Source organism: Pseudarthrobacter cellobiosi (genome assembly GCF_023913815.1).
GTDB lineage: Bacteria > Actinomycetota > Actinomycetes > Actinomycetales > Micrococcaceae > Arthrobacter > Arthrobacter cellobiosi.
This window is the reverse complement of record NZ_JAMXBK010000017.1, coordinates 112,919-168,014: the sequence shown is the minus strand read 5'-3', so window position 1 is coordinate 168,014 and position 55,096 is coordinate 112,919. Positions and strand designations below refer to the sequence as shown.

Sequence of the window (55,096 nt, the reverse complement as noted above, 5' to 3'; positions counted from 1 at the left end):
CACTCAAGGGGCAGCGAGGCCCGGCACCCCAGCACGCCCTTCGCCCGCACAACGAGCCGAAACCGAATTCAGCTCATCCGCCCAGGCGGATCGGTGGATCAAGGCTTAGGCCCGGCCCGCCAGCCTCAGCAGTTCGTGGTGCAGGGACGGGAATCCCCAACGCAGAATCGCATAAACCAGCCCGACGGCCACAACCACCACGGCGGCCGTCGTCAGCACGGGGCCAAGGAACGGAAGGGCTAACGTGACCAGCCCGGCCATTGCCACAGCGGCCCCACACACCACCCCTGGCACGGCGGCGCGCACTAGGCGGCGCGCCCGGATCCTGATGACCCGGGCAGCAACGGCCTGCATTCCGCAAGCAAAGACAAACGCCACGGCCAACTGCGCACAGGCCACGCCAACTATGCCCCACTGGACGGCGACCAGCAGGACCGGCACGAGGATCACGAGCCGGACCACAGATATCGTGATGGAGAGCCCCGGCCGTCCGAGCGCCTTATAGACGTCGTTGGCACCCGCGCCCAGCGACCGCACGGCTGCGTACAGTGCCAGGAAGATCAGCGGCAGCGCGGCGTCCGTCCACTTCTGGCCGAAAAGCAAGGGGACCAGAATGGGTGCCAGGACGGCCAGGCCCACGCCGGAGGTGATCCCGTACAGGGACTGGACCTGGACACTCTTCAGGTAGCCGTCGCGGAGCCTGTCCGGATCCGTGCGTACCTGAGCGTAGAGCGGGAACAGCACTGTGGACAGCACAAAAAAGACGTTCAGGATCAGGGCCTCCGGAAGCCGGAAGGCCAAGGTGTAGTAGCCCAGGGCCTGCGCCCCCAGCAGGAGCCCGATGATGAGGTAGTCGACGTCGAAGATCAGCCGGGCCAACAGGCTGCTACCCGCGACGGGTGCCCCGAAGGTGATGTTGGCCCGGAGGGCGTCCCTGCCCACCCGCCAAATCTGCCAGGGCGCATTCCTGCGGACCAGGAACCAGCACGTGAGCGCATACGCAACGGACCCCGCGGCCGTGCCGACAGCCAGTGACCACGCGCCGTGGCCCGTGAACGCCAGAGCCAGGGTCACCGTTCCCATGGTGGCGGCGCGGATCACGGGAGCTGCGGTCAGCGGCTTGAACAGCAGGTCCCGCCGCAGCAGAGCTTCCGGGACCGCCCCGAAGGACGTGGCCAACACCGAAACCGCCAGCACCTGGACGAGGGGCGCCGCGTCCGGAAGGTTGAAGAGGCCTGCGATCCAGGGCGCGGCCAGGACGGCGGCGGATGCCAGGACCGCTCCCAGCAGCACGGAAATGAACAAGGCTGAGCGCGCAATGACGCCAGTGCGGGGCAAATAGACCAGTGCCTGTGCCACACCGGCGTCGGCGACGGTTTCGGCGTAGGCCATGAGGACCAGCGCCAGCGCCACCAGGCCGTACTCCTCGGGGGACAGAAGCCGGGCCAGGACGATGGTGGTGACCAGGACGATCACCTTTCCGGCGACGAATGCCAGCCCTTGCCACGCTGCGCCCCGGACACCGGTCCGGGACAGATCCCCGGGTGCGAACGTCATGCCGGTGACTTTCCGGACGGGAGGCCGGCGCTGCCGGACCGGATCGCGCTTCCCACCTCATCCAGATAGTCCTCGGCAACAGCCCGCCACGTCCGGACGGACCCGCCGCCGGGTGAGGGCCGGTGCCGTCCGGGCGCGGTCAGCCGCCGCACGACTTGATCAACGAACCCTTCCGTGTCCTGTTCGACGGCCAGCAAGGGGTGGGGGTCCTGCTCGCGGGCGGCCACCGGCGTCGCAACCACCGGGAGGCCGGCAGCAAGGGCCTCGCGCACGGAGTTCCGGATGCCCACACCGTGTTCGTCGGGAAAGACTGCCACGTCCGCGGAGTGGAAGACCGCCAGCACCGACGGCACGTTTGCGAGGACCTCCACGCGGGGGCCAGCCAAGGCTTGTACTGAGGCCTCGGGGCGCCGGCCCGCGAGCACAAACCTGGCATCCGGAACCTGCTGCCACACGAGCGGGGCGATCTTCCTGATCAGGACGTTTGCGCTGTCGATGTTTGGACCGTAGTTCAGGCTGCCAACAAAACAGGCCACCGGACCGTTCTGTCTGGCGGCGTCGCGCACCGATTCCTCGGCCCCGTTGGGAACGCTCCTGACGGGCCGCGCAAGCCGCTCCGACCAGGTGCGCGCATCCGCGGCGCCCACGGTGAGGAGCCGCGCCCGCGGCGGCAGGCGCCTTTCGGCAAGTAGCGCAAGGAACTCACGGGCGCGGTAGGCCGGCCGGAGGGTGCGTGCAATGGCAGTGTCCATGGCGGCGCGGACCGACCAGGGATCAACAGTCTGCAAAACCAGCGGGCCGCTCACCGCGTTGGCCAGGAACAGGGCGTGCGGACCATGGATCAGGGTGGCGTCGTGTTGGCCGGAGAGTTGTGCCGCGATGGCCATAGCTTTGGCGGTGGACCGTTCGTGCTTTCCGAGACCGGTCAGGCCAAAGACGGACAGGACGGTGGCCCAGGCGCGGCTGCGCGTGGGCATCACATGCACGGCGTTACAGCGCGACCTGATTTCGGCCGGCACGTCCACCGGTCCGGCGAAAGTCAGAAGCGTCACTGCCACTTCTCCGGGAAGGTTCCGCAGCACCTCGAACGGAATCATGGAACTGCCGTCCCCCAGCATGGGGTCCCGGTTGGGCACGCTTTCTGTGATGTACAGAAGCTTCATTGCAAGAGTTTACGGGAGTGGCGGAACGTTCCGCCGGTCCGGCACCGACAACTGCGGGTTTACACAGTAGTAAGTGAAGCAGACGATTAACAGAAAGCGGACGACGGCGGGAGGTCCCGCCGTCGTCCGCTCACCGTGGTGGTGGTGCCTTACTTCCAGGCGCGCACGTAATCAACCTGGACCTGCGACGCAGCTCCGTAGGCCGCCGGGCTGCTTCCCGACGCTCCGACGTTGAGGATGATGTACTGCGGTGCGTTGCCGTCGTCGGTGGAGTAGGACTTCACCTTGACGCCATCGAAGTAGACGTCCGCGGAGTTCGCCGTCCGGTGCAGGCCGAAGGTGTGGAAATTGTTGCCCCAGTCGCCGGGAACGGTCCCCTGGTTGTGGGCGCCGGATGTTGAGTGGTAGTTCACGGTCATCTTGCCGCTCAGGACCTCAGCGATGTCGTTCTCGCCGTTGGTGGGCCACGACTGGCCGTTTGTCCAGAACGCAGGCCAGTTGTAGAGGTTCGTTCCGTCGCCGGGGAACTTGATCCGGGCCTCGACGTAACCTGTCGTGAATTCGTAGCCGGTGGTGGCACCGCCCTTGGGGTTGGTTGAAACCAGCGCACCCGAGGTGGACGAATTGAGGGAAAGGACAAGGTTGCCGCCGCCGACGGAAACGTTGCTGGGGCTGGTGGTGACCTTGTTCATGGTGCCGCAGGTGGGGGAGAACCAGCAGTTGGACCATTTGGCCGTGTCCAGGGCCGTGCCGTTGAATTCGTCGGCAAAAGCCATCGTCCATGCGCCGGGGACACCTACAGGCATGGCGCCGGTTGTCCCGGTTGACGCAAGGGGTGCAGGGGCAGGGGCCGGTTCTGGTGCAGCCGTTGTCGTCGTTACCGGGGCGGGTGCGGGAGCAACCGCAGGCTCTTCAGGTGCCGGTGCCGGTGCAGGCGCAGGCGCCGTGGTCGGGTCGGGGGAGGGGTCAGTTGCCGGCAGCGGTGCCGGGGCGGGGTCGGTGTTGCGCTTCACCTGGCCCGGGGCCTGGTCACGCTTGGACGTGTCCGCGACGCGGCTCAATTCGGCGCTTAGGGGTGCCTGGTCGGAGACCTGGCCCAAGGAAACAACTCCCAGCAGGGCTACCAGGGCGGCCGCTGTCAGCGACATGTTGCGCTGGGTGTTGGCACGGTGGGCGGACTTCTTCAGCGCAGCCCGTGGCTGGGTGGGCGCGGCGGCTTCTTCGGAATACGGGCGCGCGTCAGTACGCGGCTGATCATGGGATGCAGACATGGGTGATTACCTCTCAACGCCTGCGGAGTTAGCTGTCGGATTCGGATGAGGCCATCCGGCCGCGCAATGCGGCTTCACCCCAAGGGCCGGCTTAAAGCCGTGGCCCGGACACTCTGGGTCCCCCGCCTCTGCCTAATAATGTCGTGGATTCCGGGCAGCGGCAGAGCTTGGCGTCTGCCCGGATTCGGGCCTGGAAGGTCGGCCCATTTGATCGACCGTACAGGACCGGACCTGATTAATCACAATCGGGTAACGGAAGTCACGACGGCGGAGTGGCCCCTTGCGCCGGGATTGTTCTGAGCTATTCCTGATCGATAGGGTGGGCTGGGACGCCAACCCATGTTTCGCCGTCGGGTACGTTGCTCAACACTGCCGCCCCCATGCCAACCGTCGCGTAGGACCCCACTGAAGTCCGTGCACGGACGCTGGAATTCAGTCCCAGATAGGCCGCCCGGCCGATCCGGACTCCGCCGCCCAGCGACACACCGGCGGCGAACGTCGCGAAGTCCGCCACGTCGTCGTCGTGCGTGAAAGTTACGGACGGCATGGCCACAACATGCGCCCCAAGCGTGACCGAAGCCGTCAGCGTCACATTCCGCAGCAGGATGCTGCCCCGGCCAATCCGGCAACCCTCGGGGCACTCCACGGTGGGGTCGATCGCCGTGGCGTACCGGGCATCGCGCACGCCCTGGGCCGCCAGCCGTTCCACTACGGCTTCCCGCGATCTTCCCGAGGCCAGGCATACCAGCACCAGTGCGTGCGTGAACTTGGAGGCGTCGTCAATGGTCCCCAGCACCGGCGCGCCGTCCACGGTGACGCCTGCCATTTCCTTGTCGTCGTCGAGCAGCCCGACGACGTCGTACTGCCCGCTGGCGCGGACCATGGTCAGGACCTCCCGGGCCAGCCCGCTTGCTGCGATCAGCACCAGTTCGCTCACCGGCGTACACCGGCGGCCGCCCGTACGCTGTTCATGACCCGGTTCAGGCCCACGTTGTCTAGGCCGTGGAAAATCGGGAGAACTAGGGTCCGGTCCGTCAGCCGTTCGGTGTTCTGGAGCCCTGCGTTGCCAGTATCGCGCCACCGGTAGGCAGGCTGCCGGTGAGCCGCCATGGCGCCGCGGCGCGCCGAAATTCCGGCATCGGCCAGGCGGGCCAGGAGCCCTTCGCGGTCAATGGCGAAATCCGGGAGTACTTCGACCCAAAAGGACTGGAAGTTGGCCGTCCCGTACGGTGGGTCGGCCACAAACCGCAGACCCGCCAGGCCGGAAAGCCCTGCCTCATACTTCGCGGCGATCTCCCGGCGGCGAGCCACTATCTCGCCCAGCCGGCCCAGCTGCACGATGCCGACGGCGGCCTGCAGATCCGTCATCTGGTAGTCGAAGCCGACCTCGACGTACACCTCCGGCGCGGCAATGCGGGATCCGCGACGGTCCGCCGCCGGCACGTTCAGGGAGTGGCCGCGGAGGCTCCGGGCGCGTGCCGCCCAGTCCGCCCGGTGGGTTGTCAGCATGCCGCCCTCGCCAGTGGTCAGCACATTGTCCTGGTGGAACGACCACACGGAAATGTCGGCCCCCGTGCCCACGGGCCTGCCCTTGTATTCCGAGCCAACGGCGCAGCCGGCGTCTTCGATCACAGTGATTTCGTGACGGTCGCACAGCTCGCGGACGGGGTCCAGGTCAACGGGCACGCCGGACTGGTCCACCACGATCACGGCCCGAGTGTCCAGGGTCAATGCCGCCCGGACCGTGGCCGCAGCCACAGTCCCGGTGGCGGGGTCCACGTCGCAGAAAACCGGCCGTGCCCCGACATACGTCACCGCATTCGCCGTGGCGATGAAGGCCAGCGACGGCACCACCACGTCATCGCCGGGACCGATGCCGGCCACTATCAGCGCCAAGTGCAGTGCGGTGGTTGCGCTGGAGGTCGCGACGGCGTGGGGCACCTCCTGCAGGGCGCTGAACTGCGCCTCGAACGCCTTCACTTTCGGCCCCTGCGTCAGTATGCCGGAGGCGAGGACCTCCGCCACTGCGCGGGTTTCGTCGTCGCCGAGCCAGGGTTCCATGACGTTGATGCGGGCCAGGACGGTTTCTGCTGTCACTTGGCACCGGCCTTTCTGGCGACCGTTCTCATGTCCGCGTCCTTCCTACTTTTCGCTGCGGGGTCTGTGCATTCCGTACTGCAAAATTAGCGGGATGCATGCCGTTCTGGCGGGGAAAGCAGGCGGTTGTGTGGGCACCGGAAGGGAAGAATGCGGGAATTGCGGGTACCTGCAGCGCCCTGTGCCCCCAGCCGGTGTCCTAGAGGATGGGAAGGACGAATTGTTCCTTGGCCTGCGTGGCTTCCTTGCCCGTTGCGAGGGCTGTCAGCTGGGCGCGTGATTCCACTCCGAGTTTCCGGTAAATCGAGGTGAGGCGCACTTCCACGGTCCGGACAGAGACATACAGGGTGGCCGCGATTTCCTTGTTCCGCATCCCGCGGGCCACCATGCGCACCAGCACACGTTCGTGGTCTGCAAGCATCAGGATCGCGGGGTTGCCGGGGGCACCTGCCGGTTCCACACGTTCGTCGAGCAGCAGCGAGTCGACGTGCTGGGCCCACGCGTGGGCCCCGGCTTCGTCGAACATCACTTTCGCTCGAAGCAGACCATCCCGGGCGCTCCGGAGGCGGCCGAAGGCGCCGAGACGTTCGGAGTAGCACAGCAGTGTCCTGGCGCGTTCCAGCAGTGATTCCTGGGGATTTCTGCCGGCGAGGGCGTCACTGAACAGCTGGAGCGACTGCTCACCGTCGGCCAGCATCGCCCGGCTCCGGGCAACAGCCATCATGAGCCAGGGCGAACGCAGGCCAACTGCCTGGCTTTCCAGGTGCCACAGCGCCTGGGCGGCCTCCCTGTGCCGGCCCAGCCGGATCAGGACTTCCACCAGATCGGACTCGCAGCGGAGCAGCGTGGGGTTGCTGAAAGCCTGACCTATCTCCCCTGCCCGCGACAGCTGCGCGAAGGCCTTGGCGAGGTTTCCCCGCATGAGGGCAAAATGCCCTTGGCACGCGGCCAGCTGCGCTGTAATCGCAGGGTGGCTTTCCGCCCCTGAGAAGTGCTGGGCGTCCGACGCGTAGGCGCGGGCGAGTTCCTCGTTTCCGATCGCGTTGGCCCGCCAGACCCGGAAGACGTGCCGCATTCCACGGTGGTATTTGGTTTCCGGTTCTGCGAGCTCAAGATCTTCGATCAGTTTCACCGCCTTCCGGACGTTCCCCGCCCGGATTTCATTGTCCACTGCGAGGAACTCCGCGGTTTCCCGCCAGTTGACGGTGTTTGCCTCCAGGAAGTTCCGCACCCGGGCAAAGGCCTCCTGGGCGGCGACATGGTGTTCGGCATAGCTCAACGCACGGCCCTGTATCAGAAGGGTGGCAACCGTTTCGCTCCCGCCGTCGGGCTTGCGGCCGATCTCCTGCGGCGTCCCGCTGATCGCTTCGATGAGTTGCCTGGCGCTCTCCGCCAGAGCCAGACAGTCCGGTGAGGCGTGGTCCTTGAACTCCTCGGCGTACCGCAGCAGGCTGGTGGCATCCGCAAGCTCCCAGCGGTCCGCATAATAGAGCGCGCCGGCCACGAGCAGGCGGTTAGCGAAGGCCGGATCGTGTTGCCCGAACTCCTTCACCAGCCGGAGCACCATGCTGGAGCGCACGGTGCCGCCCTGGATGAACTGGATCTCGAAGGCGAGGCCTGTCAGCCGAAGGATCAGGGCAGGGTTCCGCGTCACGCGCTGCGCCCAGTCCAGGTAGCGCTTGGCGTAGACGAATTCGCCCCGGTTCAGCAGCAGCTCGGCCACGGTGGTGAGCCTCGCAGCGGTCTCCGCTTCCCACGGGTTGATGGTCAGGGCCCGTTCAACGTATTCGACGGCGAAGGGCACTTCGCCGCTCCGGATTAGGTCAACGGCAAGGCGGAGCAGCCCAAACGGGGTCTGCCGTTCCAAAGCGGTAAAGCTTAGGTGCCAGCGGTGCGCATAGGGATCCGCGGGCTCCGCCGCTGCCGCCATGGCGCGGTGGCTGGCGGTCCGCGTTGCGGGTGTCATGGCCGCATACACGTAGCCCCGGAGCAACTGGTCCTGGATCCTCAGATGCGGCCCGGACCTGCCCACCATGCCCTGTGCCAGCAGTTCGTCGATCCCGCCCCACAGCTGGTCATAGGCTCTTTCCAAGGTTGCGATATCGCTCCGGCAGGACAACGAAAGCAGGTCAAGGACCTGCCTCGCGACAGGCGAGAGTCCCCCCACGGTGGCAGCGAACTCCGCTTCGAAGCTTCCCTTGCCGGGCAGCGGAACCGGCAGCGCGTATTTTCCGTCTGCCACACGTTGCAGCAGCAGCGTAAAAAGCTCGACGGCGGCGAGCGGGTTCCCTTGGGTGGCAGCGGCGACTGCGTGGACCGCCGCCGTCGCGGTCTGCCGGGCCGGAATGGCCTCCAGCATGCGGACCGTGTCGTTGTAGTTCAGCGGCGCCAGCTGGAGGGCGGGAAGGGATGCGAACGGGCTATCGGCTATATCTTCCCGCACGCTCATGAACAGCGCCATGTCCGTTCCGGTCAGCCGGCGCGCCAAGTAGCCGATCACCGCCTGGCTGCTGGGGTCCAGTTGGTCGGCGTCATCGATGACAATGACCGTCCGGGACGACGAGCGCTGGTGCAGTCCGTTGAGCAGCAGGGTGGACACAGTCGGGACGTCCATGGCGCCAGTGGAATCGCGCAGCAGTTCGTCGGCGAAGCGGTTGAGGACGGGGTCATCGATGCCGGTCAGGAGCGCGGTGAGGCCCGAGAGCGGCCAGTCGGACTCTGAGGCACTCGCTGTCAGGAAGACGGTGCGGACATCGGAGAGGCGGGGAATCTCGGAGAGGAGGGCGGACTTACCCGTCCCGCGCCTGCCAACCACCTTGAGGGCTGAATCGTTAGGACCCCGGATTACGGAGACTATCCGGTCCAATTCCCTGCTTCGGCCTATTAACGACATGTGGTCCCCATCCATCGAAGAAGGAGACCGAACTGCTTGCTCTATCCAAAATCCTGGGTCCATCCAGCCGCTTGCGCGACACGCGGACCGGCTCTCCTGGCCGCCTCATTGCGTCCAGCACGGTACCCAGCCGTTCTTGCCAATATAGACCTGTTCCGCTGCAGGCACCATAGACTTTTTTGCGCCGCGAAGTGGGAGTCCGTGGGTCTGATCAGGCCGCGAGGACGAGCATCGGGACGGCGCCGCCCAGATGGGTGCCGTCGCCCCGGTGCGAACCACCACGACGACAGCCGATCTTGCCACACGGCCCTGCTGTGGCGGGGACGTGGCTATTCGGCTGCTCCGCCGACAGGCGCTGCGCCGAAGGGATCGTAGCTGCGGCTTCCCTCCGTGATGTCCTTGTTGAGCTGCGTCAGCCGCCGGACGATCTCCGGAGCGTCCTGCGCCGCGGATTTCGGCCAGCCGTAGCAGGCGGCCACGGCTTCATCCAGCTGCTTGTGCAGCTTTTTCAGGTCCGCGTACCCGCCATCGTCCATCAGGTTGTAGAGCTTGGTCAGGCCAAAGTTCTCGGCCTTGCAGATCTCCTGCCGGCGTCCGACGACGGCGCGGCTGAGTTCCGCAACCGCCTCCCGTTGGGCGGAGGAGACCGGGTCCGGCCAGGGGAACGTGTCAAAAACAGACGTTGGGGTGTAGCGGAGGCGCGTCTCCAGGGTTGAAGACCGGTGCCACGCCCAGGCGTCGTGGGCCTTGGAGAGAAGGATGCCCATGGAGTAGTCGTCGTCGACGGCGAAGACATTCGTCAGATTACTGGGGCAAACGCTGCGCTCCTGCCACGTTATGAGAAACCTTTTCCCCTGGGCAATGCTGGCACCAAAACGCTCCTGTCCAATGGCTTGCCGCATCTCAGCGCGTGGGCGACCGAAAAGCCACCATTTTTCACGAAACCCCTTGTCTTTGTTTAGTTCGCGTTCGGGCTTCACCCGATCTCGGACGATCTTCAACGCGGCCGGGTATCTGGCCGCGTGCTCAAGCGGGCGTAGACCGAAATCTATGATCCACCGGCGGGCCCCCTGCTCCGGGTCATCGGTGATGTCGTCGCCCGTGAGGTATTGGCGGACAACGTCTGAGTAGCTTCCGCCTTCATCGGCGAGGAGCGAGGAAGCTTCATGTGGCGTGATTATGAACCCAGCACCGACTGGAATGGGGCCTTGAAAGCATCTGCCCGAGTTGAGTTTGAGGTTAGCCGGGTCCCAGCCGTGAACCTCCTCGTTGCGCAACGAGGGATTGATCCCGAGAGCAGCTTCACCGTCCAGCGTGAACGTCGGCGCCGCTGCAGGTTCCTTCACCCAGTTCACAATGCTGACGTGAACCTTCGCTTCACCCGGCCACTTCTGGCTCGAGACAGCATCGGTGATCACGCCGCCGTTTGCCACTATGTATTCCAGCGAGGCAGAACGTGCACGGTTTTGGGAGATGGAATTTGTACCTACCAGCCCGGCACGCTGGCCCGGCTTGAGCTGGTTCTGGGCCTTGCGGAACCAATAGACGCAGAGGTCCTTGATGCCAACATTGAACTGCTTCTTGAGCCAGTCGAGGTAGTCGTCGCCCAACGAGCCCCGCAGTAACTGCGAGCCAAGGAACGGCGGGTTACCGATGATCGCGTCCACCTCGGGCCATTCGGTGGCCAGTGCATCTGCCCGGCGGATGGAGGACATGTCCACCAGCGGCAGGGGGTCCTCCGCGGCACCGAACCGGTCGATCATCTGGCGCTGGCCCATCCAGAGCGTGAGCCGGGCGATGAGTACGGCGATGCCTTCGATGTCGATGCCGTGCAGGTTGTGCAACGGGTAGTAGGGCAGCGGACCGGCGGGCGCGTGCACTCCGGTGGCGTGCGCCGTCGTCGTAATTTTCTCCTTGAGCTCCTGCTCAAGGCCGCGCAATTCACGGTAGGCGACATAGAGGAAGTTGCCGCAGCCGCAGCTCGGGTCCAGGACCCTGAACGCGCACAGCTCATCCAGCAGGGCCACGCCTCCGGCCACAGAGGAGACATCATCGATCCGGTCCCGCCAGGGCCGGATGATGGTGGGCGTGACGATCTTCATGATGTCGGCCTCGTGGGTATAGTGCGCGCCCAGTTCGGCCCGGCGGTCCTCGCCCAGCACGCCTTCCATCAGCGAGCCGAAGATGGTGGGGTCCACCTGCCGCCAGTCGAACTCGGCCGCCTGGTCAAGCATCCTGAGCTCGTCGGTGCTGAGGTCCACTTCCGCCGCCTCGAGGAAGAGCGACCCATTGACGTAACGCGTGCCGTGGAGTTCGCCCTTCCGGTTCTGGGCCCCTTTCTGGTTCAGCACGCGGAACAGGAAGCCAATTTCCTTGGCTGAATTGGGCTCCTGCTCGTGGAGGAGCCGCTTAACGATGGTCTGGAGCGGATAGCCGTCCAGCATGCCCAGGTCCTCGGCGAAGAGGCACCACACGGACTGCAGTACGAAGCGCTGGATCTCGTCGATGGGTGCTGCGCTGCGGTCCGCCAGCGACAGGTAGAGCGTGGCGATGTGCTTGGCGGCGTCCTTGGTCATGGCCCGGTGGTGCTCGGCGAAAACGGGGTCCAGGGTGGTGTCTGCCAGGAACAGGAGCGAGTCGTATTTGTCCGGCAGGTCCTTCAGTGGCACGGTCAACCGCGGCTTGGTGGGGAACCTGCCCGGCTCCCAGATCTCGAATTCATGGAAGTTGCAGATGACTACGAAGCGGGCGGCCGGGATGTCCGCTGATTCGTCAGAGGATTCCTGCCAGTAACGGTGGATCTGCTCGCGTGCCGATTCCAGCTTGATGCCGGGCTTCTTCATCTCCACTATGAGCGTGCCGGGCCAGTGCAGGTCCATGAACCCGGCGCTGGATTTGAAGTCCTCGAAGACGGCGCCGGCCGTTTGGCGGTTGGAGCCGTAGCACTCGAAAAGCTCGTTCAGGAAGGTCTGGGCTTCGCTCTTTTCGCTGCCACCGTACTTGCCCCATTTGGCAGCAAACCTGATCAGCGCTGCCCGGATTTCTTCGCCACTGCGCGCCAATGCGCCCCCCTGTATTCGCCAACCTGCTTTGTGCTGAGGTTACAGCAGGCGCAGCGCTTCCTGGCGGTAGTACGCGTCCTGCATGAGCCGCTTGCGGGTTTTCTCCAGGGCCAAGATGGCGTCGTCCAAGGCAAGCTTGGCGTTTACCTCTTCGTCTGCCTTCGCAGCCTGGATCCGAACCTTCTTGGCGCGGCTCAGGGCATGCTCAATGTTCAGCAACACATCGGATACGCCGTTCATCACGAGCTCGTGCGCTGCGTCCTCATTCGAGCGCTGGGCACCGGAAGCCTCGCTTGCCATGGTGTTACCTCCTGGGGTCGCGTGACGGTTGCCGGGTGATCGCCTGACGCATGCGTTAAGGCTAGCCCAATCCGCCATCCGCTGCTGGGGTTATCCACAGAAAGGCTGGCGGGCCCCAGGCTTGGCTAGACTTGCGCCTGAGACGAAAGGCGACCCCCATGGTGAAGGAGCTTGACACCCTGGTGCCGGGAACGGTGCTCCAGGAACGCTACACAGTGGGAGAGGTGCTTGGCCGCGGAGGGATGGGCACCGTCTATCGGGGCACCGACACGGTCCTGGACCGCGAGGTGGCGCTGAAGATTTTTCGCCCTGACGCCGCGGATGCGAACGAGGTCCGTCGGCAGCACAGCGAAATGCGCTTGTTGGCAAGGTTGAACCATCATGGCCTCGTTACTCTTTTCGACGCCGGCACCGCTGTCCAAGGCCATCACGAGGTGCCTTTCCTCGTTATGGAGCTGATCCCGGGAAGCGACCTTCGCCGCCGTATCGCCGCCGGACCGTTGACAGGCGCCGAGGTGGCGGTCATTGGAGCCGACCTCGCCGAGGCGCTGCAGTACATCCACCACCATGGCGTGGTGCACCGGGATGTGAAACCGGCAAACATCCTGCTGGCCAAGTACGCCGGGGGCGGCGGGTTCCGCCCGAAGCTCGCGGATTTCGGCATTGCCCGGATGGTTGAAGGAGCCCGGCTGACTGCCACCAACATGATCCCCGGCACGGCAGCGTACCTGAGCCCGGAACAGGCCAGCGGTGCGTCCGTGGGCCCGCCGGCAGACATCTACTCCCTGGGCCTCGTTTTGCTCGAAGCCCTCACCGGGAAGGTGGACTTTTCTGGACCTCCCTTGGAAGCTGCCGTTGCCCGGCTTTCCCGCGACCCGGTGATCCCGGATGCTTTAGGTCCGGGCTGGAAAGCGCTGCTGGAAACCATGACGGCCAGGGAACCTTCCAGGCGGCCCGGCGCCGGCTGGGTTGCCGAGGCACTGAACGGCGAGGGGGACTGGACCACCCGCGTGGAGCCGGCCGCTGCCGTTGAGGTCCCTGCACGCGGGCTTCCGCTGCAGACCCTGTTCTTGGGCGGAGCCGATGCGCCGCGGCCTCGCGCTGCAGATGCAGGCGAAGTCGGAGCCGCAGGCAAGATACTGCCTGCCCTGCCGGATAGCGAAGCCACCAACGCGTCATCCTGGCAACCCCTGCTCCCGTCACACCGGCCTGCGTCGGCACGGCAGCGTTCCGAGCCCCCGCGGCCCGGAACCTGGCGGTTCTGGCCGGACTCGCTGCGCCTGCGCGGCCGCAGGCTTTGGATCATCGCTGCGCTGCTGGCTGTGGTTGCCGTCGTTGCTGGCGTTGTCGTGTTGGGCGGGCTGCAACGCCCGGCGTCCGTGCCGGCTAACACTCCCGGACCGGCTACCCCCGGACAGATGGGCGAGCACTTCACTGAGCTGGAAGAGAGCGTCAGGCCATGACCGTCCCACTTTGCCCAAGAATGAAAGATGGCGCCCCGGGGATGCTGCCGGGGAACCGCCGTCGCGTCCACCGCCATCCCAGGACGGCCTTGGCGTTGTTCCTCGCCGCCGTTCTATTAGCGGGGTGTGCCGCTGCACCCGAGCTGGAGGAAGCCACGGCTGGAAGGTTCCAGGCGCAAGTCGCCACGGCGAAACAACTCGCAGCCGAACAGAATTTCCCGCGCGCACTGGCTGAGCTCGACCAGTTGGGGCGTGAGGTGCAGGCCGCTGCAGAACAGGGTGACGTCTCGCCGCAGCGGCGTTCCCGCATCGAATCCTCAATCAGCAAGGTCCGGATGGACTTGGAAGCGGCCAGCGCCGCCGTCGAACCTGCCCCCACGCCGACAACGTCCACCCCGGAACTTTCCCCGGAGGGTGGGGACGGTGAATTCAAGGAAGAAGACGGCGGCAAAGGCGGGAACAAGGGCAAAGGCAAGGATGATTGACCCGGGACGGTATCCCCACAGGCGCGGACCATGGTTTTCCACATAGGGCCGGGTGGGCTTCCACCTTGGAAGCAGGGCGCCTAGCCTTGAGTCAAGCGCGAATCGCCTATCCGGTCCAAATGCACTAAGATATTGAAGTCTGTGCTGCGCCCTGCCTCCGTTCTGTTGGCCGGGCATCGCACGGCATCGCAAATGAACCTCCTGTTACGGAAATGCCGTAACCGCTTAGCCCAAAGGAGGTGGGTTCACATATGCGTCCTTACGAATTGATGGTAATCATCGACCCCGAGGTCGAAGAGCGTACCGTTGAGCCGTCGCTTCAGAAGTTCCTGAACGTCATCACCAACGATGGTGGAACCATCGAAAAGGTTGACATCTGGGGCCGTCGTCGACTGGCTTACGAAATCAAGAAGAAGTCCGAAGGTATCTACGCCGTGGTGAACTTCACCGCCAAGCCGGACACCGCCAAGGAACTTGACCGCCAGCTGTCTCTTAACGAGACCATCATGCGCACCAAGATCACCCGCCCCGAAGAGCAGAAAGTTGTTGCTGAGTAATTTCAGCTCCGATTTTTATTCTTTACCCCGCAGGATCGAATTCTTCACTCAGGATCGAACAAGGAGGCAGTAGATGGCAGGCGAAACCACCATTACGGTCATCGGTAATCTCACCAATGACCCGGAATTGCGGTTCACACCGTCAGGTTCGGCAGTAGCGAACTTCACCATCGCTTCCACCCCGCGCACCTTTGACCGCCAGTCCAATGAGTGGAAGGACGGGGAAACCCTGTTCCTCCGCGCAGCGGTATGGCGTGAAGCAGCCGAGAACGTTGCCGAGTCCCTCACCAAGGGCATGCGCGTGATCGTTTCCGGCCGTTTGAAGAGCCGTTCCTACGAAACAAAAGAAGGCGAAAAGCGCACCGTTATCGAGCTCGAAGTCGATGAAATCGGCCCGAGCCTGCGTTACGCCAATGCCAAGGTCAACCGCACCCAGCGCTCCGGCGGTCAGGGTGGGCAGGGTGGCTTCGGCGGCGGCAACAGCGGCGGTGGCTTCGGAGGCGGCAACTCTGGTGGAAACCAGGGCGGCAACTCCGGTGGAAGCTTCGGTGGCGGCAACCAGCAGCCTGCACAGGAGGATCCCTGGGCAACGCCCGGTGTCTCCAACGCAGGCGGCGGCTGGGGCAACGGCCCCGATTCCGAACCTCCCTTCTAAACCAATCATTTAGGCCCGACGCCGGGACCGCCGAAGGTGCCGCAAGGCACCTGACGCGACTGCCGCCGTCGGACCACCACCATCCCGTGGATCAATATCCACGGGCTCCATAGAATAGGAGCTCCACGATGGCTAAGGCTGAACTCCGTAAGCCCAAACCAAAGTCCAACCCCTTGAAGGCCGCTGACATCACTGTCATCGACTACAAGGACGTAGCATTGCTGCGCAAGTTCATCTCCGACCGCGGAAAGATCCGCGCCCGTCGCGTCACTGGCGTCACGGTGCAGGAACAGCGCAAGATCGCCCAGGCAATCAAGAACGCCCGCGAAGTTGCACTGCTGCCTTACTCCGGCGCTGGCCGCGGTTAGGGAAGGGATTAACTAACATGGCAAAGCTCATTCTGACCCACGAAGTAACCGGTCTCGGTGCTGCTGGCGACGTTGTCGAGGTCAAGGACGGTTACGCACGTAACTACCTGCTGCCCCGCAACTTCGCCCTGACCTGGTCCAAGGGTGGCGAGAAGCAGGTTGAGTCCATCAAGGCTGCCCGCGCCGCCCGCGAGCACGCTTCCCTGGAAGATGCTCAGAAGCAGGCCGCTGCACTCTCGGCCAAGCCGGTCAAGCTCGTCGTCAAGGCTGGCGAGACCGGACGCCTGTTCGGCACCGTCAAGCAGGCCGACGTCGCCGACGCTGTTGAGGCCGCTGGCCTTGGCCGCATCGACAAGCGCAAGGTTGAACTGCCGACTCACATCAAGTCGGTCGGTTCCTACCAGGCCAACGTCCGTCTTCACGCTGACGTTGCCGCTGTGATCGAACTCAACGTAGTCGCAGGTAAGTAGCCTTTCCGGCTACGCAGCCTTGAACTGCACGAAAACCCCCGTTGCCGTCACTGGCAGCGGGGGTTTTTCTGTGCCCTGTGCGCAGGTTAGGGCAGGTGCAGCTCTGCCATGACGTGGCTGTAGCCCGTGCGTATCATCTCGGCGAGGACTTCACGGTCTACGTCGTCGAGCTTGTTGATGTAGAGACATGCCACGCCGGTCTTGTGCTTGCCGAGCCGAGGAAGCAGCTGGCCGGCGTCGGGCCCGTACGTCAGCCCGTAGAGTGCAAGGTTCGCCTTGCGCGGTGAGAAGCCCACAGCGGCGGCATCCCCTTCGTGGCCACTCTCGTACCGGTAGTGATAGCTGCCGAATCCCACGATGCTCGGCCCCCACATAACGGCCTCCTGCCCCGTGATCTGCCGCATGAGGTTCAGCAGCTCGAAGCCGTCCTCGCGGCGCGCCGGATGCTCCACCGCGGCCAGGAAGTCCTCAACGGTCCGGTCGGTGGGCTGGGTCCTGTTTTGCGTCATCCCCGAAGTCTCCCACCCCGTGGCAGGCGTGTCAGCCTGGCGACGGCCTGCAGCGGCGACTCCGGGGAACCGTGAAGTTGGGCGCCCGGAATAAACGAGGGCAGCCGCCGGTTATCCAGATACATGCAAACACATGTAACATAGGCTGTACCGAACCTCAGGAGTCCAAGTGGAAACCCGCCGCATCACCGTACTGTCCGCCGGCCTGGGCGTGCCGTCCTCGAGCAGGCTGCTCGCCGACCAGCTCGCCGTTGCAGCAGAGCACCGCCTCGCCGATGCCGGTTTCGAGGTGAAGGTTGAGGTCCTTGAGCTCCGGGACCTCGCGGTGGACATCGCCAACAACTTTGTCACCGGCTATGCGGCTCCTCGCCTGGCGGATGTCATTGCCGGCGTGGAGGCTTCCGATGGCATCATTGCCGTCAGCCCGGTGTTCAGCGCCTCCTACAGCGGCCTGTTCAAGTCCTTCATTGACGTCCTGGACCCCAAGTCACTGGACGGGAAGGCTGTGCTCCTGGGTGCCACGGGCGGCACGGACCGCCACCAGATGGTTCTCGAGTACGCGATGCGCCCGCTGTTCAGCTACCTGCGCACCCGGATGGCCGCTACGGCCGTTTTCGCCGGCCCCCAGGACTGGGGAAACACGGACGACGGCGGCTCGCCCCTCTCGTCGCGGATCGACCGTGCGGCGGCTGAGTTTGCCGCCCTCCTGGCGGAGGATCAGCCCGGCCGCAAGCCGGCGGCCCTGGAGTCCCTGCCGTTCGAGCAGCTCCTGGCGGGCATTTCCGGCGGACGCTAAGGCGGGCTGGTCCGCAAGGTCCGCGCCCTTCCCGCAAAGTTCTTCCCGTCAGCGCCGGGGTCCCGGCTGCCGAACTATTCGGTCTCCCCGGTCGTTGACCGGAACATGAAGTGTCCTGTGGATTCAATTGACCTGATCATGAGCGAACGCAGCGGCGTCGGGATCGACTACTGCCCGCGGTGCCGCGGCGTTTGGCTGGACCGCGGTGAGCTGGACAAAATCATCGACCGCGCCAACGACGCCATGGGCGGCAGCGCTCCTACGCCGGCGCGCCCGGCGGCCGCGGCGCCTGTCGCTGCTCCGGTTCCGCCCCCGCTGTATCCGAACTTTGAACCCCGCCGCGAGCAGCCGCGGTACGAGCAGCCCCGTTACGACCAGCCGCGCTACGACGACCGGAAGTACGACAAGCCGGGGTATGACCGCGACCGCCGGCGGCCCAAAAAGAAAGAAGGCTGGCTGGGAGACATCTTCGACTTCTGACAGCCGGACGGTGCGCTGTGCCGTGGCTGAGAGCCCTGGGGTCCAGGAGCCTAGTCGTCCATAAGCCCTAGTCGTCCAGGAGGGCGATGAACTCGCGTGCCTGTTTCAGGGAGATGTCCGAGTGCCTGGTCAGCGCAGTGGCGGCGCCTTCGGTGTCGCCACTGCGCGCCAGCGTGCGGATGCGGCCGTAGATCTCGTCGTTGAGCATATTGCTGCTGACCTCACGCGTCACGTCGCCCTTGCTGGCAATGGCGCGGTAGCGGTAGGGGAACCGCTGGGGCGTGTCGTCATCGTCGGACTCTGCCACCACTTCTGCGGCAGGGCTGCGGTAGGCCTGCGGATGGGCGGCCAACGCCCCCACCGCGTCCCGGGATGCCCGCAGGCCTTCTCCTGTGGCCTCGTAGTACAGCTTGATGGCCGCCATCGCTTGTCCCTGGGCAATCAGCGCGTACAACCTGCGGTGCTGGTCCTCAGAGAGCTTGGCGGCGGCCAGGCGGGCCACCTCAACCGGATCCGGCGCAGGGGCCGTGCCGGACTGCTTGACGGCCGCCTGCCGCCTGCTGACCGCCCGGGCAGCCAGTGCGACACTGGCGGCCACGACCGCGAGGATAATAACGGGGATCACGAGCGATTCCATTTCTAAAGCCGATCTACATACTTTTTGGCTGTCGCCAGGTCCGTTTGGGTTGCCTGGCGGAGGAGTTTGATGGCCTGGATCTTATGCCCGTCGTGCGCCATTGTCTGCAACTGCATGGCCAGCTGAGGGTCCAGAATCCCGCCGGGCAGCGCCGCATAGCCATACTGGCCGGCACCCGCTCCGGACTGCCCGCGCCGTGCTGCCCGGGCATGGTCTTCCTGCTGCGATTGCTGCTGTTCGTTCTGGCTGGGCCGGGTGTTGGCTTCCAGGCGGACACGCACGGCTGTTGCGACGCGCACCTGCTCGGCATAGTGCTCCGCAGAGCGCCTGGCCAGGTCCTGCTGGTACTTCTCGGCGTCGGAGGTCCCGGAATCACGCGGTCTGAGGGCCGTCGTAAATGCCCAGATTATCGCCGCCAACACGCCGGCCGGCAGAAACACCATCAGTACATCGCCCATAGTCAGAGCTTATGCCAGATGCCCGTTATCCACAGCACATTCCTGCCGTTGCATACAGCCGATTCGCTGCGGCGTCAAAAGATGCCCGGCGGTGTGCCGCGCATCACCAAACGGGCATGAATCGCCGACGGAGACGCTCGGAAAGCCAGATCTTTCAACAGCGCCGCGCCGCAAGCTGTGGATGAAGGTTGAGAAAAAAAGAATTTAGTCCACATCCTCGACGAACGTTTTCGCAGGTCAGACGCATATATACGGCAAAAGTTTTTTTGTTTCCACAGGTTCACCCACAGGCTGTGCACAAGCTATGCCCCTTAGTGCACAGGTTATCCACAGCCCTCCGGGTTGGTGGGCTTGGACGCTGGGGCGGTGGCGGCTACCGTTGCGGGATACCTGCTTTTGGGGCGCCATGACGCCGTCGCGGACATGTGCTGTCGCAGCAGTGGAGGACTTCGGTCCGGCTGCTGTGGCGCTTTTTGTGGATAACTTGCGGAACATGGGGATAACTCCTACGCGCCTTGCGCAGACTCAAAGTTGCGCAGACTTCAATCGGGCCCGCCGGGCTTCATTGTCGGAGGCCGCTGATAGACCTGAACGTATGCCGTCCCGTGGAGGTCCCGCAGGAGGGCACCCGGCAGGTAAATGACTTACTCGCCGCATCAAGTCGCGGCACACTATGGAGGACGGCAGCTTTGTCAGTAACGCACCTGGACTCGATCGAGGGTACCCGCGGATCAGAAGGCAGCCGTAAGCCACCACAGGACATTCCCGCCGAGCAGTCCGTCCTCGGCGGCATGATGCTGTCCAAGGACGCCATCGCGGACGTTGTGGAAATCCTCCGCGGCCAGGACTTCTACCGGCCTGCGCACGAGACCATCTACGAGGCGATCATCGACCTCTACGGCCGCGGCGAGCCGGCGGATGCGGTTACCGTCTCGGACGAACTGACCAAGCGCGCAGAGATCAACCGGATCGGCGGACCCGCCTACCTGCACGAGCTCATCCAGACTGTGCCCACGGCCGCCAATGCCGGCTACTACGCCGAAATCGTGGCAGAGCGCGCCATTCTGCGCCGGCTCGTCAACGCAGGCACCAAAATCGTCCAGCTGGGATACGGCTCCGACGGTGAGGTGGAGGACCTGGTCAACCAGGCACAGGCCGAGGTTTACGCCGTGGCGGAGCGGCGCACAGCAGAGGACTATGTGGTCCTCAAGGACGTCATGGAAGCCACGGTGGACGAGATCGAAGCGTCCGGACACCGCGGGGAAGGCATGACCGGTGTGCCAACGGGGTTCTACGAACTCGATGAACTCACGCATGGACTGCACCCGGGGCAGATGATCGTCATCGCCGCCCGTCCGGCAGTTGGTAAGTCCACGTTTGCCCTGGACTTCGCCCGCTCTGCGGCCATCAAGAACAATCTGGCCACGGTCATGTTCTCTCTCGAAATGGGCCGGAACGAAATCGCCATGCGCCTGTTGTCCGCCGAGGCAACCATCGGCCTGCAGGACCTTCGCAAGGGCACCATCAAGGACGAGCAATGGTCCAAGATCGCCACCACCATGGGCAGGATGAATGATGCCCCGCTCTTCATCGATGACAGCCCGAACATGTCGCTGATGGAAATCAGGGCCAAGTGCCGCCGCCTCAAGCAGCAGCATGACCTGAAGCTCGTGATCCTGGATTACCTGCAGCTCATGAGCTCCGGCAAGAAAGTGGAGTCACGCCAGCAGGAAGTCTCCGAGTTCTCCCGTGCGCTGAAGCTGCTGGCCAAGGAACTCCAGGTTCCGGTCATCGCCCTGTCGCAGCTCAACCGTGGCTCCGAGCAGCGCCAGGACAAGCGGCCCATGGTCTCTGACCTCCGCGAATCCGGCTCCATCGAGCAGGATGCGGACATGGTCATCCTGCTGCACCGTGAGGACGTCTATGACAAGGAATCCCCGCGCGCAGGCGAGGCGGACATCCTGATCGCCAAGCACCGTAACGGCCCCACCAAGGACATCGTGGTGGCCTTCCAGGGCCACTACTCGCGCTTCGCCAACATGGCGGCCGACGCCGGAGGCAGCGGCTTCTAGGGTCGTTCCCGCCGCTGGCTGGCTGGCTTAGCCCTGCCCCAGCAGGTGGTTGGGCAGCCGGTTCCCCGGGGCGGTCCCACGGATCTTGAGCAGTTCGCGGGCGTGGGCATGCAGCCGCGTATCTTCTGCCGAGACCGGCACCCAGCCGGGGACGGGCACCGAGTTGCCGTCGGCGTCGCGCGCCACCATCACCGTGAGGCAATACGTGGTGAGGTTCAGTTCCCTGCCCTTCGGATCACCGGAGCGGACGTGTACGGCGATGTGCATGCCTTTAGTCCCGGTGTAGACGAGCCTGGCCTCGACCTCCACTACATGGCCGATCAGCAGGGGCCGGTAGAAGCGAACGCCACCGGAGAATACCGCCACCGTGTCCATGCCGCAGTAGCGGGACGCGCAGACATAGGCGGCTTCGTCGATCCACTTCATCACGATGCCGCCGTGCACTTTCCCGCCCCAGTTCACGTCCGTGGGGGCGGCCATGAACCGCAGCGTCACCCGTTCGGCGGTCCCGGCGTCGGTATATTCCTGGGCGTTCATGGCTTCGACGATCCGTTCACGGACCGTGATCCGCGCCAGGGCGTGGTCCCGCTGTTCGATCTCCGCCGCCGTGACCGGTTCGAACTGTTTGACGGGTATCGGCTTGCCGTTGTCGCCGACCGCTACGAAGATCACCATGCACTGGCTGCGCATCGTGGCAGGCCCGCCCTTGGGATCGCTGGACGAGACGGTGGTCCGGATGTGCATGGAGGAGCGTCCCGTGTAGACGATGGTGGCCTCCACCTCCACCATGTCGCCGCTGTTCACCGGGTCCGCGAAGTGGATGTTGCCCACGTAGGCGGTGACGCAGTAGGACTTGGCCCAGCCCACGGCGGCAGCGTACGCCGCCTTGTCCACCCATTCGAGGACGGTCCCCGCATCTACCGAGCCGCTGTGGCCCACATCCGTGGGGGCAGCCAGGAAGCGGAGGGTTACGGAATTGGCGGCGGTCTCAGTCATGCTGCGATCTTACTGAGACGTTGTGTTACCGGAGGGTCGGGGATGACATATATGCAACAGGAACTGCCCCGCCCGCCTTTTTGTGGCGGACAGGGCAGTTCTGTCTGTGGATTGCTGGCTGCTGGCGACTTCGTTCCGCCCGCCGTCAGGACCCGGTCGCTGGACCCGGTTTCCCAGTTCCACTTGGCAATGCTGGGCGTTCCCTTGTTTGTTGTTGCGTCCCAATCGTGATCCACAATTTCGCGGAGCAGGTCCCCGTCCCACCACGCCAGGAAATTGGCAGCCGAGATCCTGTTGGCGATCAGTTCGCCCTTGGCCGACCGGAGCTCACCGACGGGGGAATTCCAGGCGGCGTCGCGGCCGATGGCCCAGCCCTCAGCCCCGGCGTAGCGGGGGTCGATGTCGCCGGCCGCCGCGCGTCCGGTGTCCTTGACGGCCGGGATGCTCCAGAGGACTTCACCGGTCCGGGAGTCGCGGAACGTGGCGCCCTTGTTGCCGCTTGACCCCATGTCCTCGTGGGCGGCGAACGTTTCGAGTCCCGGCCGGGTGGGGTCCGGGTCGCTCGTATGGATCGCGTCGCCGTGGCCAAGCCCCGTGTTTTAGAGGGGCTTGCCGTTGTCATCGATGGTCAGCGATCCGAAGATGAACTCGTCCTTGCCGTCCGCGTCCACGTCCGCCACGAGAGGTTGTCCAGGGCTCAACGGCCTACGTCACGGAGCCGGCCACTTCCAGCATCCACGCCGTTGACTTGAATTCGGGAAAGGTGTCCAGAGCGCCGTCCTGGATCGCGCCGCCAACGAACTCACCGGAGTTGCCGGCTGACATTCCTGCCACGGCAAAGACGTTAAAAGCCCGACGACGGACCGGCACCTGGGTGCCTGTCCGCCGTCGGGCGTTGCTCGTTTAGGAGGAGTCCGCTTAGGCGAGGACTGCCAGTTTGGAGCCCTTGCGGCCGAACAGGACGCGATCCATAGACACGCGGCCGGCTCCGGTGAGTGCGAGTGCCAGGGCGGCAGCGCCCAGAAGCAGCACCAGTTCGTACCCGCCCTTGTCGGCGAAGACTCCTGCCGAGGCGTGCACCAGGAAGAAGGCGCCGATCATGTTTACGGCCAGCAGGGCGGCCACCACGCGGGTGAGTACGCCCAGGATGAGGGCAATGCCGCCAGCCAGTTCGAGGCCTGCGACGAAGGGTGCTGACACGTTGGCTGCCGGAACGCCCATCTGGGTGAACGCGGCCTGGGTGCCGGCGATGGTCCATTCGTTGAACTTCTGCCAGCCGTGGGCGGTGAAGAGGAAGCCGAGGATGACGCGCAGGACGGTGATGGCGGTGGTGGTGAGGCGTGACTGATTCATAAATCGAGTCTGCTGGATCATTAGTTGAAGTGTCAACTAACCGTCCACCATTGTGTCCTTTGTCATGACTTCCGGCGTCACGGAAGCAGGGCCGCCAGGTGGTTGGTTCCGGCCGTTAGGCTGAAACTGTGCCCAACCAATCCGCCCCCGCTGCCGTCCAGCGTCCCGCCAGCCATGCCCGGGAAATCCTGCGGCTCGCGGTTCCGGCGTTCGGCGCACTGATCGCCGAACCGCTTTTCCTGCTCGCGGATTCGGCCATTGTGGGCCATCTTGGCGTGGCCCAGCTGGCCGGCGTGGGGCTCGCTTCCGCCGTGCTGCACACCGCCGTCGGCCTGATGGTTTTCCTCGCCTACTCCACCACTCCGGCGGTGGCCCGCGCGATGGGACACGGCCAGTTGGGCAAGGCACTCGCCGCAGGGCGCGACGGCGTCTGGCTGGCACTTCTGTTGGGCATAGTTCTGGCGGTGGCCGGTTTCTGGGCCGCTGAACCCCTGGTGTCCCTGATGGGGGCGGAGGCTGACGTTCGCTCGTTCGCTGTTGACTATCTCCGCTGGTCCATGCCCGGCCTGGTGGCCATGCTGCTCATCTTTGCAGGCACCGGAGTGCTCCGCGGATTGCAGGACACCAGGACGCCGCTGCTCGTGGCCACCGCAGGCTTTGCCCTGAATATTGTCCTCAACCTGTGGCTGGTCTACGGGCTGGACTGGTCCGTCGCAGGCTCGGCGGCCGGCACCAGCATGGCGCAATGGGCCATGGCGGCCGTCTATCTGGTGATGGTCCAGCGAAATGCCGCCCGGCATGGCATCGGCCTGTGGCCCGACTGGAGCGGTATCCGCGCGATGACCCGCGTCGGTTCGTGGCTCATGCTCCGCACGCTGAGCCTGCGCATTGCCATCCTGGCGACGGTTTTTGTGGTCACGGGGCAAGGTGCCGTCAACCTGGCCGCGCACCAGCTGGCCATGACCATCTTCTCGTTCCTCGCCTTTGCCCTCGATGCCCTTGCCATCGCCGCCCAGGCCCTGATCGGCAAGGAACTGGGCGCCTCCAACGCCGTCAGGGCGCGGCACCTGACCCGGACCATGATCCGCTGGGGTGTCGGATTCGGCGTGGTCACGGGAGCCATGCTGGCCGTCGCCGCGCCCTGGGCGGGGGCGCTGTTCACTTCCGACGCCGGCGTCCAGTCCGTGCTGACTTACGCCCTGTGGATCCTGGCCGCCGGTCAGCCTCTTGCCGGTTATGTTTTTGTCCTGGACGGCGTGCTGATCGGCGCCGGAGACGCCAAGTACCTGGCGCTGGCGGGCGTGGTCAACCTCGCTGTCTACGTCCCCATGCTCGTGGCCGTTGCTGTCTCCGGCATGTCCGCCGCTGCAGGCCTCGTGTGGCTGTGGGCCGCCTTTGCGCTGGGGTATATGGCCGCCCGGGCGCTGACGCTGGGCCTGCGCGCCCGGTCGGACCGCTGGATGGTGCTGGGTTCGCCATAGGGCTGGCGGCCACTAAACTGGACCGGTGAACCAACCACTGACACCCACAGATGCTCCCGCCGGCACCGCCCAGCAGGCAGACCTGTGGAAGCCGGTACTGCTCCGGGCCTTGGCCGCACTGGTGTTCGGTGCCGTGACCATTTTCTGGGCCGGGCCATCGGTCCAGGTCATGGGCTGGTCGGGCGGGCTCTATCTGCTGGTCACGGGCCTGCTGCTGCTCTGGGCCATCCCGAAGACCGGCTACGCGCGTGATGGCATGCCCGGCAAAATCCTCTCCGCCGCAGGGGCCGCCCTGGCAGGCGCAGGTGTTGCCTTGGCGCTGCTTCACGGGGACCGCGTCTTCGGCGTCGTCGCGGCGGTGGGACTTGGCCTGGCCGGAGCGGTGGAACTGTACTGCGGTCTCAAGTATCGCGGCCGGCACGTGCTGGCCCGCGACTGGCTGGCCTCGGGCATCATCGGGCTTGGTACTGCGGCGATCCTGCCTTTTTTCATCAGCCTAGGAGCCCATGCCCTGCTTGGCGTCGCCGGCGGCGGGGCCATCATCTCCGGTGTGCTGTGGGCCCTGTCCGGGTTGACGCTAAGGCACGATTCCCGGCCCGCCTCCGCGAAGCCGTAAACTAGAAGCGAAAGGTTCTACCCGGCGTAGAAAAGACGCCCGGAACAACCCCCCGCACACATTCGAACCAGCACGCCTTTCGGCATGGCTGTAGGAGAGGAACTACCTTGGCAGACCAGAAACCAGGAAAACCGCGCAATCTGCGGACCTCGGTGAAGGGGCCTCTGATGTTCTCCGCGTTCTGGGCCGTCCTCGCCTTCGTCGCGGTGCTGATCTTCGCCTCCGGCGGCAGCTCGAAGACCCCGCGGTTCGACCTCGCCTTCACGGGCGCCGGCATTGCGTTCATCGTAACGCTGGTGATCGCCGCCATGCTGGCCATGAGCCACAAGGAGAACTCCGAACATCTGGGCAAGGGGTCCGGCGTCAACCTGAGTTCAGCGCGGAAGCCGTCCCATGGATTCGGGGGACACGGCCCAAGCCAGACCGGCGGCGCTCCTGAGTCTCCGGACGCCGACAGCAACGGCTCCAGCCACCCCTAGCCCACCGGCTCCTCGCGCGCCGGTTCCTCGCGCGCCGGGCCTGGCCCCGGCACTGGATCAGCGAACCTTATTCACTGAACCTAGGTTCAGCGAGCAGTCGCCTGCCGCGCCCGGTACGCTGCCACGTGCGCGCGGTTGGCGCAGTTCCCGGTGTCGCAGTACCGTTTCGACCGGTTGCGGCTGAGGTCCAGGACCACGGCATCGCAGTCCTCGGCCTCGCACACCAGCATGCGGTCCATCTCCTTGCTCCGGATGACGTCCGCCAGGGCCATGGCGGCTTCGGTGCCCATTCGCTCTGCCAGCGGCGCGTCCCTGGCAGTGGCGTGCAGATGCCAGTCCCACTCATCGTGCTTCATCAGCTGGGGGAGTGCGTTGGCCTCGCGCAACAGGCGGTTGACGCCCGCCACAGCAGAGTCTTCGTCTGCAGTCCAGAGGGCGGCAAGCCGCCCGCGCAGTTCGTGGACACTCGACAGCTCCGCCGCATCGCCGGCGCGGGATCCACTGAACCCTTCGGAGTGAAGGAAGCCATCCAGATCCGCCACCGTGGCGAGCGTTTCGCGACCGTTGGCGGCGGTGTTGATCAGGTTGACCACGGCGCGCAGGGCTATTTCGGTGTCAGGGGCAAAGACCATCTTGACTCCTTACTCGAGACGGGCGTAGTGTCAGGACCATTACCCCACTTTACTCCTGACAGGAGGCGTCGGTGACTGCCGCCCCTAACCCCGCAGCCGCGGGCGGATTCCTTGGCTCCGGCCTTGGAATCGCGTTGTTCTCTTCTGCCGTCTTCGGGCTCTCCGGCTCCTTCGCCAAAGCGCTCCTGGAAACCGGCTGGTCCCCGGGCGCTGCCGTGACGGCCAGACTGACCGGTGCTGCGTTGATCCTCGCCGTTCCTGCCGTTCTGGCCTTGCGCGGACGGTGGTACCAGCTGCGCGACAACTGGGTCACCATCGGTCTTTTCGGCCTGATCGGCGTGGCCGCTTGCCAGCTGTTTTACTTCAACGCGGTAGCCCGCCTTTCCGTGGGTGTAGCGCTGTTGCTTGAATACCTGGCTCCCGTCCTCATCGTGCTTTGGCTGTGGGGAGCCAGCAAGAAGCGGCCACGCGCGTTGACCTTCGGCGGAACAGTGCTGTCGCTCGGCGGCCTGGTCCTCGTGCTGGACCTCACCGGAACGGTCAAGATCGACATCGTCGGGGTCCTGTGGGGGATGGCCGCTGCCGTGTGCCTTGCCATCTATTTCTTCATCACTGCCAAGGAGAACGATTCCCTGCCGCCCATCGTCCTGGCATCCGCCGGGCTGCTGGTGGGGTCAGCCGTCATGTGGCTGGCGGCCGCCACGGGACTGCTTCCCATGGCCTTCAGCACCGCGGATACCAGGCTCGGCCCCTGGATCACCCCCTGGTGGGTCTCCCTGGGTGGCCTGGTCATCCTGGCAACAGTCCTGGCGTACATTTCCGGCATTGTCGCTGCCCGCGCCCTTGGCTCCAAGGTTGCATCCTTCGTCTCGCTGACCGAAGTGCTGTTCGCCGTGACCTGGGCCTGGCTGCTTCTGGGTGAGCTGCCCGGCGCCATCCAACTCCTGGGCGGCGTCCTCATTGTCGGCGGGGTGGTTCTGGTCCGGCTGGACGAGCTGCGCTCCGGCACGGCCGCTGCAACTGTCGGTGCGCCAGCCCCACTGGACCACGCGAACGACGTCGAACCTGTGCCCTGAGTGCCGGCCGCCTTGCCCTGAAGGACTTGCCCTGAAGGGCATGTGCCACAGCTCGGGGCACCGCCGTCGCCCCACCGTTTCGTTGTGCCCGGCCGTTAAATGCCGCGGGGCCCGGACACTGTGCAGTGTCCGGGCCCTCGCAGTAGGGATTCTGCGGTTAGCGTGAAGCCTGGTCCTGCTCGCTGGCGTTCTTCGTGGCCTTCTGGCCCGCGTCCTTCAGCGCCTGGATGACCTGGTTCAGCGCCGCCGTGTGGGTGCCGGACCATTCGCCGCGGAAGTGGTCGGCGTCCGGGCCCTTCCAGTTGGTGCTGTCCAGCACGCGGGTCAGGTTGGACCTCTGCTGCTCGATCTCGCCGGCACCGGCCTGCAGCTTGCTGCCAAGAGTCCTGAGCTGTTCTACATCTGCGCCCCACATTGCCATCAGTTTTCTCCTCGTTGTCTTGGATCCGATCCAGATCGGCATCCCCAGCGGCCCCCGGCTCATCCGGAAGATCCATTACCTAGAACCTATCCCGGCCCCAAATCACTGTCGATGGGCACCGCTGCCCATGCACCACTCCCCATGGGCCACAGCTCCCGGTGGTTGAGCCGGCCGAATCTCGACAAGCTCGATCATCAGTGGGCTGGGGGGTCGATCCGAGGCGTTCCAGAGCCTAGCATGGGCATATGTGCCGGAACATCCGAACGCTCCACAATTACGAACCGCATGCCACCTCTGAGGAAGTGCATGCCGCCGCACTGCAGTATGTGCGCAAGGTCAGCGGCAGCACCAAGCCGTCCAAGGCCAACGAGGACGCCTTCGAAGCGGCGGTGCACGAGATCGCCCACATCACCCAACACCTGCTGGATTCGCTGGTCACCCACGCTCCCGCCAAACACCGGGACGAAGAGGCCGCCAAGGCCAGGGCCAGCGCGGCCGTGCGCTTCGGCACCGCCTGAGGACCTAACCGCCTGAGGACTACTTGCCGAAGCTGCGCAGCCGGAGCGAGTTTGCCACCACCAGGACGGAACTCGCCGCCATCGCAGCACCGGCAAGCATCGGGTTCAAAAGGCCCAGGGCGGCCACAGGAATGCCGACGGCGTTATAGAAGAATGCCCAGAACAGGTTGGTCTTGATGGTGGCCAGCGTCCGCCGGGACAATTCGATGGCCTGTGCCACCTGTCCCAGGTCATTGCCCATGACGGTGAGGTCCGCCGCCTCGATGGCCACATCCGTACCGGATCCCATGGCGATGCCCAGGTCAGCCTGCGCCAGCGCGGCGGCGTCATTCACTCCGTCGCCGGCCATCGCCACAATGGCCCCGCCCGCCTGGAGCCGGCGGACGGCGTCCACCTTCCCGGCAGGCAGAACCCCTGCATAAACATCGTCAGGGGAAATGCCGACGGTGGCAGCGACCTGCGCGGCCACCGCGGCGTTGTCCCCGGTCAGCAGGATGGGGCGCAGCCCGAGCTTCTTCAGCTTTGCGACAGCCTCCGCGGATCCCGGCTTCACGGTGTCGCGGAGACTGATGATTCCAGCCGGGGTGCCGTCCACCGCCACCCAGATGGCCGTGGCACCGGTTGCTTCCGCGGCGGCCAGGGCCTCCTGCTGCGGGCCGGAAGGGCGGACGCCGTTCTCCGTGAGCCAGCCGGTGCGGCCCGCCAGGATCACGCGCCCTTCAGCGGTTCCCACCACTCCGCCGCCGGGTGCCGAACGGAAGTGTTCGACGGCGGGGAGCCGCCCGCCGTCGTCGTGCCCGGTTTGTGCCTCAACGGCCGCGGCCGCGATGGCGTGTGCGATCGGGTGCTCCGAAGCCGCCTCGACGGCGCCGGCGAGCCGCAGCACGTCCGTGCCCTGGTAACCGCCAAACGCGAGGGTGCTGCCCACAGCGAGTTTTCCGGTGGTGACGGTGCCGGTCTTGTCGAGCAGGATGGTGTCCACGGTGCGGGTGTCTTCGAGGACCTGCGGGCCCTTGATCAGGATGCCCAGCTGGGCTCCCCGGCCGGTTCCGGTGAGCAGTCCCACGGGAGTGGCAAGCCCCAGGGCGCACGGGCAGGCGATGACCAGGACGGTGACCGCGGCGGTAAAAGCGGCCCTGAGCTCGGCAGGCTCAATCGCCGGGCCGCTGAACGCGAGCCACAGCCCAAAAGTCAGCGCAGCGATGGCCAGGACGATCGGGACAAAGACGGCGCTGATCCGGTCGGCGAGGCGGGCGATGGGGGCTTTGCCGGTCTGTGCCTGCGAGACCAGCCGGGCCATTTGTGCCAGCGTCGTTTCGGAGCCCACGCGGGTGGCCCGGACCAGCAGCCGCCCGGAAGTGTTGATGGTGGCGCCGGTGACTTTGCTCCCGCGCTCCACCTCCACCGGGACGGATTCGCCGGTCAGCAGGGAGGCGTCCACAGCTGACATGCCGTCGATCACTTCTCCGTCCGTGGCGATTTTTTCGCCGGGCCGGACCACCACGACGTCTCCCACGCGGAGCTGGTCGGCGGGGACTTTGTGTTCGGAGCCGTCCTGAAGGATGGTGGCGTCCTTGGCGCCGAGGTTCAGCAATGCCTTGAGGGCGTCGCCGGCCTTCTGTTTGGCGTTGGCTTCCAGGAACCGGCCCAGGAGCAGGAACGTGGTGACCACGGCGGCCACTTCGAAGTACAGGCCACCCGATTCCATCCCCTCCATGGCCGGGTGCTCGGTCATGCGGGGATCCAGGGCCAGTTGCCAGAGGCTGAAGAGGTAGGCGGCAGCGACGCCGATGGACACCAGCGTGTCCATGGTGGACGCCAGGTGGCGCGCATTGACGGCCGCAGCGCGGTGGAAGGGCCAGGCCGCCCAGCTGACCACCGGAAGTGCCAAGGCCCCGGCCACCCAGCCCCAGTTGGGAAACTGCAGTGCCGGAACCATCGAAATCAGGAACGCCGGAACCGTCAGGAACGCCGCCACGATCAGCCGCGGCACGAACTGGGCGGCGGCGGGACCGTGTTGCATGTGGTCACCTTGCGTGCCGCCTTCGGCGCCATGCTCCGCGTGGTCACCATTCGCGGCACCGTCGGAGTCATGCTCTGCATGCTCGCTCGTGCCTCCCCGGCGGCCCCCTGGCCTCGCTAGCTCGGCCAAGGAACCCTGCCGCCGTGGGCCCACCTTAGACGCATGCTGCCGCATGCCACCGGAGTCGGCGCTCGCGGGCAGGCCGAGTGTATCCGCTTCGTGGCCGGCACTTTGGCTTGGGAAGCGCGCGGGTCGGACCGTTGCCTTGTAGCCGGTGGCGTTGACGGTGTCTACAATCTGCTGGTCCGTGATGCCAGCCGGGACGGTGACGTGGGCGGATTCCAGCGGCAGGTTGACGGAGGCTTCGACGCCGTCTAGTTTGCCGAGCTTTCGTTCCACGCGGTTCACGCAGGAGGCGCACGTCATGCCCTCAATGTCCAGTTCAACCACGCGGCTTTGGGGCTGGTCATGGAGATGGTCTGTACTCATGATGGATCCCCTGATCGGACGGCGTTACGCGTCGTTGGCAACAACTAGGTAGCCGGCTTCGGCTACCGCTTCGCCGATCTCGGACGGCGACAGCTCCTGGCTTGAGGTGATGGTGACGGTGGAAATGCCGCCGGCGTTAAGTTCGACGTCGACCGTTTCAACTCCGGCGAGCGATTCGAGTTCCTCGCTGACGGACGAAACGCAGTGACCGCAGGTCATGCCGGACACGTTGACGGTAGTGGAGGTGGTGCTCATGGCTGGCTCCTTCAAAGGGGCCGGCGGTGGCCGGCCGTGAATGGGTGGCAGGTGGTAAGTGGTCAGCGCAGGAGGCGGCCGATGGCCTCTGTAGCTTCCTTGACTTTGGCGTCTATGGCTTCAGCGCGAAGGGCGGGATCGGGTTCCCCGGCGGCGCCCACCACGCAGTGGCCGATGTGCTCTTCCACAAGTCCCAGGCTCACGGCGTGCAGGGCCTTGGTGACCGCTGAGACCTGGGTCAGGATGTCGATGCAGTATTTGTCCTCATCCACCATCCGGGCGATGCCGCGGACCTGGCCCTCGATGCGTTTGAGCCTGCGCAGGTATGCCTCCTTGTTGGCGGTGTAGCCATGCGGAGGCGCCGGGGCGGTACCAGTGTGTGTGGTCAAGGTGTCCTGCAAAGGTTCCATGCTGCCAACATATACCCCATGGGGGTATAAGGCAAGTACCCCCATGGGGTATCCAATTCGGGGAGGAGCACCACGAGTCCGGGACCGGTGTGGCGATGGAAGGGCACAAAAAAGCTCCGGAGTGCGTTATTGGGGGATACGCACTCCGGAGCAGCATTTGGGCAGATTCACCCGGCCGTTGCGGCCGGATCGTTCTGCTTGAATTAGCTTACTTGCCGGTACCGCCGTCCGCTACCACCTCGAATAACTACTTTCGCTTTATTATTTCGGTCACCCGAAAACCGCCCGTGTGGGCCAGGCAGCCAGCTCAGGCCAACGGCTCAGCTCCCTGTTCAGGCTTCGTCCTGATGGGCCGGTCTCCGACAGGGAACCACCAGCACCGGCCGGCTTTGATGATGCGTTAGCCAGAGTCCCACTGATCCGTTGAGCAGTTCGGAGATCCGGTGGGTCAGGCCGCGCTCCGAGGTTCCCACGATGATCATGGGGGAGTTGTTTTCCGCGGCGAGCCGGGCGAGGGCGCGGCCCGGATCCCCCGCCAGGGTGCGCAGCGTCCAATCCACGGGTGTGGCCGACGTCGCGGCGTCGGCCACGGCTCCCGCGATCACCGCCCTGAGCTCAGTGGTGACGGAGCGGATGTCGTCGTCGTCCTTGTCCGGGTGCAGCGACAGCCGGTGCGCGGATCTGGTGGGATCCCATTCGACCAGGTAGCTGGCCTCGTCAACATAGGCACACAGCAACGGCGCTGCCAGTTTGGCCGCCAGGGAGGTGGCGGTCTTCAGCACTTCCGGGTGCTGATGGGGCAACACGCCCACCAGCAACGGAGGCGGACCACTGAACCGTTCGGGACTCATAGCACCATTCTGTGCCTGCGCGGCGCCGCTTGAACAGGGCCGACGGTGCGTGGCCGTGTCAGGCGGCGGCGGGGGACGCCGAGACCACCACGTTCTTCCCCCACGGGTCTTCCGTGTAGCAGCTGATCAGGACCACACGGCTGGGCACCATGTCCCAGATGGGGCTGTCCTTGAGGCTGTCCTTGAGGTACGTGGTGACGCTGTCCACCCGGTAAGGGATGGTGCCGGTCGCGGTGACGACGTCGAAGGTGTCGCCGACGACGGCAGCGGAGCTGAGGTGGTTGAACGGGGCGTCCCGGCCCTCCCAGCTGTGTCCGATGATGTACGTGGTGTTGCCCGATCCGTTGCCCGGAGTCCCGAACGGTGTCAGCCAGTACCCGTCCATGGTGGTGGGCGGCACGATTGTCTGGCTTTCGACGGCGGTGCTGTCCGGCGCCAGCGGATGCACGGCCGTGTCCATCGCAGCTTTCGGATAGACGATCCGCTGCGGGGCCGAAGCCTCCGGGAGGACCGGGCCGGTGGCCACGGGCGCAGCTGCAGCTGGCGCGGATGCAGACGGTAAGGCCGGAAGGCCCGAAACGGCCAGGGGCAACGGCAGTTGGATGGACGACGTTCCGGAAGAGTAGGCAGCAGCATTTGTTCCTGGTGTTGCGGCCCCCTGCTGGTCCAGCAGCGGTCCACCGAACGTGAAGGACAGGAAGCCCAGGACGCCGCAGGTCAGGATGGCGATGTCTCCGCGGTTCCAGCCGCGGGGCCGTTTCGGCACTTCGTGCCGTCCGGTTTGCTTTGACACAATTCTCCTCAGGCTGTTGGAAAGTGTGCTTACAGGAAGGGCGCCCCGCCTTGAGTTGGCGGGGCGCCCTGCGTGTCAGCTCGGCCCAGTCCGAGCTGTGGCCTAGTCTGCCTTTGGTTCCAGGGACCTGCGGCGTAGGGCCACCAGTGCACCGGCGCCGAGCATCACGCCCAGGCCCGCGAGCCAGGTAGGAGAACTCTCGGCTCCGCCCACTGAGGTCTGCGCGTTGAAGCCCTGGTTGGTGCCCTGGCTGACAGCGGCTGCTGCTGCGGCGGGCGCCTTGGCAGCGGCTGCCTTCGGTGCGGGCGTTTGTGCGGCCGGTGTGACTGCGCCCGCTGCCGCAGGCACCACTGCTGGTGGGTCCACAACAACCGGTGGGTCCACAACAACCGGTGGGTCCACAACAACCGGTGGGTCCACGACGACGGGCGGATCGACCACAACCGGTGGGTCCACGACGACGGGCGGATCGACCACAACCGGCGGCAGCGTCACGGCCTCGCAGTCATTGGCAAAGTCCGCCATCCCTTGAAGGTCCCAGTTCAATCCGCCAGGCAGCAGCGCATTGGGCGGGATGATGTCCCTTGAGTGTCCGCTATGGGCACCCAGGCCGTTCACCCCGCTAAGGTCAATGCTGATGGTGTGACCGTTGTGGCAAAGAGTGAAGTTGTCTGCCGCGCTGGCCGGGGCCGTGACGCTGAGCATCGCCAGCCCCACCACTCCCAAAGTTGCGAAAGTTCGTTTCATGGTTTTTCGTCTCCCCCGACTGTTCTGAAAGGACCACGGCGGCAAGGGAGAAGTGACGGTTCTGAATGCCCCCAGCAGCATGATCAGGTTTGCTTGTGGGTTCAGGCTAGGGGCGCCGGACGGGCGCGGTCGCGAGTAGCGGGTACTCGTCTTTTTCCGCCTTTGACCTGCGTCGTTACCTGCGTGTACGCGGAAATGGGAGCCCGCTACTGGAGTTTTCCACCCTTGAACGTGGACAGGGCGGCGCCTAACGTTGGAGCATACGAAAGGTGCGTGACCGGCATGGAAATCTACATGTGGTGGCTGGATCTGAACCTGCAAACCAAGGAATGGCTGAGGGAAAACCTCCGTGCGGCGGAACTGCCGCTGCCGGTGCTGCAGGGCATCGCCGAAGCCGGCGGGCCGCATCCGGATACCCCGGTGGCTGTGCTCACCGATGCGGACTGGGATTTCATCGAGACGCAGTCCGAATTCGTCGACTGACAGGGCGCGGTCCGGCCACGCCGGACCAGTCCACGTAGCGAAGAAAAGCGTTGCGGCCCTCCGGTCGGGGTGGTTGCATGGGGTGCATGGCAACCGTAGAGAACTATGTCTTAGCGATCGGGACCAAAAAAGGCCTCTGGCTGGCCACCAGCCAGGACCGGAAACAATGGTCCTTCTCCGGCCCGCATTTCCTGATGAGCGAAATCCCCAGCATCGGGATCGACACACGGGAAGGCCGTACCCGGATCATGGTGGGCGTCAGGTCCGAGCACTGGGGCACTACGGTGGCCCACTCCGATGACCTGGGCGCCACCTGGACCGAACCCAAACAGGGCGCCATTACCTTTCCCGAAGACACCGGCGCGGCAGTGGAGCGCATCTGGCAGATCTACCCGGACGCAGAGTCGCGGCCAGGGGTGGTGTGGGCAGGTGCCGAACCGATTTCGGTCTGGAAATCCATCGATGGCGGCGAGCATTTCGAGCTCAACCGCGGGCTGTGGGACCATCCTCATCGCAGCGACTGGGGTGCGGGCTACGGCGGCGCCGCCGCCCACTCCATCGTAGTGAATCCGGCCGGGGACAACGTCCACGTCGCCATGAGCACGGGTGGTGTGTACCGCTCGCTCGACGGCGGGACCTCCTGGGAGCCCCGGAACAAAGGCATTTCGGCGTACTTCATGCCGGACCCCAATCCTGAGTTCGGCCAGTGCGTCCACAAGATCGCGGCGGATGCTGCGGTGGAAGGACGGCTGTACGCGCAGAACCATCACGGCGTCTACCGCACGGATGACAACGGCGAAAACTGGAACTCCATCGCCGACGGCCTTCCTGCGGACTTCGGTTTTGTGATGCTGACGCATCCGCGGCGGGAGGGCACCGCCTGGGTTGTGCCGCTCAAGGCCGACGGCGAGCGGATCCCGCCGGAGGGAAAGCTGGCCGTGCACAGAACGGACGACGCCGGGGCCACCTGGAAGCGCCTGGATACGGGCCTGCCCGAGGGTGAGTACAACAGCGTCCTCCGCGACGCCGCGGGCGTGGATTCATCCGAGCCGGCCGGCGTCTACTTGGGAACCCGTGGCGGCACGGTGTACGCCAGCGCGGATGAAGGGGAGACGTTTGCAGAGGTTGTCAGCCATCTCCCCGACGTACTGTGTGTCCGCGCCGCCGTGGTCTCCGCGGCTGGACTGCCGGTTCCGGAAACGGCGGCGGCCCGCGGTGCCTGACATCAGCGTGGTACTACCCAGCATTCTCCAGCCGCTGGCCGGTGGGCAGTCCATCCTAACTGCGCCCGCCGACGGAACGGTGACGGTGACGGTGGGAAGCCTGCTGGATACGGTGACCGGGGGTTACCCGGTGCTGGCCAGGCGGCTGCGGGACGAAACGGGAGCGCTTCGCCGGTACGTGAATATCTACGTAGCCGGCGATGAGGTGCGCCGGCTCCAGGGCCTGGAAACCGAGGTGTCGGCCGGGCAGGAGGTGCTGGTCATGCAGTCGGTGGCCGGAGGTTAGGACCGAAGTATCTCTCGGGCGGTCCGGCGGGCAGTCCTGACTGACTGCGCCCGCCGTCGCGGTGCAAGATTTGTGGTGCAAGATTCCGCAAGGAGGTTCTCCGCCGTGGCGGTAAACCTGGGTCAGGCAATCCGCCAGACGCTGCATTCGTCCGTATTGATCGCTTTCCGCGAGCCAGTGTGATGGTCCATGATCCAGACAACGCCGATTCCCGGTGCTGTCTCCTGGACACGGCCGCGGCGGATGACCACGTCGTCGTAGCTGGGCCCCACAGAGAGGCGGGCTTCGATTTCATCGCCGCGGTGGAGCTGGTCCAGGGCGCGGACTCGTGTTACATGGGCTTTGGCTTCCTTCAACATGGGGGGCCTCCTGGCTGGAGCTGGTGCCTGCGCTTGCCGGCACTTCCAGTGTGGCGGGGCAATGTTGCGCCCGCGTTTCCTCAACGTTAGGAGCCGGTTAGTTCTCCGCGATCGATTCGTTTCCGCCGGCACCATAGGATTTGGAGAACGCCACCCGTCAAACGGCGCCGGAGCCTTCAGCCGGACATTGTGCCAGTTCAGGCCTACCGCCGGTGGGTCTCCCGGGCAAGAATGGGCACTATGCAACTTCCCGTGATGCCCCCCGTCCCGCCCATGCTCGCCAAAGCCGTCAGCGGAATGCCCGACGGTGCCCTCAGCTATGAGCCCAAGTGGGACGGGTTCCGGTCCATCATTTTCCGCGACGGCGATGAGCTGGAGATCGGCAGCCGCAACGAAAAGCCCATGACCAGGTATTTTCCTGAGCTTGTGGCAGCCCTGAAGGAGAACCTGCCGCCCCGCTGTGTGCTGGACGGCGAGATTGTGCTGGTGAGGGCAGCCGGTGACCGGCTGGATTTTGACGCCCTGCAGCAGCGCATCCATCCCGCCGCCAGCCGCGTGAAGCTTCTCGCCGAACAGACCCCGGCCAAGTTTGTGGCCTTTGACCTGCTGGCCCTGGGCGACGACGACTACACCGGGCGGCCCTTCGCCGAGCGGCGGGCAGCGCTGGAAAAGGCGCTCGCCGGCAGCAAGGCGCCCGTCCACGTCACCGCCGCGACCCAGGACAAGGCCACCGCCGAGCAGTGGTTCCAGCAGTTCGAAGGTGCAGGCCTGGACGGGATTGTGGCCAAGCCCCTGGACGGCTCCTACCAGCCGGACAAACGCGTGATGTTCAAGGTCAAGCACGAACGCACCGCCGACTGCGTAGTGGCCGGATATCGCGTGCACAAGAGCGGACCGGACGCGGTTGGCTCGCTCCTGCTCGGCCTGTACAAGGACGACGGCGGGCTGGCCAGCGTGGGCGTGATCGGTGCCTTCCCGATGAAGCGCCGCCAGGAGCTTTTTGCCGAACTGCAGCAACTGGTCACCGACTTTGACGGGCACCCGTGGGCGTGGGCCAAGCAGGAGGAAGGAGATCGGACGCCGCGGAACGCCGAAGGCAGCCGGTGGAGCGCAGGCAAGGACCTGTCGTTCGTGCCGCTGCGGCCGGAGTTGGTGGTGGAGGTCAGGTATGACCACATGGAGGGCGACCGCTTCCGCCACACTGCCCAGTTCAACCGCTGGCGGCCGGACCGGGACCCCGAATCATGCACCTACGCCCAACTGGAGGAACCGGTGAACTTTGACCTGGCTTCCGTGCTCGAGGCCGGGCGGCCCTAGCTACCCAGCCGTCCGCCGTCGTACTTTTGCTGCCTGAATGGCCCATTTTTCAACAGGGAAAGCCCGCCATTTGGGGGAATGGCGGGCTTTCCGGTCTCAAAACCGGGCTGGTGCGTTACTTCAGGCCAAGCTGCTTGGTGGGGACGTTGAAGGTTTCCTTGGCCGTCAGGGCGGAGATGGCCGAGATGCCGCAGATGACGGCGGTGAAGATGCTGATCTGGACCCAGCCGCCGGGCCTGATGCCGCCCATGGCTGCCACGATGGCCGGGGCGAAGCCTGCCATCAGGAAGCCCAGCTGGGTACCGATCGCCAGGCCGGAGAACCGGACCCTGGTGCTGAACATTTCGGAGTAGAAGGACGGCCAGACGGCGTTTGAGGCTGCGTAGCCGAAGGAGAAGAAGCCGATCGCTGCGAGGAACATCAGCGGGATGCTGCCGGATTCCAGGCTGAGCAGGAACACCGGGGTGAGGATGGCGCTGGCCACGGCGCCGTAGATGAAGACTGGCTTGCGGCCGATCCGGTCCGCGAGCTTGCCGAACAAAGGCTGGGTACCCAGTGCCACCAGGTTGGCGCCGACTACCAGCCAGAGCGTGGTGGTGCCGTCCACCCCTGCCACGGTCTTGGCGTAGGTGATGGCCAGGGTGCCGAACACAGTGGAGACTGCGGCGATGAAAGCGCAGCAGACCACGCGGAGCACATCGCGCCAGTGGTCCTTGAGGAGGTCGGCAACGGGCAGCTTGGAAATCTGGGCGGTCTTCTGGGCTTCCGCGAAGGCCGGCGGTTCGTGCAGCGTGCGGCGGATGAAGAATGCCACCAGCACTACCACTGCGCTGAGCCAGAACGGAATGCGCCAGCCGATGCCGTACTTGATCTCGTCCGGAAGGGCCAGTACGGGGATGAAGACCAGCGCGGCGAGGATCTGTCCGCCCTGGGTGCCGGTGAGGGTCCAGGAGGTGAAGAAGGCGCGGCGGTTGTCCGGTGCGTGTTCCAGTGTCATGGACGAGGCGCCGGCCTGCTCACCTGCGGCGGAGAGGCCCTGGCACAGCCGGGCCAGCACCAGCAGGGCCGGAGCCCACCAGCCCACGGTGTTGAAGTCGGGGAGGCAGCCGATCAGGAACGTCGAGGCACCCATCAGCAGCAACGTGAACATGAGGACCTTCCGCCTGCCCACGCGGTCACCGAAGTGGCCCAGGATGACGGCGCCGAAGGGCCGCGCCACGTAGGCAAAGCCGAAAGTGGCGAAGGACATAACGGCCGCGTTGGCCCCGGCGTCCGGGAAGAACACCGTAGGGAAGATCAGGGCGGCCGCGGAACCGAAGATGAAGAAGTCGTAGTATTCGACGGCGCTGCCCAGGAAGCTGGCGAGGGCTGCTTTCTTTGGCGTCCCTGCCGGGGCAACAGTGCCCGGCCCGGCGGACGGAAGTGTCTGGCTCATGGAGTTCCTTAGATGTGACGACATTGTCGCGGATGGATCTGGAGGGTCGCAGCCGCAGCTGCCTGAGTGGAGGCTTGGTGCGGTGCGGCTGGAGTCCGTTGAAAGACCCGGACGAGTAGCCACATGGTGGGAGCTACTTGTGCGATATAGCAATGATGGCTGTGAGCGCAGTCACTTGTCAAGAAAATAATCACCATCTAGAAATAGTTGCCACGATGTGGCAATATCGACCTATGAGTGTGAATCAAACCACAGCGCCCAATGACGTCGCCGCTGAGCCAAAGACGCCCAAGGGTGACCGTACGGACATGGTGGGCAAGGCCCTGGGCCTGCTGGTCCTCCTGGGTGACGAGCCGCGTGGCGCCAGCGCCGCGGAGATCTCGCGCCGCGCCGACCTCCCCTTCAGCACCACCTACCGCCTGCTGGGATCCCTGACGCGGGACGGATTTGTGGACTATGAGCCGGACGGCCGCCGCTACCACCTGGGCCTGCGGATCTTCCAGCTGGGACAGCGGGTCTCCAACCATCACGGATTTGCCGGCACGGCACTGCCGGTCCTGCGCCGCGTGACCGAGCAGACGGGGGAGGCTACCATCCTCAGCGTCCGCGACGGCCACCATCACCTCACCGTCAACAAGGTGGACGGATCGCAGACCTTCCGTGTCACCAGCGATCCCGGGCATCTGGGCGCCCTGCATGCTACAGCCGTGGGCAAGGCGCTGGTGGCTTTTGCCGAGGATGCGGAGCGTGAAGCGTTGATTGAGGAGCTCGAGCTGGAACCCCTCACCGAACACACCATCACTGACCGTGCCGCTTTCCGCGCCGAAATCGAGAAGGTGCGCCGGCAGGGGTATGCCGTGATGGACGAGGAGAACGAGAGCGGCATGCGCGCCGTGGCCGTGCCGCTGCTCAATTCGCAGGGTCACGCCTTCGCCTCCCTGGCCACCGCCGTTCCCGTGTTCCGCCTCAGCATCGAAGCCTTGCTGGCCCATGTGCCCCTGCTGCAGGACGCCGCGGCCGAGCTGGCCGCGCGCTTGCCGCAACGGTAAAAACTCGAAGATGTTCGTATGTAGAACATGCGTGCGAGAAGTGAACAAGTGTTGTACTGTAATCCCTATCACCCGACCGCCGCGGACGCCTTGAGCGCCGCCGCCCGCCGGGTGCCGTATCAAAGGAGCTGCCCGGATGAGCAATCGAACTGAGTCCTACCTTGTGGGACTGGTCGGCGACGGCGTTATGCCGTCCCTCACTCCCCCCATGCACGAACGCGAAGGCGATGTGCAGGGCCTGCGCTACCTCTACCGCCCCATTGACCTGCTGGAGCTCGGACTTTCCGGCGACGCCGTGGGGGACCTGCTCAAGAGTGCCCGCAGCCTGGGCTTCAACGGCCTGAACATCACCCATCCGTGCAAGCAGCTTGTGCTGGCGCACCTGGATGAGGTCTCGCCGGATGCCCTCAGGCTCGGCGCCGTCAACACCGTCGTCATCGAGGATGGCCGTTTCATCGGCCACAACACCGACTTCTCCGGCTTCGCCGCCGCGCTCGCCTCCGGCCTCCGGGGCGCACGGCTGGACCGCGTCGTCCAGCTTGGCGCGGGAGGTGCCGGTTCCGCCGTCGCCTACGCCCTGCTCACCGCCGGCGTGAAGGCGCTGGACCTGGTGGACGTGGACCCCGCCCGCTGCGCGGCACGCGCCGCAGAGCTGGCCGGCTTCTTCCCGGGCAGCACCGTCACAGCTCGCACGACGGTGGAGCTGCCGCAGCTGATGCCGCTGGCCGACGGTCTGGTGCACTGCACGCCCGTGGGCATGGCCGCCCACCCGGGCGTCCCGCTGGACCTGGACCTGCTGGAAACGCGGCACTGGGTGGCGGACATCGTCTACCGGCCCATCGAAACGGAGCTGGTCCTGGGAGCCCGCGCCAAGGGCTGCGAGGTCCTGGACGGCGGCCGCATGGCCGTAGGGCAGGCGGCGGATTCCTTCCGGATTTTCACCGGGCTGGACGCCGACGCGGACCGCATGCGCAGCCATTTCCTGGAGCTCGTAGCCAAGGAAGAGGTGGCGGCCTGATGCGCACCGGAATCGCCACAGTCTGCCTCTCCGGCACCCTGAAGGAAAAGATGCAGGCCTGCGCCATCGCCGGCTTTGACGGGATCGAAATCTTCGAGCAGGACCTGGTTACGTCGCCGCTCACCCCCGAGGACGTCCGCAAGATGGCCGCCGACCTTGGCCTCACGCTGGATCTTTACCAGCCGTTCCGCGACTTCGACAGCGTGTCCGACGACCTCCTGGCCGCCAACCTCCGGCGCGCCGAAGCCAAATTCAAGCTCATGGCGCGGCTGGGCATGGACACCATCCTGGTCTGCTCCAACGTGGCCACCGCCAGCATCGACAGCGACGACCTCCGGGTGGAACAGCTCGACAAACTGGCGGCGCTGGCGGGGGACCACGGCGTCAAGGTTGCCTACGAAGCCCTGGCCTGGGGCAAGTACGTCAACGACTACGAGCACGCTCACAAGCTCGTGGAAGCCGTGGACCACCCCAGCCTGGGCACCTGCCTGGATTCCTTCCACATCCTGTCCCGCACCTGGGACACCGCCCCCATCGAGGCCTTCAACCCGGACAAGATCTTCTTCGTCCAGGTGGCAGACGCCCCCAAGCTCTCCATGGATGTCCTCTCCTGGAGCCGGCACTACCGCGTTTTCCCGGGCGAGGGCCAGTTCGAGCTCGCCAAGTTCATGGGCCACGTGGTCCGGGCGGGGTACAGCGGCCCGGTGTCGCTGGAGATCTTCAACGACGTCTTCCGCCAGTCGGACGTGGAGCGCACCGCCGTCGACGCCATGCGCTCGCTCATCTGGCTGGAGGAACAGAGCGCCAAGTGGCTGGATGATGCTTCCGACGGCGGCACCGGCACTGGTGCCGCTGGCACTGTTGCTGGTGGTCCTATGGCCCCCGGCCGCCGTCGTTATCCCATGGAACTGGCCACGCTCCCGCAGGTGGCCGAGCCGGCTGGCTACAACTTCGCCGAAGTCAGGGCCGCGGACACCAAGGGGCTGGAAACGGTCCTGGGCCAGCTGGGCTTCGAGTTCAACGGCCGGCACCGCACCAAGGCTGTGCAGCTCTGGACCATGGGGCACGCCCGGCTGATCATCAACGAGGCCGCACCAGCGGACGGGGACGATTCAACGGGGGACGCGTCGCCCACCAGCGCTCCCGCTATCGCTGCCCTGGGGTTCGACGTCGACTCCCCGGTGATTGCCGCCGCCCGCGCCCAGCAGCTTAAGGCCCCCGCGGTCCCGCGCAAGAGCCAAGCCAACGAGGAGGTGTTCCAGGGCTTCGCCGCCCCGGACTCCACCGAGATCTTCCTGTGCCAGGGCACCTCGGACGGCACCGCAGCCTGGACCAGTGAATTCGGGGAGGGTCTGGAAAAGCCCGCCGCCGAAGCCACCGCCGTGATCGACCACGTCAACCTGGCCCAGCCGTGGCAGCATTTCGACGAGGCCGTCCTCTTCTACACGAGCGCACTGGCCTTGGAGCCCCAGCCGTTCGCGGAAGTGCCGAGCCCCACCGGTCTGGTCCGCTCGCAGGTCATGGCCACCGGGGACCGCGCCGTGCGGCTGGTGCTGAACCTTGCGCCGCTGAACCAGCAGCGCAAGACCTACCAGGAACACATCGCCTTCGCCGTGGATGACCTGGTGGCCACCGCCAGGAACTGCAAGGCCCGCGGCCTGGAATTCCTGCAGATCCCGGCGAACTACTACGAGGACCTGGACGCACGCTTCGGCCTGGCATCGGACTTCCTGGTCACGCTGCAGGACCTGAACCTCCTGTACGACCGGGACGCGGACGGCGAATTCCTCCACTTCTACACAGCCACCGTGGGCAGTGTGTTCTTCGAAATGGTGGAACGCCGCGGCGCCTACGACGGCTACGGCGCCCCCAACGCCCCCGTGCGGCACGCAGTCCAGTACGACCACCTGCAGCACCGGTAAGACGGCACCACCAGTCATCACCAACAACCAGAAAAGGAGACCGCAGTGGAGACACAGCAGGATCTCAGTGCAGAGATCAACGCCATGGGCGATGCCTACGCGCGGGCGCTCAAGGACGGCGCCCCGGCCGAGACCCAGCCCCGGCTGGACTACGCGCCCTACCGCAGCAGCATCCTGCGGCACCCCACCAAAAGCCTGCACCACGCGGACCCGGAAACCATCGAGTTGTTTTCGCCGGCGTTCGGCCACCAGGACGTGCACGCCCTGGAGTCGGACCTGACCATCCAGCACAACGGCGAACCCCAGGGCGAGCGGATCATCGTGGCCGGCAAGGTCCTGGACGGCGACGGCCGCCCCGTGGCCGGGCAGCTGGTGGAAATCTGGCAGGCCAACGCGTCCGGCCGCTACATCCACAAGCGTGACCAGCACCCCGCCCCGCTGGACCCCAACTTCACCGGAGTGGGCCGCTGCATCACCGGACCCGACGGCTCGTACCGGTTCACCACCATCAAACCCGGCGCCTACCCGTGGAAGAACCATGTCAACGCCTGGCGCCCGGCCCACATCCACTTCTCGATGTTCGGCACGGAGTTCACGCAGCGGATCGTCACGCAGATGTACTTCCCCGGCGACCAGCTCTTCCCGCTGGACCCCATCTACCAGTCCATCGTGGACCAGGACGCCCGCGACCGGCTCGTGGCCAGCTACGACCACAACCTGACCGAACCCGAATGGGCCCTCGGCTACAACTGGGACATCGTCCTTACCGGTTCCAAGCGGACCTGGACCGAAAACGAGGCGCTCGGCGCAGCAGGAGATGAGGAATAACGTGAGCACAACCACCAAGCTTGTTCCCACCCCCGGCCAGACCGTCGGCCCGTTCTACGGCTACGCCCTGCCGTTCGTGAAGGACAACGAACTCCTGGCTCCCGGCTCGCCCGGTTCCATCCGCCTCCAGGGCACCGTGTATGACGGCGCAGGGGCAACCATTCCGGACGCCATCCTGGAGATCTGGCAGCCTGACGCCGCGGGCACAATCGTGCAGCAGACCGGTTCACTGGTCCGCGACGGCTACACCTTCACCGGCTGGGGCCGCGCTTCCGTGGGCCACTCCGGTGTGTACACGTTCACCACCGTAAACCCGGGCCCCACCGAGTCCGGTGCTGCTCCGTTCATCTCCGTCGCCGTGTTTGCCCGTGGCCTGATGAACCGCCTGTTCACCCGCGTGTACCTGCCGGAGAACGAGGAAGCCCTCGCCAAGGATCCGCTGCTCAGCTCCCTGGACCCGGACCGCCGCAAGACCCTCATTGCCCGGCGCGATCCCGACGGCGGGCTCACGTGGGACATCCACCTGCAGGGCGACGGCGAAACAGTCTTCCTGGATTTCCAGTGACGGAGGCCCCCGGCACGGAAGGTACCGGCCACTTCGGAAGCGCGGCTGACGGTGACGTCGGCCTGTTGAGTCCTGTTTCGGCGTCGCCCCTGGTGACGGCTCTGACCGGTGACCGCGCCGTGCTGGCGGCGATTCTCGCCGTCGAGTCCGGCTGGGCCGCCGTGCTGGAGAAGGCGGGCCTGGCGCCGGCCGGTTCCGCCGCCGTCGTGGCCTCGGCCGCCGAGGCGGGACGCTACGACGCAGCAGACATCGCGCTCCGGACCCAAAGCGGCGGCAACCCCGTCATCCCGCTGCTGGCAGACCTGCGGAAGCACGTCACGGCGCTGGACGGCGCCCGCGTCGGCGCAGTGAAGGCGGTGCACACGTCGCTGACCAGCCAGGACGTGCTGGACACGGCCCTGATGCTGCTCGCGCGCAACACCGTCGAGGCGGTGCTGGCGGATCTGAAATGCACGACGGCGGCGCTCGCCTCCTTGGCCGAACAGCATGTGGACACGCTGGGCGTGGGCAGGAGCCTGACCCAGCATTCCCTCCCCTTTACCTTTGGGCTGCGGGCGGCGCAATGGTTCCACGGGCTCGCCGCCGCCGGACAGCAGCTGGGCAACGTGCCGTTCCCGGTGCAGTTCGGCGGGGCGGCCGGAACATTGGCCGCCGGAACCGTGCTGACCGCAGGAACGTCCGCCACCCCGTTTGACCTGGCCGACTCACTGGCCCGGCAACTGGGCCTGGCACCGGCGCCGGCACCGTGGCACACAAACCGGTTGGCCGTCACGTCCCTAGGACATGCCCTGGCCTCGGCGCTGGACGCCGCCGGCAAGATCGCCACCGACGTCCTGTTCCTGAGCCGGCCCGAGGTGGCCGAACTCGCCGAACCGCGCGCCGCCGGTCGCGGCGTCTCCTCTGCCATGCCACAGAAGCAGAACCCGGTGTTGTCGATCCTCATCCGCAGCGCCGCCCTCCAGGCGCCTCAGCTGGTGGCCCAGCTGCACCTGGCCGCTGCCAACTTCAACGACGAACGCCCCGACGCCGCCTGGCACACGGAGTGGCCGGCCCTGCGCCAGCTTCTCCGCCTGGCACTCGGCGCTGCCGGTCACCTCCGGGAGCTCGCCGAAGGCCTGCAGGTTTACCCCGACGCCATGCGCCGCAACCTGGACCTTGCCGGCCCGTTGCTGCTGGCCGAAGGAGTGGGCGCTGCCGTCGCCCCGCTGCTGACCGAAAAGGATGGCCGCAGCGGCAAAGAACAGCTGCAGGCCGTGGTGGACCGGACGCTCCAGGCGCCCTCAGCCGAACAGCGCGCAACTTACCGTCGGCTGCTTCGCGAGGCCGTCCCGGCTGGCGTGCTCACCGATCTGCGGCTCGGCGAACTCCTGGAACCGGCCGGCTACCTGGGCCAGGCAGCCGAAATCTCGCGTCGCATCCTGGCCGCCTACCCCGACTTTTCAAAACCTACCCAGAACGGAGCCAACCGTGGCTAAACCGACCCTGAAGGCAGTTCTGCTTTCACCCGAACGGGCCCTTGGCGAACGTCCCCTGCTGGTGGTTGGACCCTCCTTGGGTACGTCCTCCGTACTTTGGTCCGACGCGGCCACCCTGCTGGCCAACGACTACGACGTGGTGGCTTGGGACCTGCCCGGCCACGGCGTCTCACCCGCCGCCACGGAGACGTTCGACGTCGCCGCGCTGGCGGATTCAGTGGTGGACCTGATGGACTCGATCGCCCCGGGCGAAGCCTTCCACTACGCCGGGGTTTCACTCGGCGGCGCCACCGGCCTACAGCTGGGCATCAAGCACGGCGAACGCCTCAAGAGCCTGTCCATCCAGTGCACCGGGGCCAAAATCGGCACCCCCGAAGCCTGGCTGGAACGCGCCGAAACCGTTCGCAGCCAGGGCACTCCCGTCATGATCCAGGGCTCCGCACAGCGCTGGTTTGCGCCGGGGTTTATGGACCGTGAGCCCGAGCGGAGCAGCCGGCTCCTGCACGCCCTCCGCGACACCGACCGCTTCAGCTACGCCTTCTGCTGCGAGGCGCTGGCCGGCTTTGATGTCCGTGACGAACTCGGCAGCATCACCGTCCCCACCCAGGCAGTTGCCGGCGCGGCAGACACTGTTGCACCGCCGTCGATGGCTCAGGAAACCGTTGACGGGATTACCGCCGGCGGCGGCACGGCAAATGCTGTGACGCTCGAGGGAGTGGCGCACCTGGCCCCAGCCGAGGCGCCCGCCCACGTTGCCGAACTGCTGCGGACCCTCATCATCTGGAGCGAATCCCGCGGGGCAGCCAAGTGAGCGGCGCTGCCCTGAACGGGGGAGAACGGCACGGCGTCGTCCAGCCGGATGCCACCAGCCAGGAAATTTACGACGGCGGCATGGTGGTCCGCCGCGAAGTGCTGGGCGCCGCGCATGTGGACCGGGCCAACGCCACCAAGAACGAGTTCACCGAGGATTTCCAGGACATGATCACGCGGATCGCGTGGGGTGGCATCTGGACCCGGCCGGGCATCTCACGGCAGATGCGCTCGGCGGTGACCATCACCGCGATGGTGGCGCACGGGCACTGGGAAGAGCTGGCCATGCACATCCGCGCGGCCATCACCAACGGCCTGAGCAGGGACGAAATCAAGGAAATCCTGCTCCAGACGGCCATCTACTGCGGGGTTCCCTCCGCCAACACGGCCTTCAAGACCGCCCAGCAGGTCTTCGTCGAACTCGACCGCGCCCCCACCCTGGACTCCGCCGCCACCCCACCCAACTAGCGCCCCCACCCAACTAGGTAGCACTAACTGTCGTTATGAGCCCTCAAAACGACACTTACTGCTACCTAGTTGGGACCAACCAAAGAATTCAGAGGAAGATTCATGAACCAGGCCTTTATCTACGACGCGGTCCGGACGCCGTTCGGCAAGTTCGGCTCAGGCCTCGCCGCCGTCCGCCCGGATGACCTTGCCGCGCACGTGATCAGGGAATCCGTGAAGCGGGCCCCCGGGCTGGACACTGAGCGGATTGATGAAGTGGTGTTCGGCAACGCCAACGGCGCCGGTGAGGAGAACCGCAACATCGCCCGGATGGGCACGTTGTTGGCCGGCCTGCCGGTTTCGATTCCGGGCACCAGCGTGAACCGGCTCTGCGGTTCGTCGCTGGACGCGGCGATCATCGCCTCGCGCCAGATCAATGCCGGCGACGCGGAGCTGATGCTGGTAGGCGGCGCCGAATCGATGTCCCGGGCCCCCTGGGTCCTGCCCAAGACGGAGAAGCCCTACCCGGCCGGGGACATGACCCTGGCGTCCACCACTTTGGGCTGGCGCCTGGTGAACAAGGCCATGCCGAAGGAGTGGACCATCTCCCTGGGCGAGGCCACCGAACGGCTCCGCGAGAAGTACGGTGTGACCCGCGAGCAGCAGGACGAGTTCGCCGCGAACTCGCACAACCTCGCCGCCGCCGCCTGGGACGAGGGGTTCTACGACAACCTGGTGGCCCCGGTTCCGGGCACTGACCTGGTCCGCGATGAAGGCATCCGCGCTGGCTCCTCGGCGGAGAAACTCGCCGGGTTGAAGACCGTGTTTCGCACCGAGAATGGCACCGTCACCGCCGGGAACGCGTCCCCGCTGTCCGACGGCGCCTCCGCGGCCTGGATAGGCAGCGAGAACGCCGCCAGGCTGCTGGGGCTGGAACCGCTGGCCCGCATCGCTGGTCGCGGCGCGCACGGCAACGATCCGCAGTTCTTCGGCTACGCCCCCGTGGAGGCCGCGAACAAGGCCCTCGCGAAGGCGGGCATCGGCTGGGACCAGGTGGGCGCCGTCGAACTTAACGAAGCGTTCGCCGCACAGTCCCTGGCCTGCATCAACGCCTGGGGCATCGACCCCACCATCGTGAACCGGCACGGCGGCGCGCTCGCCATGGGCCACCCCCTCGGCGCGTCCGGCACCCGGATCCTGGGCACCCTCGCCCGGAGTCTGCAGGCCTCCGGTGAGCGCTGGGGCGTCGCCGCGATCTGCATCGGCGTGGGCCAGGGCCTCGCCGTTGTCCTCGAAAACGTTACGGCCGGTACCGGCACCAGCACAGGAAAGGCATAACGATGCTGAATTTTGTTGACACCGTAAGTGAGGCCGTGTCCGGCATCAAGGACGGCTCCACCGTGATGATCGGCGGCTTCGGCAACGCCGGCCAGCCGTTCGAACTGATCGACGCGCTGATGGACTGCGGCGCCAAGGAACTGACCGTGGTGAACAACAACGCCGGCCAGGGCGACCAGGGCCTGGCGCTGCTGATCAAGGAGGGCCGGGTGAGGAAGATGATCTGCTCCTTCCCGCGGCAGTCCGATTCCTGGCACTTCGATGCCAAGTTCCACGCCGGCGAGATCGAACTGGAGCTAGTGCCGCAGGGCAACCTGGCCGAGCGGATCCGCGCCGCCGGAGCCGGCATCGGCGGGTTCTTCACGCCCACCGGCTATGGCACCATGCTGGCCGAGGGCAAGGAAACCCGCATCATCGACGGCCGCGGCCAGGTGTTCGAGACGCCCATCCACGCCGACGTGGCGCTGATCAAGGCCCTGAAGGCCGACGGCGTGGGGAACCTTGTGTACCGCAAGACCGCGCGGAACTTCGGCCCCATCATGGCCGCCGCGGCCAAGCACACGGTGGTCCAGGTGTCCGAGATCGTCCCCACCGGCGGGCTTGATCCCGAAAACGTCGTGACTCCCGGTATCTACGTCAACAGCATCGTGAAGGTGGCCTGAAAATGAGCGCACAGACCAACAGCCAGGCCAGCATTCAGACCAGCAACAAGCCCCTGGGCCGCGATCAGCTCGCCGAACTCGTGGCCCGGGACATCGCGCCCGGCTCGTTTGTGAACCTCGGCATCGGCCAGCCCACTCTGGTCTCCAACTATCTCAAGCTGGAACAGAACATCACGCTCCACACGGAGAACGGCATGCTGGGCATGGGTCCCGCGGCTGAGGGCGACGACATCGACGGCGACCTCATTAACGCCGGCAAGATCCCGGTCACGGAACTGCCGGGGGCGTCGTACTTCCACCACGCGGACTCGTTCGCGATCATGCGTGGCGGGCACCTGGACATCTGCGTCCTCGGCGCGTTCCAGGTCTCGGCCACCGGTGACCTTGCCAACTGGCACACCGGCGCCCCCGACGCCATTCCCGCGGTGGGCGGCGCGATGGACCTGGCCACCGGAGCCAAGGACGTGTTTGTGATGATGACGCTCCTGACCCGCGAGGGCGTGTCGAAGATCGTGGAAGCGTGCACGTACCCGCTCACCGGCGTGGGCTGCGTGACGCGCGTGTACACCGACAAGGCCGTCTTCCTCACCGGGCCCGACGGCGTCACTGTCCGTGAGACGTTCGGCTGCACCTTCGAGGAACTCCAGGACCTGGTGCCCGTCCCGCTCAAGCCAGCCGCCGCCGTCGCGCTCTAACCCACCCCCGGCGCGAACGGACACTTAAGCCCCCACCCGCGAACTGGCAGCAGATCCCCTCAAACCCAAGTTTTGAAGGGATTACCTGCCCGTTCGCGCCGAATAGGATTGGTGACCATGACCAACGCACCTGCAGACTCACGGGCCGCCCCGCAGGCGAGTGACCAGTACGTGCAGTCGCTGGCGCGCGGGCTGGCCGTGATCCGCGCCTTTGATACCGACCACCCGGTCATGACCCTCACCGAGGTGGCGGCCCGGACGGACCTGACCAGAGCCACGGCCCGGCGCTTCCTGCACACTCTCGTTGAGCTGGACTACGTACGGACCGACGGCAAGACGTTTGCGCTCACGGCCAAGGTCCTGCAGCTCGGCTACGCCTACCTCAGCGGGCTGTCCCTGCCGCAGCTGGCCCAGCCCCACCTGGAGGAACTGTCCCTCAAGCTGGGCGAATCCACCTCGGCGGCGGTGCTGGACGGCACGGACATCGCCTACATCGCAAGGGTGACCACGCGCCGCATCATGAACGTGGGCATCACCGTGGGCACCCGCTTCCCGGCCTACGCCACGTCCATGGGCAGGGTGCTGCTCGCGGCCCTGCCGTCCGCCGAACTGAAGGACTACCTGGCAGCGGCGGAGATTAAACCGCTGACGCCGCGCGGGCTGGGCACTGTTCCCGAGCTGCTGGTGGTGCTGGGCACCGTCCGCGCCCAGGGCTGGTGCCTGCTGGACCAGGAGCTTGAAATCGGGCTGATGTCCGTTGCCGCTCCCGTGTACGACGGGCCAACCAAAGCGGTGGCCGCGGTTAACGTGTCCCTCCAGGCCCAATCGGTGGCGGCCCAGCCGGACCCGGAAGCGTACCTGGCCGCCGTGGCCCGCGAAATCGTGGCTACCGCGAAGCTCGTCTCGGCGGACCTGACCGCGCGGCGCTAAACGCCCGGTGCTGACCGTGGCAGGCAGTCGCGCGAACGGGCAGCAAATGCCCCCAAAACGCGAATCTGAGGGAATTAGCTGCCAGTTCGCGCAAGGGGTCATAGACTCGAGCCAACTACGTCCGTAAGGGAGTTGGCGGTTTGAAACTGGGCATACCGCGGGAACGTCATGAGGGTGAGCGGCGTGTGGCCGCCACGCCGGAAACGGTCAAGCAGCTGGCGGGGCTTGGCCTGAACGTCCTGATCGAGGCAGGAGCAGGGGCCGCCGCCGGCCACTCAGACCACGATTACGCCGACGCCGGCGCCCGCGTCGTCCAAGACCTGGATCCCGGCGAACTGAACGTCCTGGTCCACGTCCGCCCGCTGGAACCCCCGACGGCGGCAGCCCTAAAGAGGGGCGCCGTCACCGTTGGCCTGGCCTCGCCGTCGTCCGAACTCGCCACCGTGCAGGCGCTCGTCGAGGCCGGCGTCACCGCCTTCGCCCTGGAACTGGTGCCCCGCATCTCGCGCGCCCAGTCCATGGACGCGCTCAGCTCCCAGGCCCTGGTGGCCGGTTACCGCTGCGTGCTGGAAGCCGCCATCCGGCTGCCGCGCTTTTTCCCGCTGTACATGACTGCCGCCGGCACTGTCCCGCCTGCCCGTGTGCTGGTGCTAGGCGCCGGGGTTGCCGGGCTGCAGGCCATCGGCACAGCTAAACGGCTGGGGGCCCGGGTCTCTGCCAACGACATCCGGCCCGCCTCCGCTGACGAGGTCGCGTCGATGGGCGGCACGTTCATCAAACTGGATCTGGAAACGGCGGAGGCTTCGGGTGGCTACGCCCGCGAACTCAGTGCCGACCGCGGCGCCCTCCAGCGTGAACTCCTCGCCCCGCACGTCGCCGTGGCGGATGTCCTGATTACGACGGCGGCCGTCCCGGGCAGGCGCGCACCGCTCCTCGTGAGCCGCCAAATGGTGCAGGGCATGCGCCCCGGCTCCGTCGTCGTCGACCTCGCTGCGGAGTCCGGCGGTAACGTCGAGGGCGCTGTTCCCGGCGAGGACATCCTGGTTCCGACCGCCGACGGGCAGGGCCACGTCACGCTGGTGGGGCTGAAGGACGCACCGTCCGCGATGGCGCAGGATGCGTCCCGCCTGTATGCCAAGAACGTGGCCAACCTGCTCGCCCTGATGGTCCGGGACGGCACCGTTGCCCCCGATTTCGACGACGACGTGATCGCCTGCGCGTGCCTCACGCACGACGGCGCGGTGCGGCACCTGCCCACGGCCGAGGCCCTGGCGGCACTTGTCCCCGCCCTGCCCGACCATGCGCCCCGGGTCCCTATCCAGGACGACAGCATCCAGAACGAGGGGGGAATCTGATGGACGGCATGAGCCTGCTGACGGTCACGGTGCTGGCGGTGTTTGTGGGCTTCGAAGTGGTTTCCAAGGTCTCCAGCACCCTGCATACGCCCCTGATGTCCGGAGCCAACGCCATCCACGGCATCATCCTGGTGGGCGCCATCATCGTGGCTGGCCAGGCCGCGGACCCGTGGATTCTGGCCGTGGCGCTGCTGGCCGTGGTCCTGGCCACCGCAAACCTGGTGGGCGGCTTTGTGGTGACGGACCGGATGCTGCACATGTTCCGTGCCCGCAAGGACGTCGTCCGCCAGGAAGCTCCGGCTAAGGAAGCCAGCGGCAGGGAGGAAGCAAAGTGACCCTCCTCGATCCAGTCTGGACCTCGCTCCTCTACCTCGCCGCGGCAGTGTTCTTTATCTTGGCGCTTCGCGGCCTCAGCTCGCCCCGGACCGCCCGGCGGGGGAACCTGATCGGTGCTTTCGGTGCGCTGCTCGCCGTCGTCACGGTCTTCGTTTCCGCCCGGCTCGACAACATCCCCTGGATCATCGGTGCCATCGCGGTGGGGACCGCCGTGGCCGCGCCGGTGGCCCGGCGGGTGCAGATGACCCAGATGCCGCAGCTCGTGGCCCTCTTCAACGGCGTGGGCGGCGGCGCCGCAGCCCTGGTGGCGCTGCTGGAACTCAGCCACACCGCCGACCCCTGGGTCCGCCTCGCCATCGTGTTCACCCTTCTGGTGGGGGCCGTATCCTTCGCCGGATCCGGGGTCACCTTCGCCAAACTCCAGGAACTCATGACCACCCGGCCCATCGTTTTTCCGGGCCTCCCCTTGGTGATGGCCGCGGTGCTGCTCGCCGCCGTGGGCACCGCCGTCGCTGTCGTCCTGACCGGTTCCCTGGCGCTCGCGGTGCTGCTGATGGTGCTGGGCTTGGCCGCGGGTGCACTGCTGGTGCTGCCGGTGGGCGGCGCGGACGTGCCCATCGTCATCTCGCTGCTGAACGCGTTCACCGGTCTGGCCGTGGCGGCGTCCGGCGTGGTGCTGGGCAACGTGCTGCTGGTGGTGGCCGGCACGCTGGTGGGCGCCTCCGGTACCATCCTCACCCGGGCCATGGCCGCCGCGATGGGCCGCAGCGTGGCCGGCATCCTGTTCGGCGCCTTCAAGGGAGGTTCGACGGCGGGATCCACCGCCGTGAGCGAACGCCCCGTCAGGTCCTCCAGCGCGGAGGACGTGGCGGTGCTCCTGGGCTACGCGCAGCGGGTGATCATCGTGCCCGGCTACGGGCTGGCGGTGGCGCAGGGCCAGCACACCGCAGCCGAGCTGGCCCTGGCCCTCGAAGCCCGCGGCATCGAGGTGGACTTCGCCATCCATCCCGTCGCCGGCCGCATGCCCGGGCACATGAACGTGCTCCTGGCCGAGGCGAACGTGCCGTACGAATCGCTCAAGGAGATGGGCGAGATCAACTCCGAGTTCCGCATGGCCGACGTCGCTTTGGTGGTGGGCGCCAACGACGTGGTGAACCCGGCAGCGAAGACGTCCTCCGGCTCGCCGATCTACGGCATGCCCATCCTGGAAGTGGCCGACGCCCGGCAGGTGATCTTCCTGAAGCGCTCCATGCGGCCAGGATTCGCGGGAATTGAGAACGAGCTCCTGTACGAGCCGCAGACCTCGCTGCTCTTCGGCGATGCCAAGGATTCCCTGGCCAAGGTGCTGGGCGCGGTGAAGGCGCTCTAGCGAAGTACGCTGTCCCCAAGGCCCAATTCCCACGTCAGCGAAGGACACCATGACAGCCAACAGCTCCACTTCCCTCAAGCGCCCGGCCATCATCATCAATCCTGCCAAGCCGGTGGACATCGACGTCCGTGCCCTGGCGGCCAAACACTGCTCGGAGAATGGCTGGGGCGAGCCCATCTGGCTGGAGACCACCAAGGAGGATCCCGGCGTCGGCCAGGCGAAGGAGGCACTCAAGCAAGGGGCCGACGTCGTTATTGCGGCCGGCGGCGACGGCACCGTGCGGTGTGTGGCCGAGGTCCTTTCCGGCGGGGACGTGCCCATGGGATTGCTTCCGTTCGGCACGGGAAACCTCTTCGCCCGGAACCTGGGCATGGATGTCACGGACTTTGACGGCGCCATGGCCGGGGCCCTGGCGGGCACCGAGCGGAAGATCGACGTGGTCCGGGCCGCCCGCAATGATCCGGACAAGGAGCAGGTCTTCCTGGTCATGGCCGGAGTGGGCTACGACGCCACCATCATGGCCGACACCAATGAGGACCTCAAGGACAAGGTGGGCTGGCTGGCCTACGTGGACGCCGGTATCCGGAACCTGCCGGGCAAGCCGGTGAAGGCAACCATCGTCCTCGACGGCAAAACAGTAGTGCACCGCGGGGTCCGCAGCGTGATGGTGGGCAACTGCGGCAAGGTCCAGGGCGGACTGGAGATCTTCCCGGACGCCAAGATGGATGACGGCTTGCTGGACGTGGCCGTGCTGGCACCCA

Annotated in this window: 58 protein-coding genes, 1 pseudogene and 1 riboswitch (1 of these 60 only partly in view); of the genes and pseudogenes, 34 read left to right on the top strand and 25 right to left on the bottom strand. The window is 65.9% G+C overall.

Annotation, left to right across the window (positions count from 1 at the left end; translation table 11 throughout):
• Positions 1–105: 105 nt before the first annotated feature.
• The 8 genes from NG701_RS03720 to NG701_RS03685 all read right to left on the bottom strand — a co-directional run bounded on the left by NG701_RS03720 (position 106) and on the right by NG701_RS03685 (position 12,343).
• Positions 106–1,557 (bottom strand): lipopolysaccharide biosynthesis protein, encoded by a 1,452-nt coding sequence (locus tag NG701_RS03720; protein WP_252564648.1) that lies wholly within the window; start codon positions 1,555–1,557, stop codon positions 106–108.
• Positions 1,554–2,720 (bottom strand): glycosyltransferase, encoded by a 1,167-nt coding sequence (locus tag NG701_RS03715; protein WP_252564647.1) that lies wholly within the window; start codon positions 2,718–2,720, stop codon positions 1,554–1,556. The genes NG701_RS03720 and NG701_RS03715 overlap by 4 nt, the downstream gene beginning before the upstream one ends.
• 149 nt (positions 2,721–2,869) lie before the next feature.
• Positions 2,870–3,991: a glycoside hydrolase family 16 protein gene (locus NG701_RS03710; RefSeq protein ID WP_252564645.1), complete on the bottom strand. Its 1,122-nt coding sequence runs from the start codon at positions 3,989–3,991 to the stop codon at positions 2,870–2,872.
• A 3-nt stretch (positions 3,992–3,994) separates the two neighbouring features.
• Positions 3,995–4,158, bottom strand: a riboswitch (cyclic di-AMP (ydaO/yuaA leader).
• Between the two features lie 134 nt (positions 4,159–4,292).
• Positions 4,293–4,928 (bottom strand): NeuD/PglB/VioB family sugar acetyltransferase, encoded by a 636-nt coding sequence (locus NG701_RS03705; protein WP_252564643.1) that lies wholly within the window; start codon positions 4,926–4,928, stop codon positions 4,293–4,295.
• A complete protein-coding gene (locus NG701_RS03700) occupies positions 4,925–6,088 on the bottom strand; it encodes a DegT/DnrJ/EryC1/StrS family aminotransferase (RefSeq protein WP_252564641.1) in 1,164 nt (387 codons plus the stop codon). The genes NG701_RS03705 and NG701_RS03700 overlap by 4 nt, the downstream gene beginning before the upstream one ends.
• 199 nt (positions 6,089–6,287) lie before the next feature.
• Entirely contained in the window at positions 6,288–8,954 is a 2,667-nt protein-coding gene (locus NG701_RS03695) for a LuxR C-terminal-related transcriptional regulator (RefSeq protein ID WP_252564639.1), read from the bottom strand.
• A gap of 356 nt (positions 8,955–9,310) precedes the next feature.
• Positions 9,311–12,043, bottom strand: a complete 2,733-nt coding sequence (locus NG701_RS03690) for a DNA methyltransferase (protein ID WP_252564637.1) — start codon at positions 12,041–12,043, stop codon at positions 9,311–9,313.
• A gap of 39 nt (positions 12,044–12,082) precedes the next feature.
• Positions 12,083–12,343, bottom strand: coding sequence for a hypothetical protein (locus NG701_RS03685; protein WP_252564635.1), 261 nt, complete (start codon positions 12,341–12,343; stop codon positions 12,083–12,085).
• A 158-nt stretch (positions 12,344–12,501) separates the two neighbouring features.
• Between NG701_RS03685 and NG701_RS03680 the strand changes: the two genes are divergently transcribed.
• From NG701_RS03680 to rplI, 6 genes are all read left to right on the top strand, one after another.
• Positions 12,502–13,806, top strand: a complete 1,305-nt coding sequence (locus NG701_RS03680; protein ID WP_252564633.1) for a serine/threonine-protein kinase — start codon at positions 12,502–12,504, stop codon at positions 13,804–13,806.
• Positions 13,803–14,291: a hypothetical protein gene (locus NG701_RS03675; RefSeq protein WP_252564632.1), complete on the top strand. Its 489-nt coding sequence runs from the start codon at positions 13,803–13,805 to the stop codon at positions 14,289–14,291. The genes NG701_RS03680 and NG701_RS03675 overlap by 4 nt, the downstream gene beginning before the upstream one ends.
• A 251-nt stretch (positions 14,292–14,542) precedes the next feature.
• Positions 14,543–14,848 (top strand): 30S ribosomal protein S6, encoded by a 306-nt coding sequence (gene rpsF / locus NG701_RS03670; protein ID WP_011693941.1) that lies wholly within the window; start codon positions 14,543–14,545, stop codon positions 14,846–14,848.
• A gap of 73 nt (positions 14,849–14,921) precedes the next feature.
• Positions 14,922–15,503, top strand: a complete 582-nt coding sequence (locus NG701_RS03665) for a single-stranded DNA-binding protein (RefSeq protein ID WP_252564630.1) — start codon at positions 14,922–14,924, stop codon at positions 15,501–15,503.
• 128 nt (positions 15,504–15,631) lie between these two features.
• Positions 15,632–15,871, top strand: a complete 240-nt coding sequence (gene rpsR / locus NG701_RS03660) for a 30S ribosomal protein S18 (RefSeq protein WP_003800144.1) — start codon at positions 15,632–15,634, stop codon at positions 15,869–15,871.
• Positions 15,872–15,888: 17 nt separating this feature from the next.
• A complete protein-coding gene (rplI, locus tag NG701_RS03655) occupies positions 15,889–16,341 on the top strand; it encodes a 50S ribosomal protein L9 (protein WP_111908353.1) in 453 nt (150 codons plus the stop codon).
• A gap of 86 nt (positions 16,342–16,427) precedes the next feature.
• Here the strand turns inward: rplI and NG701_RS03650 are convergent, their stop codons facing one another.
• Positions 16,428–16,850, bottom strand: a complete 423-nt coding sequence (locus tag NG701_RS03650) for a DUF1801 domain-containing protein (protein WP_252564628.1) — start codon at positions 16,848–16,850, stop codon at positions 16,428–16,430.
• A gap of 169 nt (positions 16,851–17,019) precedes the next feature.
• On the opposite strand from NG701_RS03650, the gene NG701_RS03645 reads away from it, so the two are divergent.
• Together NG701_RS03645 and NG701_RS03640 are read left to right on the top strand one after the other, a co-directional pair.
• Positions 17,020–17,646, top strand: coding sequence for an FMN reductase (locus tag NG701_RS03645; protein ID WP_252564626.1), 627 nt, complete (start codon positions 17,020–17,022; stop codon positions 17,644–17,646).
• Positions 17,647–17,751: 105 nt separating this feature from the next.
• Entirely contained in the window at positions 17,752–18,126 is a 375-nt protein-coding gene (locus NG701_RS03640) for a TFIIB-type zinc ribbon-containing protein (protein ID WP_252564624.1), read from the top strand.
• 67 nt (positions 18,127–18,193) lie between these two features.
• Here the strand turns inward: NG701_RS03640 and NG701_RS03635 are convergent, their stop codons facing one another.
• Positions 18,194–18,763, bottom strand: coding sequence for a hypothetical protein (locus NG701_RS03635; RefSeq protein WP_252564622.1), 570 nt, complete (start codon positions 18,761–18,763; stop codon positions 18,194–18,196).
• A gap of 2 nt (positions 18,764–18,765) precedes the next feature.
• Complete coding sequence (locus NG701_RS03630; RefSeq protein ID WP_252564620.1) at positions 18,766–19,221, bottom strand: hypothetical protein; 456 nt, start codon at positions 19,219–19,221, stop codon at positions 18,766–18,768.
• Positions 19,222–19,910: 689 nt separating this feature from the next.
• Between NG701_RS03630 and dnaB the strand changes: the two genes are divergently transcribed.
• Positions 19,911–21,293 (top strand): replicative DNA helicase, encoded by a 1,383-nt coding sequence (dnaB, locus tag NG701_RS03625; protein ID WP_058930676.1) that lies wholly within the window; start codon positions 19,911–19,913, stop codon positions 21,291–21,293.
• A gap of 27 nt (positions 21,294–21,320) precedes the next feature.
• Here the strand turns inward: dnaB and NG701_RS03620 are convergent, their stop codons facing one another.
• The 4 genes and pseudogenes from NG701_RS03620 to NG701_RS03610 form a co-directional block, all read right to left on the bottom strand.
• A complete protein-coding gene (locus tag NG701_RS03620) occupies positions 21,321–22,289 on the bottom strand; it encodes an acyl-CoA thioesterase (protein ID WP_252564618.1) in 969 nt (322 codons plus the stop codon).
• A gap of 125 nt (positions 22,290–22,414) precedes the next feature.
• Positions 22,415–22,969 (bottom strand): annotated as a pseudogene (locus tag NG701_RS03615) (rhamnogalacturonan lyase family protein); the annotation flags it as partial.
• Between the two features lie 25 nt (positions 22,970–22,994).
• Positions 22,995–23,123: a hypothetical protein gene (locus NG701_RS20930; protein ID WP_256475473.1), complete on the bottom strand. Its 129-nt coding sequence runs from the start codon at positions 23,121–23,123 to the stop codon at positions 22,995–22,997.
• An 84-nt stretch (positions 23,124–23,207) separates the two neighbouring features.
• Positions 23,208–23,642, bottom strand: coding sequence for a DoxX family protein (locus NG701_RS03610; RefSeq protein ID WP_252564616.1), 435 nt, complete (start codon positions 23,640–23,642; stop codon positions 23,208–23,210).
• Between the two features lie 128 nt (positions 23,643–23,770).
• Between NG701_RS03610 and NG701_RS03605 the strand changes: the two genes are divergently transcribed.
• From NG701_RS03605 to NG701_RS03595, 3 genes are all read left to right on the top strand, one after another.
• Positions 23,771–25,123, top strand: a complete 1,353-nt coding sequence (locus NG701_RS03605; protein ID WP_252564615.1) for an MATE family efflux transporter — start codon at positions 23,771–23,773, stop codon at positions 25,121–25,123.
• A 25-nt stretch (positions 25,124–25,148) separates the two neighbouring features.
• Positions 25,149–25,739, top strand: a complete 591-nt coding sequence (locus NG701_RS03600) for a hypothetical protein (protein ID WP_252564613.1) — start codon at positions 25,149–25,151, stop codon at positions 25,737–25,739.
• Between the two features lie 107 nt (positions 25,740–25,846).
• Complete coding sequence (locus NG701_RS03595) at positions 25,847–26,218, top strand: hypothetical protein (protein WP_252564611.1); 372 nt, start codon at positions 25,847–25,849, stop codon at positions 26,216–26,218.
• A gap of 86 nt (positions 26,219–26,304) precedes the next feature.
• Here NG701_RS03595 and NG701_RS03590 read toward each other — a convergent pair whose 3' ends face one another.
• On the bottom strand, positions 26,305–26,850 hold the full coding sequence (locus tag NG701_RS03590) for a CGNR zinc finger domain-containing protein (RefSeq protein WP_252564609.1): 546 nt from the start codon (positions 26,848–26,850) through the stop codon (positions 26,305–26,307).
• Between the two features lie 71 nt (positions 26,851–26,921).
• Here NG701_RS03590 and NG701_RS03585 point away from each other — a divergent pair, with 71 nt between their 5' ends.
• Positions 26,922–27,926 carry an EamA family transporter gene (locus NG701_RS03585; protein WP_252564607.1) on the top strand — a complete coding sequence of 335 codons (1,005 nt, stop codon included), beginning with the start codon at positions 26,922–26,924 and terminating at the stop codon, positions 27,924–27,926.
• Positions 27,927–28,083: 157 nt separating this feature from the next.
• Here the strand turns inward: NG701_RS03585 and NG701_RS03580 are convergent, their stop codons facing one another.
• Positions 28,084–28,347 carry a WXG100 family type VII secretion target gene (locus NG701_RS03580; RefSeq protein ID WP_104062917.1) on the bottom strand — a complete coding sequence of 88 codons (264 nt, stop codon included), beginning with the start codon at positions 28,345–28,347 and terminating at the stop codon, positions 28,084–28,086.
• Between the two features lie 245 nt (positions 28,348–28,592).
• On the opposite strand from NG701_RS03580, the gene NG701_RS03575 reads away from it, so the two are divergent.
• Positions 28,593–28,865 carry a DUF2277 domain-containing protein gene (locus NG701_RS03575; protein ID WP_252564606.1) on the top strand — a complete coding sequence of 91 codons (273 nt, stop codon included), beginning with the start codon at positions 28,593–28,595 and terminating at the stop codon, positions 28,863–28,865.
• 19 nt (positions 28,866–28,884) lie between these two features.
• Here the strand turns inward: NG701_RS03575 and NG701_RS03570 are convergent, their stop codons facing one another.
• The 6 genes from NG701_RS03570 to NG701_RS03545 all read right to left on the bottom strand — a co-directional run bounded on the left by NG701_RS03570 (position 28,885) and on the right by NG701_RS03545 (position 34,433).
• Positions 28,885–31,377, bottom strand: a complete 2,493-nt coding sequence (locus NG701_RS03570) for a heavy metal translocating P-type ATPase (RefSeq protein WP_252564604.1) — start codon at positions 31,375–31,377, stop codon at positions 28,885–28,887.
• 24 nt (positions 31,378–31,401) lie between these two features.
• On the bottom strand, positions 31,402–31,632 hold the full coding sequence (locus NG701_RS03565; RefSeq protein ID WP_058930688.1) for a heavy-metal-associated domain-containing protein: 231 nt from the start codon (positions 31,630–31,632) through the stop codon (positions 31,402–31,404).
• Positions 31,633–31,694: 62 nt separating this feature from the next.
• A complete protein-coding gene (locus tag NG701_RS03560) occupies positions 31,695–32,042 on the bottom strand; it encodes a metal-sensitive transcriptional regulator (protein ID WP_252564601.1) in 348 nt (115 codons plus the stop codon).
• 332 nt (positions 32,043–32,374) lie between these two features.
• Entirely contained in the window at positions 32,375–32,893 is a 519-nt protein-coding gene (locus NG701_RS03555; RefSeq protein ID WP_252564600.1) for a universal stress protein, read from the bottom strand.
• A 58-nt stretch (positions 32,894–32,951) separates the two neighbouring features.
• Positions 32,952–33,686 (bottom strand): class F sortase, encoded by a 735-nt coding sequence (locus NG701_RS03550; protein ID WP_252564597.1) that lies wholly within the window; start codon positions 33,684–33,686, stop codon positions 32,952–32,954.
• A 102-nt stretch (positions 33,687–33,788) separates the two neighbouring features.
• The gene (locus NG701_RS03545; RefSeq protein ID WP_252564595.1) at positions 33,789–34,433 is read right to left on the bottom strand and encodes a hypothetical protein; all 645 of its coding nucleotides are present in this window, start codon (positions 34,431–34,433) and stop codon (positions 33,789–33,791) included.
• Between the two features lie 282 nt (positions 34,434–34,715).
• Here NG701_RS03545 and NG701_RS03540 point away from each other — a divergent pair, with 282 nt between their 5' ends.
• The 3 genes from NG701_RS03540 to NG701_RS03530 all read left to right on the top strand — a co-directional run bounded on the left by NG701_RS03540 (position 34,716) and on the right by NG701_RS03530 (position 36,425).
• Positions 34,716–34,916, top strand: a complete 201-nt coding sequence (locus NG701_RS03540) for a hypothetical protein (RefSeq protein ID WP_252564664.1) — start codon at positions 34,716–34,718, stop codon at positions 34,914–34,916.
• Positions 34,917–34,993: 77 nt separating this feature from the next.
• Positions 34,994–36,139 (top strand): WD40/YVTN/BNR-like repeat-containing protein, encoded by a 1,146-nt coding sequence (locus NG701_RS03535; protein WP_252564593.1) that lies wholly within the window; start codon positions 34,994–34,996, stop codon positions 36,137–36,139.
• Positions 36,132–36,425, top strand: coding sequence for a MoaD/ThiS family protein (locus NG701_RS03530; RefSeq protein WP_252564591.1), 294 nt, complete (start codon positions 36,132–36,134; stop codon positions 36,423–36,425). Before NG701_RS03535 ends, NG701_RS03530 begins: the two co-directional genes overlap by 8 nt.
• 122 nt (positions 36,426–36,547) lie before the next feature.
• Here NG701_RS03530 and NG701_RS03525 read toward each other — a convergent pair whose 3' ends face one another.
• Entirely contained in the window at positions 36,548–36,784 is a 237-nt protein-coding gene (locus tag NG701_RS03525; protein ID WP_056341782.1) for a hypothetical protein, read from the bottom strand.
• Positions 36,785–37,024: 240 nt separating this feature from the next.
• On the opposite strand from NG701_RS03525, the gene NG701_RS03520 reads away from it, so the two are divergent.
• Positions 37,025–38,101: an ATP-dependent DNA ligase gene (locus NG701_RS03520; RefSeq protein ID WP_252564589.1), complete on the top strand. Its 1,077-nt coding sequence runs from the start codon at positions 37,025–37,027 to the stop codon at positions 38,099–38,101.
• Positions 38,102–38,216: 115 nt separating this feature from the next.
• Here NG701_RS03520 and NG701_RS03515 read toward each other — a convergent pair whose 3' ends face one another.
• Positions 38,217–39,536, bottom strand: coding sequence for an MFS transporter (locus tag NG701_RS03515; protein WP_252564587.1), 1,320 nt, complete (start codon positions 39,534–39,536; stop codon positions 38,217–38,219).
• A 233-nt stretch (positions 39,537–39,769) separates the two neighbouring features.
• Here NG701_RS03515 and NG701_RS03510 point away from each other — a divergent pair, with 233 nt between their 5' ends.
• The 16 genes from NG701_RS03510 to NG701_RS03435 all read left to right on the top strand — a co-directional run.
• Positions 39,770–40,585 (top strand): IclR family transcriptional regulator, encoded by an 816-nt coding sequence (locus NG701_RS03510; RefSeq protein ID WP_252564586.1) that lies wholly within the window; start codon positions 39,770–39,772, stop codon positions 40,583–40,585.
• Positions 40,586–40,721: 136 nt separating this feature from the next.
• Entirely contained in the window at positions 40,722–41,603 is an 882-nt protein-coding gene (locus NG701_RS03505; RefSeq protein ID WP_252564584.1) for a shikimate dehydrogenase, read from the top strand.
• Complete coding sequence (locus NG701_RS03500; protein ID WP_252564582.1) at positions 41,603–43,525, top strand: bifunctional sugar phosphate isomerase/epimerase/4-hydroxyphenylpyruvate dioxygenase family protein; 1,923 nt, start codon at positions 41,603–41,605, stop codon at positions 43,523–43,525. The genes NG701_RS03505 and NG701_RS03500 overlap by 1 nt, the downstream gene beginning before the upstream one ends.
• A 45-nt stretch (positions 43,526–43,570) precedes the next feature.
• Complete coding sequence (pcaH, locus tag NG701_RS03495) at positions 43,571–44,353, top strand: protocatechuate 3,4-dioxygenase subunit beta (RefSeq protein ID WP_252564580.1); 783 nt, start codon at positions 43,571–43,573, stop codon at positions 44,351–44,353.
• A complete protein-coding gene (pcaG, locus tag NG701_RS03490) occupies positions 44,343–44,918 on the top strand; it encodes a protocatechuate 3,4-dioxygenase subunit alpha (RefSeq protein ID WP_252564578.1) in 576 nt (191 codons plus the stop codon). Before pcaH ends, pcaG begins: the two co-directional genes overlap by 11 nt.
• A complete protein-coding gene (locus NG701_RS03485) occupies positions 44,915–46,393 on the top strand; it encodes a lyase family protein (protein WP_374208647.1) in 1,479 nt (492 codons plus the stop codon). The genes pcaG and NG701_RS03485 overlap by 4 nt, the downstream gene beginning before the upstream one ends.
• The gene (locus tag NG701_RS03480) at positions 46,386–47,204 is read left to right on the top strand and encodes an alpha/beta fold hydrolase (RefSeq protein ID WP_252564576.1); all 819 of its coding nucleotides are present in this window, start codon (positions 46,386–46,388) and stop codon (positions 47,202–47,204) included. Before NG701_RS03485 ends, NG701_RS03480 begins: the two co-directional genes overlap by 8 nt.
• An 11-nt stretch (positions 47,205–47,215) precedes the next feature.
• A complete protein-coding gene (pcaC, locus tag NG701_RS03475) occupies positions 47,216–47,671 on the top strand; it encodes a 4-carboxymuconolactone decarboxylase (protein ID WP_252564661.1) in 456 nt (151 codons plus the stop codon).
• Between the two features lie 102 nt (positions 47,672–47,773).
• Positions 47,774–48,988, top strand: a complete 1,215-nt coding sequence (locus tag NG701_RS03470) for a thiolase family protein (RefSeq protein ID WP_252564574.1) — start codon at positions 47,774–47,776, stop codon at positions 48,986–48,988.
• Between the two features lie 2 nt (positions 48,989–48,990).
• The gene (locus NG701_RS03465) at positions 48,991–49,650 is read left to right on the top strand and encodes a 3-oxoacid CoA-transferase subunit A (protein ID WP_252564572.1); all 660 of its coding nucleotides are present in this window, start codon (positions 48,991–48,993) and stop codon (positions 49,648–49,650) included.
• Positions 49,651–49,652: 2 nt separating this feature from the next.
• The gene (locus tag NG701_RS03460) at positions 49,653–50,345 is read left to right on the top strand and encodes a 3-oxoacid CoA-transferase subunit B (protein ID WP_252564570.1); all 693 of its coding nucleotides are present in this window, start codon (positions 49,653–49,655) and stop codon (positions 50,343–50,345) included.
• Between the two features lie 117 nt (positions 50,346–50,462).
• Positions 50,463–51,275 (top strand): IclR family transcriptional regulator domain-containing protein, encoded by an 813-nt coding sequence (locus NG701_RS03455; protein WP_252564569.1) that lies wholly within the window; start codon positions 50,463–50,465, stop codon positions 51,273–51,275.
• A gap of 140 nt (positions 51,276–51,415) precedes the next feature.
• The gene (locus NG701_RS03450; protein WP_252564567.1) at positions 51,416–52,630 is read left to right on the top strand and encodes a Re/Si-specific NAD(P)(+) transhydrogenase subunit alpha; all 1,215 of its coding nucleotides are present in this window, start codon (positions 51,416–51,418) and stop codon (positions 52,628–52,630) included.
• A complete protein-coding gene (locus NG701_RS03445) occupies positions 52,630–52,965 on the top strand; it encodes an NAD(P) transhydrogenase subunit alpha part 2 (RefSeq protein WP_252564565.1) in 336 nt (111 codons plus the stop codon). Before NG701_RS03450 ends, NG701_RS03445 begins: the two co-directional genes overlap by 1 nt.
• The gene (locus NG701_RS03440) at positions 52,962–54,335 is read left to right on the top strand and encodes an NAD(P)(+) transhydrogenase (Re/Si-specific) subunit beta (RefSeq protein ID WP_252564563.1); all 1,374 of its coding nucleotides are present in this window, start codon (positions 52,962–52,964) and stop codon (positions 54,333–54,335) included. Before NG701_RS03445 ends, NG701_RS03440 begins: the two co-directional genes overlap by 4 nt.
• A gap of 49 nt (positions 54,336–54,384) precedes the next feature.
• Positions 54,385–55,096, top strand: partial view of a diacylglycerol/lipid kinase family protein gene (locus NG701_RS03435; protein ID WP_252564561.1) — the 5' portion only. Its footprint extends 206 nt past the window's final position; the window shows 712 of its 918 coding nt (coding positions 1–712); the start codon lies at positions 54,385–54,387; its stop codon lies beyond the right edge, outside the window.

What these genes read in the sequence shown, in the direction of transcription:
- rpsR (WP_003800144.1), top strand. Translation starts at nt 15,632, where the DNA reads ATGGCTAAGGCTGAACTCCGTAAGCCCAAACCAAAGTCCAACCCCTTG.
- NG701_RS03580 (WP_104062917.1), bottom strand. Translation starts at nt 28,347, where the DNA reads ATGGCAATGTGGGGCGCAGATGTAGAACAGCTCAGGACTCTTGGCAGC.
- NG701_RS03710 (WP_252564645.1), bottom strand. Translation starts at nt 3,991, where the DNA reads ATGTCTGCATCCCATGATCAGCCGCGTACTGACGCGCGCCCGTATTCC.
- rplI (WP_111908353.1), top strand. Translation starts at nt 15,889, where the DNA reads ATGGCAAAGCTCATTCTGACCCACGAAGTAACCGGTCTCGGTGCTGCT.
- NG701_RS03525 (WP_056341782.1), bottom strand. Translation starts at nt 36,784, where the DNA reads ATGTTGAAGGAAGCCAAAGCCCATGTAACACGAGTCCGCGCCCTGGAC.
- NG701_RS03630 (WP_252564620.1), bottom strand. Translation starts at nt 19,221, where the DNA reads ATGGGCGATGTACTGATGGTGTTTCTGCCGGCCGGCGTGTTGGCGGCG.
- NG701_RS03500 (WP_252564582.1), top strand. Translation starts at nt 41,603, where the DNA reads ATGCGCACCGGAATCGCCACAGTCTGCCTCTCCGGCACCCTGAAGGAA.
- NG701_RS03575 (WP_252564606.1), top strand. Translation starts at nt 28,593, where the DNA reads ATGTGCCGGAACATCCGAACGCTCCACAATTACGAACCGCATGCCACC.
- NG701_RS03620 (WP_252564618.1), bottom strand. Translation starts at nt 22,289, where the DNA reads ATGACTGAGACCGCCGCCAATTCCGTAACCCTCCGCTTCCTGGCTGCC.
- NG701_RS03470 (WP_252564574.1), top strand. Translation starts at nt 47,774, where the DNA reads ATGAACCAGGCCTTTATCTACGACGCGGTCCGGACGCCGTTCGGCAAG.
- NG701_RS03445 (WP_252564565.1), top strand. Translation starts at nt 52,630, where the DNA reads ATGGACGGCATGAGCCTGCTGACGGTCACGGTGCTGGCGGTGTTTGTG.
- NG701_RS03460 (WP_252564570.1), top strand. Translation starts at nt 49,653, where the DNA reads ATGAGCGCACAGACCAACAGCCAGGCCAGCATTCAGACCAGCAACAAG.
- NG701_RS03560 (WP_252564601.1), bottom strand. Translation starts at nt 32,042, where the DNA reads ATGGAACCTTTGCAGGACACCTTGACCACACACACTGGTACCGCCCCG.
- pcaG (WP_252564578.1), top strand. Translation starts at nt 44,343, where the DNA reads ATGAGGAATAACGTGAGCACAACCACCAAGCTTGTTCCCACCCCCGGC.
- NG701_RS03720 (WP_252564648.1), bottom strand. Translation starts at nt 1,557, where the DNA reads ATGACGTTCGCACCCGGGGATCTGTCCCGGACCGGTGTCCGGGGCGCA.
- NG701_RS03520 (WP_252564589.1), top strand. Translation starts at nt 37,025, where the DNA reads ATGCAACTTCCCGTGATGCCCCCCGTCCCGCCCATGCTCGCCAAAGCC.
- rpsF (WP_011693941.1), top strand. Translation starts at nt 14,543, where the DNA reads ATGCGTCCTTACGAATTGATGGTAATCATCGACCCCGAGGTCGAAGAG.
- NG701_RS03715 (WP_252564647.1), bottom strand. Translation starts at nt 2,720, where the DNA reads ATGAAGCTTCTGTACATCACAGAAAGCGTGCCCAACCGGGACCCCATG.
- NG701_RS03505 (WP_252564584.1), top strand. Translation starts at nt 40,722, where the DNA reads ATGAGCAATCGAACTGAGTCCTACCTTGTGGGACTGGTCGGCGACGGC.
- NG701_RS03515 (WP_252564587.1), bottom strand. Translation starts at nt 39,536, where the DNA reads ATGAGCCAGACACTTCCGTCCGCCGGGCCGGGCACTGTTGCCCCGGCA.
- NG701_RS03610 (WP_252564616.1), bottom strand. Translation starts at nt 23,642, where the DNA reads ATGAATCAGTCACGCCTCACCACCACCGCCATCACCGTCCTGCGCGTC.
- NG701_RS03590 (WP_252564609.1), bottom strand. Translation starts at nt 26,850, where the DNA reads ATGGTCTTTGCCCCTGACACCGAAATAGCCCTGCGCGCCGTGGTCAAC.
- NG701_RS03650 (WP_252564628.1), bottom strand. Translation starts at nt 16,850, where the DNA reads ATGACGCAAAACAGGACCCAGCCCACCGACCGGACCGTTGAGGACTTC.
- NG701_RS03465 (WP_252564572.1), top strand. Translation starts at nt 48,991, where the DNA reads ATGCTGAATTTTGTTGACACCGTAAGTGAGGCCGTGTCCGGCATCAAG.
- NG701_RS03570 (WP_252564604.1), bottom strand. Translation starts at nt 31,377, where the DNA reads ATGAGTACAGACCATCTCCATGACCAGCCCCAAAGCCGCGTGGTTGAA.
- NG701_RS03565 (WP_058930688.1), bottom strand. Translation starts at nt 31,632, where the DNA reads ATGAGCACCACCTCCACTACCGTCAACGTGTCCGGCATGACCTGCGGT.
- NG701_RS03545 (WP_252564595.1), bottom strand. Translation starts at nt 34,433, where the DNA reads ATGAAACGAACTTTCGCAACTTTGGGAGTGGTGGGGCTGGCGATGCTC.
- NG701_RS03540 (WP_252564664.1), top strand. Translation starts at nt 34,716, where the DNA reads ATGGAAATCTACATGTGGTGGCTGGATCTGAACCTGCAAACCAAGGAA.
- NG701_RS03555 (WP_252564600.1), bottom strand. Translation starts at nt 32,893, where the DNA reads ATGAGTCCCGAACGGTTCAGTGGTCCGCCTCCGTTGCTGGTGGGCGTG.
- NG701_RS03680 (WP_252564633.1), top strand. Translation starts at nt 12,502, where the DNA reads ATGGTGAAGGAGCTTGACACCCTGGTGCCGGGAACGGTGCTCCAGGAA.
- NG701_RS03535 (WP_252564593.1), top strand. Translation starts at nt 34,994, where the DNA reads ATGGGGTGCATGGCAACCGTAGAGAACTATGTCTTAGCGATCGGGACC.
- NG701_RS03665 (WP_252564630.1), top strand. Translation starts at nt 14,922, where the DNA reads ATGGCAGGCGAAACCACCATTACGGTCATCGGTAATCTCACCAATGAC.
- NG701_RS03675 (WP_252564632.1), top strand. Translation starts at nt 13,803, where the DNA reads ATGACCGTCCCACTTTGCCCAAGAATGAAAGATGGCGCCCCGGGGATG.
- NG701_RS03640 (WP_252564624.1), top strand. Translation starts at nt 17,752, where the DNA reads ATGAAGTGTCCTGTGGATTCAATTGACCTGATCATGAGCGAACGCAGC.
- NG701_RS03510 (WP_252564586.1), top strand. Translation starts at nt 39,770, where the DNA reads ATGAGTGTGAATCAAACCACAGCGCCCAATGACGTCGCCGCTGAGCCA.
- NG701_RS03455 (WP_252564569.1), top strand. Translation starts at nt 50,463, where the DNA reads ATGACCAACGCACCTGCAGACTCACGGGCCGCCCCGCAGGCGAGTGAC.
- NG701_RS03635 (WP_252564622.1), bottom strand. Translation starts at nt 18,763, where the DNA reads ATGGAATCGCTCGTGATCCCCGTTATTATCCTCGCGGTCGTGGCCGCC.
- NG701_RS03685 (WP_252564635.1), bottom strand. Translation starts at nt 12,343, where the DNA reads ATGGCAAGCGAGGCTTCCGGTGCCCAGCGCTCGAATGAGGACGCAGCG.